Consider the following 51053-nt stretch of genomic DNA (forward strand, 5'->3'; position numbering starts at 1 on the left):
CCATCAGGCGGCGACACTGGCACGTTTCACCTCAGGAGAGCTGAGCAAGGAAGAGGCGCAGCTCGAGATAGAGCATTTCTGGGCAGGAGCCCTGCGTCGTGCAGTGATCGAGGGAGATGTGGAAGAGGGCTCGGTGATGGCCGGTCAGTCTGTGGGGATGGTCAAGGCCGTTCGTCCTGTGGCTGATATCCTGCATGATCTGGTAGAGCAGGCGGTTGATGCTCTGGTTGCAAGAGAGGCGCGTACCGGGCATCCTTGCTCTTCTGAGATCGCAGTCGGGTAATCATGCCAGAGAAGACGACAGACAGTATCCCGGGGTGGCAGAGTGGTAGTGGCCAGGGCGCACGCGACCTAGGGAATGACCTGCGCGCCAGACGCGAGGAGCTTGGCTGGGCTTTGTCTGATGTCGCAAACTGGCTGCGCATCCGCGAAACCTATCTTCTTGCCCTGGAAGAGGGAGATACGGGTGTTTTTCCGGGAAGCGCCTATGCGCTCGGCTTTCTGCGCAGCTATGCCCATGCGCTCGGCATGGATCCGGATCACGCTGTTGCACGATTCCGTCAGGACACGCGCGGCGCGCTTGATCGAAAGCCGGAGCTGAGCTTTCCGGAACCTGTTTCCGAGCGAGGGGTACCTGTCGGTCTTTGGGTTGGAGCAGGACTGGCCGTTCTGGTTGGCACCTATATCGGCTATTATCATTTCTTTGGCGCAGATCCGGCACCGACCCATCAGATGCCACCAGTGGCCGAGATCATGCCGGGTGTGACCCAGCATGGTACACCTTCGCCACAGATTGCGGCCGTGATGCCTGATCGCGGGTTGGCGCCATCGCCCCAGACTGCACCGGCTCCGGTACAGGTACAACACCGCCTTTGCCATCCACGGAAGGCGTCGAGCCCACCAGGAATCAGCCAGTGTCTCCGGCATCTGCCGGTGTGACCGGGGCAGGAAATGGTGCAACATCGCCCTCTCTGGCGCAGCCTGATCAGGCTGCGCTCTCACCGCCTGCAGTCACGCCGCAACCGGAAACAGCTCAATCCTCCCTGCCGATAACGACCAGACCGGAACCCCCGGGCGCAAACTCCACGGCTACAGAAACGCCGCCAGTATCCCCGGCTGCCGCAAACATGATTGTCCTGCATGCCGCTGCAGATGCCTGGGTGTCGATCAGGGACAAGACAGGAGCGATCGTCCTGAGCCGCGTGCTGAAAGCTGGCGAGACTTGGCAGGGAGCAGAAGATGCCGGCCCCTATCGCATGACGCTTGGCAATGCCGGTGGACTGTCCCTGAGCGCAGGCGACGTGACAACGGCGGCGCTCGGGCGAGTGGGCGCCGTGCGGCGTGGTCTGGTCGTTACGGCAGAGGCTATTCGCAATGGCCAGCTCGGACAGGAGACGGGAGCAGCAGGCACGGCTATGCCAGCAGCAGCTCCTGCTCCCAATAGAGGGGTAGTCTCTCCGGACACAGGATCGGGACAGAATGCTTCGCCAACCTTGAAAAAGCCGCCAATCGTTCCAAAAATGACGACAACAGGACATGAGTCGGAAACCGACCGTCTGAATGCGCGCCAGCTGGAACAAACGGCGCAGCCGCGCTAAAGCCTCATCCATACCGGAATTCTACTCCCGGTTGGTCCAAGAGGACTGGGAAACGACTAAGGAGGCACGGTCACTGATCGACAGCGGTCAGACACGGCTTCAACAAATCGGGCAGGGTGCTTCATCAGGAAGTGCACTGGTCAGCATGACACAGACAGGGGGGTGCGACATGGAACCGGGTTTCCGACGCTTTCCCCCGGAAACCGGAACTGAACTGGCTTCGGTTTCCGTTACGGAGACGAGATTATGAGCGGATATCGCCCCTACCAGTATATCGAACGTCGCAAATCCCGTCAGATTCATGTTGGCAAGGTGGCTGTCGGCGGCGATGCCCCGATTTCGGTCCAGACCATGACCAACACGCTTACTTCCGATGCGAAAGCGACGATCGAGCAAATCCGTCTTTCCGAAATTGCAGGCGTGGATATCGTGCGCGTCTCCTGTCCTGACGAGGAAAGCACGGCAGCCCTTGCCGAGATCGTGCGTGAAGTGAATGTGCCGATCGTGGCCGACATCCATTTTCACTACAAGCGTGCCATCGAAGCAGCAAAGGCCGGTGCAGCCTGTCTGCGTATCAATCCGGGCAATATCGGCAGTGCCGAACGCGTGCGTGAGGTCGTGAATGCAGCTCGCGATTATGGGTGTTCCATCCGTATCGGGGTGAATGCCGGCTCCCTCGAAAAGCATCTGCTTGAGAAATACGGTGAGCCCAACCCTGATGCGCTCGTTGAAAGCGCCCTCGAGCATGCCAAGATCCTGCAGGATCATGACTTTCACGAGTTCAAGATCAGCGTGAAAGCTTCGGACGTGTTCATGGCTGTCGCAGCCTATCAGCAGCTTGCCGAAGTGTGCGACCATCCGCTGCACATCGGCATTACCGAAGCCGGGTCGAAGCGTGCTGGTACCGTGAAGTCGTCGATCGGACTGGGCAATCTGCTCTGGGCCGGTGTGGGCGATACCATGCGTGTCTCGCTTTCCGCCCCTCCGGAAGAGGAAGTGCTGGTTGGCTGGGACATCCTCAAATCGCTTGGTCTGCGCCATCGCGGTGTGAAGATCATTTCCTGTCCCTCCTGTGCGCGTCAGGGCTTCAATGTGGTCGAAACGGTACAGACCCTGGAAGACCGCCTGCAGCACATCAAGACGCCGCTGACGCTTTCAATCATCGGCTGCGTGGTGAATGGTCCGGGCGAGGCGCTGATGACCGATCTGGGTGTGACCGGTGGTGGCGCTGGGCGTCACATGGTCTATTCGGCCGGCAAGCAGGATCATCGTCTGAACGAAGGTCAGGACATGATCGAGCATATTATCGATCTGGTTGAAGAGCGTGTGGCCAGGATCGAGGCTGAGAAGGCCGAGCAGGAAGCTGCCCAGCAGGCTGAAGCGGCTCTCGCGACGGCAGGCGTCTGAGGTCATGAACCAGTTGCAGCCGGTTCGTGGTACGCATGATCTGATTGGTGACACGGCGCGCCGTCACGCCCATGTAGTTGAAACGGCGCGTGAGATAACGCGTCGCTATGGCTATGAGGAATGGTCCACGCCCATTTTTGAAGATACGCGTGTCTTCTCCCGTACGCTGGGCGATACCTCCGATGTCGTTACAAAGGAGATGTACACATTCGAGGACAGGGGAGGTGACAGCCTGACCCTGCGTCCCGAAGGTACGGCCGCTATCTGCCGGGCTTTTGTCACGAACGGACTGACGCAGGCGTTGCCGCAGCGCGTGTTCTATAACGGGCCGATGTTCCGCTATGAACGCCCGCAAAAGGGACGCTTTCGTCAGTTTCATCAGATTGGTGCCGAGCTGCTGGGTGCCTCCGATCCCCTGATGGATGCCGAGACTATTGCCATGGCCCAGACTATTCTCAAGGCTCTGGGTCTGGGTGATGCTGTAACGCTCGAAATCAATACACTTGGTGATCTGGAAAGTCGTCAGGCCTGGCGCGAGGCGCTGGTTTCCTACTTCCAGTCTCATGCCGAATTGCTCTCGGAAGAGAGCCGCGCGCGACTTGAAGCCAATCCGCTGCGTATTCTGGATAGTAAATCCGCCCAGGACAGGGCTCTCCTGAGTGACGCTCCAAAATTCGGAGCCTATCTGAATGAGGCTTCACGCACCTTCTGGGACGATCTGCGTCGCAAGCTCGATCTCTTCGGGGTCGCTTTTGTAGAGAACCCGCATATCGTGCGTGGTCTGGATTACTACAGCCATACGGCTTTTGAGTTCGTTACTGATCGTCTTGGGGCGCAGGGAACAGTTCTGGCAGGTGGCCGCTATGAAGGGCTCGTAGCGCAGATGGGTGGGCCTGCGACACCGGCAATTGGCTGGGCTGGCGGAATAGAGCGTCTGGCCCTTCTGATTGACGGCGCTCCGGAGCAGGTTCGTCCGGTTGCGGTCCTTCCCACAGGGGAGTCCACACTTCCCGCTGCAATTGCGGCCGTGCAGGCGTTGCGTGGTGCCGGGCTGGCTGCAGAACTGGAAACACGCTCATCGCTCAAGAAGCGTATGGAACGCGTGGTCAAGTCAGGAGCCGCTCATATGGTTCTGGTTGGCGAGGATGAAATGACTCGTGGTGCCGTCACCGTACGCGATCTTGGCAAGCGCGAGCAGATCGAGGTCGCCCTCACGTCTCTCGCGGATCATTTCCTGAAAGCTGTCTGAACGTGGCACTGGACGACAGGCTGGAGCGTATCGTCGCCCGGTCGGATGAATTGCAGGCATTGATGTCCAGCGGGGAAATCCAGGGCGATGAATTCGTGCGGGCCTCGCGTGAATTTGCCGAGCTGGAGCCCGTTGTCTCTTCTATTCTGGCCTATCGCCGGGCAGAGGCAGCGCGTCTTGATGCTCGCGCCATGCTCGATGACCCGGAAATGCGTGAGCTTGCGCAAGGCGAAATCGACGAGATCGAGGGACAGCTGGCAGGGCTTTACCAGCAGGTGCGCCTTGCCCTTCTGCCGCGCGATGAAGCCGATGAACGAAGCGCCATTCTCGAAATCCGCCCTGCCGCCGGTGGTGATGAGGCGGCTCTTTTCGCTGCTGAGCTGTTCGGTGCGTATAAGCGGTTTTCCGACCTGCACGGCTGGCGCTTCGAGATCATGGAATATGACGAGAGTGATCTCTCGGGTCTGCGTGAGGGCGTGGCCACTATCTCGGGCCGCTCTGTTTTTGCCCGGCTGAAATATGAGTCGGGTGTGCACCGTGTCCAGCGGGTGCCTGCCACAGAGAGTCAGGGGCGTATTCACACCTCTACGGTGACTGTCGCGATCATGCCCGAGGCCGAAGAGGTGGATGTCGCCATTGATGAGGGCGATCTGCGTATAGATGTCTATCGCGCTTCGGGCGCAGGTGGTCAGCATGTCAACAAGACAGAAAGTGCGGTGCGTATCACGCATATGCCGAGTGGCATTGTCGTGGCGATGCAGGAAGAAAAAAGCCAGCACAAGAACAAGGCCAAGGCCATGAAGATCCTGCGGGCGCGTCTCTATGAGAGACAGCGCGCCGAGCTTCATGCCAATCGTGCTGCCGATCGCAAATCGCAGGTTGGTACGGGCGATCGCTCAGAGCGTATTCGCACCTACAACTTTCCGCAGGGACGTGTCACCGATCATCGCATCAACCTCACCTTGCACAAAATCGATCGCATTATGCTTGGTGAGTTTGACGAGATCGTAGATGCCCTCGCCCAGGAAGAGCAGACCTCGTTGCTGGCCGCGGAAGGCCTGAACTGATCTGTGCTCCTGTTTCTTTATCGGTTGTTCTAGCTGACGGGAGAAGCACAGATCTCTGCGTGACCGGGATGATGCTTGGCTACGCTTGGGTCTGTCGGATCACGCAGGAAGAAATCGGTAAAACCTTCATCGCCGAGTGCAACAAGATGATGCTTCGGGATGAGTGAGAGTGCCCTCGCTACTGACCTGATGGGTTTCGGCTCGGCCTTCGGCATTGAGAATGGTGATTTGTCCGCATAGAGCATAGCTGTGATTGATACGCCCGAGTGGAAGGTCAATTTTTTTCGTCAGGCTGGGTGTCTTGTCGTCAAGACGAAACGTGGCAGCCAGTCTTCCGTCAACATAAAGACGTGAAATTTCGGAAACCTCGATTGGCGCACGATCATCAGTGACGGTGAAGCTCTCAGCCAGAGCCAAGCCAGGGCTGACGCCTGTAAGCGCAGCGAGCAGGAAGAAGATCTTTTTCATAAGTCCACTATAGGATGTTTCAGGAGAAGCGGGTGAGCAGTAATCGACGTCCCCTCAAAGACGTGTTGATCGAGGTGGCTGCTATCCTGCAGGCGGCGGGTATTGCCTCTCCCCGTATGGAGGCCCGTCGTCTGGCCGGTTGGGCTATTGGCTGTGATGCTGCAGGTCTGCTTTCCCTTGATACATTGCCGCCTGAGGCGGAACCGCGTCTGGCTGGCGGCCTGGCGCAGAGATGCGCCAGACGCCCACTGGCCCTGATCGAAGGGAAAACCGGTTTCTGGTCGCTGACACTAATGGTTTCATCGGAGACGCTGATCCCCAGAGGTGACAGTGAAACCCTGATCGAGGCGCTTCTTTCCCTGCGACCGGAACGGGACGCGATCGGATCGGTACTCGATCTCGGGACGGGAACCGGTTGCCTGCTTCTGGCAGCATTGAGTGAATATGATATGGCTTTCGGCGTAGGGGTCGAGCTTTCCCCCGATGCGGCACATCTTGCAAGCCTGAATGCGCGGCGCAATGGTCTGGCCGGGCGGAGTGCTTTTTTTTCGGGGAACTGGTTTTCGGCCTTGCGCGGGACTTTCGATGTGATTCTGAGCAATCCGCCTTATATCCGCGCGGCAGATCTTGCCGATCTCATGCCTGAGGTGCGTGATTATGAACCCGTCCGTGCTCTGGTGGGCGGGCAGGACGGGCTTGATGATTATCGGCGTCTTTTCGCTCAGGCCAAACCTTATCTTGCGCCTGATGGTATCATGATTTTCGAGATAGGGCAGGGACAGGAAAGGGAAGTCACTGCTCTTGCAGAGAGAGCAGGTTTTGTCATGACTGAGGCCAGGCTGATCTGGCCGGAATTGTCAGAGCGCTCTGTTTTGAAATTGCGACAACGTATTGACCCGTACAGGATCGAAAAACCATTGGCAGAGCGGAGTAAACTTGCTAGTCTGATCTGAACGGCTTGTTGCGGTCATTGATGGACACATCAACACGGCAAGACGTCTTCCGCGTTTTCGCAATGATCATGTTGATCAAGCTGAGCGGAGTCATGGCCTGATCCTGTTATCCGGCCGATCAGATACAAACCAAGGGTCATTCATTCCCTGCAATCGCTCGGTTCTCGCTCAATGCGGATAGGGATTGCGAATAAGAAAGTGCTACGCGAATCCATGAACATGAAACGTATGAGAAGCCGTCATCATCGCCCGAGCGGTGGCGGATCGCGTCACTCCAATGGTCAGACGCCTCTGAATCGCAACCATGTCTTCGATAGCAATGGTCCGGACATGCGTGTGCGTGGTACGGCCCAGCAGCTTTTTGAAAAATATCTGCAGCTTGGTCGTGATGCAACGGGTACCGGCGATCGTATTCTTGCTGAAGCGTATTTCCAGCATGCGGAACATTATTTCCGTATTCTGAACGCGATGACACAGGCTGCGCAACAGAGTCAGATGGAACGACAGGAACGTCACCAGCAGCGTGCCCGTGCCCAGCAGGATCATGATGATCGCCGTCAGGGTGAAGAGGCAACCGCAGAAAGCGACAGTGACGAACAGGTTGAGGAAACCACAGAGTAAACGGCTTACCTTTCTTCCCTAGAACAGGCCCTTGAAACGTTCCGGCAAGGGCCAGAGTCTGTTTCCGGACAAAGTAAGATCTATAGGATAGGGCTCGTTTGCCCGTTCTCTCCCCTCCCTGACGATACGGTCACGCCATGTCTTCATGAGGGGGTCATCCTCGTTCAGCGTTGCCTTCTCATAATCCAGTCCGGCCATGGCTGACAGCATATGTTGCCAGGCTTCGTCGGTCATGCGTTGATGACTGCCTGCTTCGGCGCTGCACCAGGCCTGCCCGCGTGTACGTGCCAGCCTCGCAAGACCCTGCCTCAGATCGCAATAGCGCAGGTGGATCAGGAGCAGGGCAGGGTCAGGATTGGGGAGAAACTCTTTCACGCTATGAAAACCCGGTGACCAGGTTACAGTTGAGCGTATAAGGCAGGGCTTGCACATGGCTGCCGAGAAACGCAGGAGATGTCTCTGTAACGAGAGGGGCAGGCTGAAATCCAGGTCCGGTTCCTGACTGGCGTTATGCAGCAGATCAAATCCTGTCGCGGTCACGCAGGGAAGATTGCGTGCCTCAGACAATGTGCTCAGTGAGGAAAAACAGTCCGGATCTGCAATCAGGAGTTCGTCCACATCGCAATAGAGAACTGCTTCGTACCATTCGAGCAGTCCCGAGCAGATATTGCCTATCGCACGGGCACGTCGCTCGTCGTCCTGTGGTGAGCGCGGGATACGCAGGCGATTGCACGAAAGTCTTTCCGTGGAGCCATCATCCGATCCATGATCGATGACATAGCAGCATTCGGCGCCGAGTATGCCGGTATAGTGACGTAACCAGACCGGCAGAAAGACCGGCTCGTTATAAACCATCGTGACGGCGGCAAGAGGCGCTTTCATGAGCATTTCTTGCCTGAGTACGAAAGCACTGTCTATCGGGGGAGATTTCCGGTCGGATGGTAGCGGCGGACGGATTTGAACCGCCGACCAAGGGATTATGATTCCCCTGCTCTACCGCTGAGCTACGCCGCCATCGCGACCGGTGGGCGTGGAATTAGAAGGGTTGAGCGCATGTGTCAACACTCTGCCGGGAGGTTTTTGCGCGAACCCGTCTTTTGAGCCTTGGGCACTCTGTGGCATTGTACCAAGACAGAACGTCCTGTGCCTGACAGGGACAGCTCGATATGCCTCATCCCCCTCAAGGATCTGGATCTCAGATTTGAAGCAGCAGTTTCTAAGCTCCCTTTTTGCCTTCCGGTCATATTTCGATTGGCTTCCGGCTCAGCTTGTTTCCATTCTCATGCTTGTTGTGCTGGCAACTGTTGCCTTTTATGCCAGCAAGCTCGTTTCGGTGATCATTCTGCGCATATTCGGCAATCGCGAAGATGCGGTTCTGCGCAAGATCATTCTGGCAATGCGTCGTCCCATGCGTGTCATGGTCGTGCTTGCCGTGCTGCTTTCCGCATTACCTGCGGCTTCAGGCTTCACATGGGAGACAACGCAGCTCCTGCAGAAGCTTTTGCTGTTCATCGGTATTCTCATGATTGGATATGCGGGCATCGTTGCGTTCCGTATCATGACTGAAGCCTATCTCCAGCGTATCACCTCCCGTGATCATTCCGATGACATCATGATCAGGACGCATCAGACCCAGATCAGGGTATTGAGACGTCTGACGGAAATCCTGGTGGCGATTGTCACGGTTGCAACGGCTCTCATGACTTTTGATTCCGTCCGGCAATATGGCGTTTCGCTTTTTGCTTCTGCGGGTGCCGCGTCGCTTATTGTAGGTCTGTCGGCACGGGGATTGCTGACAAATCTTCTGGCCGGGGTGCAGATCGCCATTACGCAACCGATTCGTATGGAAGATCTGATTATCATCAATGGTGACTGGGCCTGGGTTGAGGAAATTACATCAACCTATGTCGTCCTGCGTGTCTGGGACTGGAGGCGCCATATCGTCCCGATTTCCTACTTTCTGGAAAACCGCTTCGAGAACTGGACGCATAGCTCTGCGGCGATCATTGGCGTGGTTTTTCTTTATGTCGATTATGAAGCGCCGATTGATAAGATACGGGGCTATCTGAATGAGATCATCAAGACCTGCCCGTTATGGGATGGGAAGGTGTTCGATTGTCAGATTGCAGATTGTGATGCCCATACGCTCAAGGTCCGTGTGATTGCCAGCGCGCGCAATGCTCTGCAAAGCTGGGATCTTCGATGTGATATACGAGAAAAGATCATTTTGCGCATGCGTGAGGAATGTCCTGAGGCATTGCCGCGATCACGCTTTGCCATGGTTCCTCCGCGGCCGGGTGAAGAGGCGTGGCCCTCTGCAGAAGCGATCTCTCCGGAGATCGACCGCCCACCGCCGGGCTCCTATATGGGCCCGGGAAGTGTCATGCCTAAGGGAGGCGCAGATCTCTGAGAAAAAGAAGGCGCGTGAAAATCTTGAGGCTGTGCCAGTGTAGTTCGAAAATCGTCATTGGTCTTATCTCCCGGAATGAAGAGATACGCTGAACGTGGCAGCTGGATGGCAATTATTTCACGAAAACGTCATATTTTTTGACGATATCATTCCAGCCAATCGCCCCAATTCTGAAATAATTTCCTGATTTCAGCGGCTTGAGCATTCAGGGCAACGCGGCCTGCTGTTCATTTATCGTTAATCTGCTCATCTGTTTCAGGTGGCATCACCGGATCGATATCCAAGGAAAACCGATATGACCACATATCTCGTCGTCTACGAGAAGAACGAAGCTCAGTCCTACGAGGCTATCGAACAGAAGCTATCGGGTTTCAGCGAGAGCTTTCATGAGATTGATAATTTCTGGATCATCACATCCAGCCTGATCATTTCCGATCTGCGTGATGTTCTGGCCAAGCTTCTCCCTGAAGGCACGAAGCTGATGGTGATGAAATATGTGCCTCATAATGCCATGGAGATGGGAGCTGCAGCCTGGCAGGGTTTTTCCCTTTCTCATGAAGGCTGGCTTGCTGGTCGTCTGTAAAAGACGGGGAAGGGATCGGATACCCCGCCATCAGAGGGTCTGTTACTGTGGCGGGATACGAATCCGTCAGTTTTGTTTCTGGTCTTCGAGGTAACGTGCATAGAGGGCACCAATAGCTGCCGAAGCCAGACGGGCCGTTGCATCATCAGCACGGCTGGTAAGCAGCACCGGGACTTTTGCCCCCATGACAATGCCAGAAGTGGCAGCCTTGCCAAGAAAGGCCAGTGTCTTGACCAGGATATTGCCTGATTCCAGGTCGGGAGCAATCAGCACCTGGGCGCGTCCGGCAACAGCAGATTCCACGCCTTTGATTTTGGCTGAGTCCAGGCTCACGGCAACGTCCATGGCAAGAGGGCCATCAAGCATGCCGCCTGTGATTTCCTTGCGATCAGCCATCTTGCACAAGCTGGCAGCATCCAGCGTACCCTGGATTTTGACATTGATCGTCTCGACTGCCGAAAGCAGGGCAACACGCGGCGTACCAAGGCCGAGCGCATGATGCAGGTCGATGGTATTCTGTACAATGTCCCGTTTTGTGATGAGATCAGGGGCTATATTGATTGCAGCATCCGAGATCAGCAGCAGATCGGGATAATCAGGTACGGCAAGGCAGAAGACGTGGCTCATGCGACGTTTTGTGCGCAGGCCGCTCTCCTGCCTGATAATGCCTGCCATGAAAGTATCGGTATGAAGGCTTCCCTTCGAGATACCTGAAGCCTCTCCCTCGTGCACAAGGGTAACAGCGTGTTTTACTGCAGCCTCGGGTGTCGCCACGGAGTCAATACGCATTCCGCTTATGTCGAGCTTTGACTCAACCGCTGTTTTCTCAATGGTCTCGCGATCACCGATCAGTATGGGAAGAATGATGCCATGGCGTGCAGCTTCCACAGCGCCACCAAGGGCATGGCTGCTGCAGGGCCAGACAATGGCATAAGGTACAGGCCCCAACCGGGACGCTTTTGCGACGAGAGCGCGCATCAGGTCATGCTGTTCGGGGAAAACGGATGCGAGATCATCTGTCGTTGCAGGTGAGGGAGCAGAAGAAGCCATGGGGCATGTATCTCCGGTTTTGAAACATCCTCCCCCAGGCAGCACCGTCATGCAATGAAGGACGCTTGCCGCAAAGAGGGCAGAACACGGCAGAGATCAGGGGCTACCCTTGTCGCCTTCACCTGACCTTGGGTCGCGGACAGATCTGTCATCCATTACCGGAGTGTGACCTGATGCTTGTGCCTTGGTTCTGGCGTAAGCGGTGTTCTGCGGAATGCAGCATAACAGAAGGTCGTATCAGGCAGACGATCAGCTTTTCTTGAGCGTCATGGCCTGTGGAGTATCGGTAAGAGACAGAGTTCCAAGGGAAGGTTCTGCGTCATGCCAGAAGACGATCGATAGGTATTTCCAGTCAGGAAACTTGTAACGATCGACAAAAAGAATGGGGATTTCTACGGACCGGATGGTGGGCGCAACAGGGATTGAACCTGTGACCCCTACCATGTCAAGGTAGTGCTCTACCGCTGAGCTATGCGCCCATCCGGTCCGTGAGCGGCGTTTTAGCGGGCGTTGACGTGGCTGGCAAGATGGGTTCTCTGAAAAAGTCACCAAACCGGAAAAAAAATGAATTTAGGCGCTCCGGCGGAGCCAGAGCTCTGTCTTTCAAAGAATTTTTTACTGCACGACGTTCCTGAACCGGTCGCACCGCTCGTTCTTGCATCCCCTCATTCAGGCCGATCCTATCCGGAGGCGTTTCTCAAGCAATCCCGTCTGGATATGATTTCCCTGCGCAGCAGCGAGGACGCCTATGTTGACCGGTTGTTCGAGGCTGCGCCTGCTTTGGGAGTGCCTCTGCTGTGTGCAGATTTCCCGCGTTCCTATTGCGATGTGAACCGGTACGCTTGGGAGCTCGATCAGGGGATGTTTCGCGAGCGGCTGCCTGAGGGGAGCCAGACCAATACCGTCAAGGTACGCAACGGGCTGGGCATGATCGCGCGCATTGCCGGGTCAGGGCGTGGTATCTATCGCCATCAACTGCCTGTCTCTGAAGCGCGGAACCGCATCGCCTCGTGCTGGCTGCCCTATCACGAGGCACTTCAGGCAATGATCGACCGGTGCAAGGCGCGCTTCGGGGTTTGTCTCTTCATCGATCTGCATTCGATGCCGAGTCTGCCTCATATGCGTTTACCTGATATTGTACTGGGTGATCTGCATGGCAAAAGCTGTGCCCGACCAGTGGTCGACAGGGTAGCTGCCTGCCTTATGGCGCAATATTTTTCGGTCGGGCGTAATCGTCCCTATGCCGGGGGATACATCACCTCTCGTCACGGGGCGCCATCAGAGAATGTCCATGTCATCCAGATGGAAATTGGTCGTGGCCTCTATCTTGATGAACAGGCGGTCAAACTATCGGCAGGTTTCCCGGCGCTGCAGAAACGTTGTGAATCGTTTTTACTCGAGGCAATCGGTGTGGCTCGTGCGTTGGTGCCTGATGGGGCGGGGTTTTCCCCTCGCTAGAGCGGGGGTACGATCCAATTCCACGATCAACTCCGGCTGAGTGCACGGTTAAGGGACTCGATTGATGCCCCCAAGCTGTGTTTCAAAGAGGCCCGTTTCTCGTGGTCGGCCCCCGCTTGGCTTCGACGAATAAATTGGTGTCTAACCAGACTGGAAGATTTGCCTCATGACCCAGACTTCAGAAGAGCGCCCGGATATCGTCCTGATCGGTGCCGGTGTCATGAGTGCCAGCTTTGCTGCACTTATTCGTCGTCTGGACCCGGACCTGTCTCTAAATGTGTACGAAACGCTCGATTCCTGCGCCAGAGAGAGTTCTGAAGCCTGGAATAATGCCGGTACTGGCCATGCGGCCTATTGCGAGCTGAATTATACTACAAAACGCAAGGATGGCAGCATCGACATCGCCAAGGCGCTGGATGTGAACACCGAGTTTGATTTGTCACGTCAGCTCTGGACCCATCTTGCTGAGTCGGGCTGGATCGAGAATCCGTCCTCCTTCATTCGGACCTGTCCTCATGTAAGCTTTGTGCGGGGTGAGGAGAATGTGGCGTTTCTGCGCGCGCGCTATGAAGCAATGGCACGTCACCACTGTTTCGACACCATGAGCTACACTGAAGATCCTCATGTCATCGCAGAATGGGCACCGCTCATGATGGCACGCCGTAAACCCGGTGAACATCTGGCGGCAACGCGTGTGACGGCAGGGACAGACGTCGATTTCGGTACATTGACGCGTCTGCTTTTCTCCCGGCTGCGTCAGGAGAAGGGGGTCAGCATTCACTATCGTCACAAGGTGACGGCACTCACACGTGAATCCGGCGGTCGCTGGAGGGTAACCGTGCAGAACACAGAGACAGGCGAAACAAAAAATGTCTCTGCCGGATTTGTTTTTGTCGGAGCAGGGGGTGCTGCGCTTGATCTTCTCAAGCGCGCCGATTTGCCCGAAGCCCATGGTTATGCCGGTTTCCCGGTGAGCGGGCTTTTTCTGCATGCGGATAATCTCGATCTCTGTCAGCGGCACACAGCCAAGGTTTATGGCAAGGCAGCTGTCGGTTCGCCTCCCATGTCGGTGCCACATCTCGATACGCGCGTGATCGGGGGAAGGCCCTATCTGCTTTTTGGCCCCTATGCGGGTTTCACTACCAAGTTTCTGAAGTCCGGCAGATGGACCGATCTGCCGCGTTCGATTACGCGCGATAATGTCAAGGCGATGTTCGATGTCATGGTCGATAATCGCGATCTCGTCCGTTATCTGGTCGGGCAGGTAGTGCAAAAACCTTCCTCCCGTTTTGCCGCACTCAGGGAATTCTATCCGGCGGCCCGTCAGCATGACTGGCGCGTTGCCGTTGCCGGGCAGCGTGTCCAGATCATCAAGACCGAGAACGGGCGTGGTACACTCAAATTCGGTACAGAGGTTCTGACAACGCAGGATCGTAGTCTTGCGGCCGTTCTTGGAGCGTCGCCAGGTGCCTCCATCGCCGCTTCGGTTGCATTGCAGGTGGTGTGCAGGAATTTTGCTCATCGTCTTCCTGAATGGCAGGAGCGGCTTAAGGAAATCATTCCCAGCTACGGGATCGATCTGCGTCAGGACGAGGCGACATGCCGCGCCATCAGGGCGAGGACGGGTGAGGCCCTCGGGATCTGAGCTCGATCCGCTTCCCATTTCTCCACGGTAATGCCGGGCGCAATTGCCGTGAGAAAAGATTCTGGTCGCCTTGACCGATTATATTGTTTGCCGTGATGCGGTGGCGTCGAGCCAGGACTGCAGCGTGTAGGCGGCAGCCATTTTATCGACGACTTCGGCCCGTCGTTTGCGGGTCATATCGGCTTCCTGAATCAGAAAACGGTTCACGGCGCTCGATGAAAGGCGCTCGTCCCAGCAGCAGGCGGGCAGATCAAGCCGGTTGGAAAGTTCTGTCATCCAGTCCTGCGCAGCGCGGGCAGCCGGCCCGAAGGAACCGTCGAGCGAGAGCGGTAATCCGCAGATAAGACCGCCAATATCCTCCTTTTGTACGATCTTGCCGATCTCCTGTGCCGTTTCGCCGAATTTGCCGCGCCTGAGGCTCTTATAGGGCGAGGCCAGCATGAGCGTGACGTCGCTCAGGGCAAGGCCAATCGTCTTCTGACCGGGGTCGAGCCCGAGAAGGCGGGAGCCAGGGGTGAGGGCGTCGCGCAGGGCGTATGGATTGAACAGAGTCATGGGAAGGCGTTATGATCTCGCTAAATTCTGGACCATCGGGATTATCCGCTCACTTTCAGGAAAGTCGATCCTTTATGTCGTTGGAAACGCGCACAGTCAGGCGCATAGCAAAACTGGCCCGAATTGGCCTCAGTGATCAGGAATGCGAAGCCATGCGTCAGGAGCTGAGTGGCATCCTGCTGGGTCGAGCAACTGAACGAGGTCGATATCACCGACGTGCCGCCCATGATCGGTACCGGGCTGGCCATACCGCGCCTGCGTGAGGATGTTGTGACCGATGGCGACAAGCGCGATGCCGTTCTGGCCAATGCGCCCGACAGTGTCGGGCCCTATTTTACTGTTCCGAAGGTTGTTGAGTGATGCATGATCTGACCCTCGCCTCTGCGCGAAAGGCTCTCAGGGAGCGTCGTCTCTCGGCAGTCGAACTAACCGATCATTTTCTGGCCTCTATCAGGAAGCTGGATGGTGAGATCAACAGTTTCGTGACGGTGACCGAAGATCAGGCGCGTGCTGGCGCCCGTGCAGCTGATGCGCTGCTTGCGACTGACAATGCGCCGTCGCTTTGCGGCCTGCCGCTCGGCATCAAGGATCTGTTCTGCACCAATGGTGTGCGCACCACGGCGTCGAGCAACATCCTGCGTAACTTCGTGCCACCATATGAAAGTACGGTGACGTCCAATCTCCTTGCTGATGGAGCGATTTTTCTCGGCAAGATGAATCTTGACGAGTTCGCCATGGGCTCGACGAACATGACCTCGGCTTTCGGTCCGGTCACCAACCGTGGCGCCGCAAGGGTTCGGACGTGAAGCTGGTGCCGGGTGGTTCGTCAGGCGGTTCGGCTGCCGCTGTTGCTGCCGGGCTCGCTCTTGGAACGGACTGGCACCGATACGGGCGGTTCGATCCGCCAGCCTGCGGCTTTCTGCGGTATCACGGGCATCAAGCCGACCTATGGCCGCTGCTCGCGCTTTGGTACAATCGCTTTCGCAAGCTCGCTCGATCAGGCCGGACCGATGGCGCGCACGATGGAAGATTGTGCCATTCTGCTCGAATCCATGGCCGGGTTCGACGCGAAGGACAGCACGTCGGTCGATCGCGCCGTGCCGCGCTACGAAGATGCGCTTGAACGCGGTGTGAAGGGACTGAAGGTCGGGATTCCCCGCGAATACCGCCCTGATACGCTGCCTTCCGATATCGCGGCACTCTGGGATCAGGGTATTGCCTGGCTGCGTGATGCCGGAGCCGAAATTGTCGATGTGTCGCTCCCGCATACGAAATACGGTCTGCCAACCTATTATATTGTGGCTCTGGCCGAGGCATCATCCAACCTTGCCCGGTATGATGGCGTACGCTTCGGCGAACGTGTTGAGGCAGGCACGCTTGATGAGCTGTATGAAGCGACCCGTCATGCCGGTTTTGGCGAGGAAGTGCGTCGCCGTATTCTGATGGGCACCTATGTGCTCTCTTCGGGCTATTACGATGCCTATTATCTTCGCGCGCAAAAGGTTCGTACGCTGATCCAGCGCGACTTCCTGAACGCGTTCGAGACGGTCGATGTGCTTCTGACACCGACGGCGCCTTCTGCGGCCTTCGCTCATTCGGAACGTCCGACCGATCCTGTGCAGATCTATCTGAACGACATCTTCACTGTGCCCGCCAGTATGGCGGGTGTTCCGGCGCTCTCGCTGCCCGCCGGCCTCGATCACGACGGCCTGCCGCTCGGATTGCAGCTCATCGGGCGCTACTTCGAGGAAGAAACCTTGTTTGCCGCCGGGCGTGTCATGGAAAAAGCAGCGGGTTTCACGCACAGACCTGCCCTGCATGCGGGAGCGTTCGCATGAGCAGCTATCATATCGAGGGTACTACTGGCACCTGGGAAATTGTTGTCGGGCTTGAGGTTCATGCTCAGGTCATCAGCCACGCCAAGTTGTTTTCAGGCGCTTCTGCCGAATATGGCGGCGAGCCCAATACGCATGTGAGCCTGATTGACGCGGGATTCCCCGGCATGTTGCCGGTCATCAACGCTGAATGCGTGGCGCAGGCGGTCCGCACGGGTCTTGGGCTGAATGCCCAGATCCATCTGATGAGCCGTTTTGACCGCAAGAACTATTTCTATGCGGATCTGCCTCAGGGTTATCAGATCAGCCAGTTCGCTCATCCGATTGTGGGTGAGGGGCAGGTCGAGATCGAACTTGCCGACGGCTCGGTGCGCCATATCGGCGTGACGCGTCTGCATCTCGAACAGGATGCCGGCAAATCGATGCATGATCAGGACCCGACGCGGTCGTTCATCGATCTCAACCGTGCTGGTGTGGCGCTGATGGAAATTGTCAGTGAGCCGGATATCCGTTCGCCTGAAGAGGCTGGCGCCTATCTACGCAAGCTGCGCCAGATTCTGCGTTATCTCGGCACGTGTGACGGGAACATGGAAGAAGGCTCAATGCGCGCCGACGTCAATGTTTCGGTACGCAAGGCAGGTGAGGAGTATCGCACCCGCTGTGAGATCAAGAACGTCAACTCGATCCGTTATGTCATGCAGGCTATCGAAGTCGAAGCCGCGCGTCAGGTGGAAATCTGGGAGTCCGGCGGCACAGTCGATCAGGAAACGCGCCTGTTCGATCATGTGAGGAGTGAAACACGCTCCCTTCGCTCGAAGGAAGACGCACACGATTACCGTTACTTCCCGGATCCTGATCTGCTCCCGCTTGTTATCGAGCAGGACTGGTTGATTCTCTTCGCGCGGCTCTGCCGGAGCTTCCTGAAGCCAAGCGGGAGCGCCTTGAGAAGACCTACGGCATTTCGCGTTATGAATCGGGTGTGCTGACGGTCGAGCAGGGTATAGCCGATTTCTATGAAACGGTTGCCAAAGGCAGTGACCCGCGTCTGGCTGTGACCTGGATGCTGGGCGACTTTTTCGCTGCGCTGAACCGCACGGGAGCCACGATCGAGACGAGCCCGGTCAAGGCAGAGGCTCATGGAGCTGCTCGCGCTGATTACGGACTCGACGATCAATGGAAAGATCGCGAAAGAAGTGCTCGAAGACATGTTCGAGACCGGAGATTCTGCTTCGGCTATCGTCGAACGCAAGGGGCTGCGCCAGGTCACCGATACAGGCGCAATCGAGACCGAGATACGCGGCATCCTGCAGGCCCACGCCGACAAACTGGCCGAGTACAAGAGTGGCAAGGACAAGCTGTTCGGATTTTTCGTCGGTCAGACCATGAAAGCCATGAAGGGCAAGGCCAATCCGGCCATGGTCAATGAGCTGCTGCAGAAGCTTCTGGCAGAATAGAAAAAACTGGTGAAGGGGGTTTGACGCAGGCGCCAAATCCCCCTAGAAGCAGTTCTGCAAACGCCGTGAAAACGGCGTCCCTCAAGGCGGAGGGGTGGCCGAGAGGCTGAAGGCGGCGGTTTGCTAAACCGTTGTACGATGTCAAGTCGTACCGTGGGTTCGAATCCCATCCCCTCCGCCATTTTTCAAAAACATCCCACCAAAATATTCTGGTTTTAAGTCTGCCATGCAGGTTTATCTCTTTGCTGTGGGCACTTTGCTATTGACCCGGTCGCTGTCTGGAATTTTGGTAGTCTCAAAAGGGTTTTCTTTTGTTTCATTGCGCTTGACACGATATTAGCCTCAGAAGAAATGTATCATTAAGTTTATCATTGTTACCCTTCGAGGTTTGGAGCGAGCGAAAGTTGAAAGAAATCGACACGCGATATGGGACTCTTCGGGTACCTGTAGACGATAACGACCTGATAGGTCGATTTCTTATGCATTATGGCGAATGGGCATGGGACGAGGTCTCATTTGTGGCATCAGTGGTGCCCGATAATGCGCGAGTTCTTGATATAGGCGCGTGTTTTGGCACATTTGGTATTGGCTTGTCACAAGTGCGCAGGCTGTCGAAGGTTTGCTTCATAGATGGAAATCCGGCTGTTATTCCGAGCCTGGATTACAATGTAAAGCATAACGTAAAAACCAACTACGCAGTAAAAGAAGCCATCATCGGGCGTCCAGGTATGGAGGTTGCTCGGGTGCATGCAGATTCCGACAATATCGGATCCGCAAGTTTTACGCCGGACGAAAATGCGCAACCTTCAGCTGCTACAGGCTCTCATTTGCGTAGCCTCAAGGAGATATGGGACGAAGAAGGCCCTTTTGATTTTATCAAAGTAGATGCTGAGGGGATGGAACTAAGTATTATAGACAGTTACGCACGAGGTCTTTCAAAAGGCGAAACAACCTTGTGGCTCGAGTGTAACGAAGACGAGCAATCGCTGGTTCTTTGTGACAGGCTGCTTTCCTGGGATCTCGACGTCTATTATTTTGCTTTTCCATCGCACAACCCAGATAATTATCAGGGTCAAGATCTGCCAATTTTTTCGTTTGCTTACGAAGCTGGCCTACTGGTTGCCCCGCACAATGAACCTGTTCTTTCGGCAGAGTTGAAGGAACATGGTTGTACCCTGGGCAAGATTACCTCGGTTGAGGCTTTAAGGGCACGCCTATGGGAGACACCAAGATGGGGTTATCCCGAGTGGCAGGGAAAGAAGACTTTTGAGCTGGCCGCGCTTGCGGGACATGCATTGCGTGATGAGAGTTTTGCAAATTTTCTGAAAGCTGGTTGGAAAAACAAGATTCCACTTACCGAGGTAAAGTTGAGTCTTGAGGCTGAGCTCGGCAAACTTGCTGATGAAGTTCAAGAAAAAAACTCTGCCAACAGGATAGAATTAGACAAAGCGATCGAGAAGAATCTTGTTCAGCAAAAACTCTTGGAGAAGGCAGAGGCAGAGCAAGCATCTCTGTTGAAGAACATTGTTGATATAGAGCAAAGATTTTCGGTTAGTGAAGAAATCAGAGAAAAATCTGAAGAACGTATCCTCGAACTTACCAGTCAGTTGCAATTTTCTCCAAGGAAGAAAAAAACAGTAAAAAGAAAATAGAACTGCTTGAGCGCCAGCTTTCTGACATGACATCTGAAATGTTCGATCGTATTGCGGAAGCAACAGATCAGTTCGAGAAAAAATTTGAGAGTGAACGGTGTGTGGAATATGTCTACGTCCCCTCGAATGGGTCCAAACTCTCGGAAGGTTCGTCTGCAGCCCACGACGAGTTGGTGGCTTTTTTGCAAGACAGAATTCGGAGTATGGAAATTAGCACGACGTGGCGAATAACAGCGCCATTACGATCGATGATAGAAAAATTCCCCTTAATGCATAGTTCGCTTCGTCTAGCGCGGCGTGCAGCTGCCACAATACGAGATAAATGCGTCAAGGCTGCGGGTTAAGGCCAGTTCGGAAATAAATCATGACAGTTCCTGCCAAAAATCTGAACGATTATTTCGATGGTTCTTATTATCTTTCAGAATATCCCGATGTTGCTGAGGCTAAAATCGATCCATTCGAACATTTCTGTTTAGTCGGATGGAAAGAGAAGCGGAATCCAAGTGTGGCATTCGATACTGGCTTTTATCTCAGACAATATCCTGACATTGCGGCAGCAAATATAAATCCTCTTATACATTATATTGCGGCAGGGCAATTTGAGGGGCGAAAGATCATGCCGCCCTTGCGTGAGATGCGATTGAGGGTCCAGCATTCACTCTGGTCTCGTAACTATCGTTCCGAAGGATACGATCCAGAGATTCCAACAGATGGAATTCTTTCGGTATCGAAGCTAATGGTATTGCTCAGTGATACCTTCCGAGATGCGCCAACTGTAGTGTCCGTAAGTCACGACGATTACGGCGTAAATGTTGGTGGTGTGCAGAAGCTGCTAAGCGTCGAAGAGGCGCGTTGTGAAGATCTGTCATGGAACTACATGCATCTGGCACCAAGCTGTCACAGGCTTGGATTAGCTCAGAACGCACCAGGGATCCCTGTTGTACTCACTCTACGCCTGAATGGTAAGAAACTGGGGAATGTAACCCCGTCGATTTTTTTACAGTCTTACGGGCAGATCAAAAATAACAAGCACCCTGTTTTTTCTGTTATTCATCATTTGATGGGGCATAATCCTGAAGAAATAGCTGATCTTATTGATGGAATGAACTCGGAGAAGACAATTATCTGGGCGCATGATTATTTTACGATTTGCAGCGGTATTCAGCTAATGCGTAATGATGTCGTGTATTGTGATGCTCCGAGTGCTGAATCAATGGCGTGCAATATATGTAGCCATGGACAGGATCGTCTTGTATTCACAAAGAAAATTGCTGATTTCTTTAGCAGGTTTGAGCCTGTAGTGATGGCTCCCTCTCAGTCTGCAGCAGATCTGTGGCGCAAGCATAGCCCATATTCCTATCGAGCTGTGTATGGGCGTCCACTAGGAGAGCTTGTCCTGAGCGATTCCCGTGTATCATTCAGGAATGGCAGCAAAAATGAGCCAATTAGGATCGCCTTTTTCGGCTATCGCACTCATCTTAAAGGATGGAATACATTCCAGATGCTGGCGATGAAATTCAAAGATGATCCGCGCTATGAATTTCATCATTTGGGTATGGCACAGAACGTTGCGGCTTCTGGGAATATTATTTACACTCCGGTCAGTAATTCCAGGCGCGGCGAGGAGGCAATGATCTTTGCAGCTGTCTCTCGTAATATCGACGTAGTAATCAATTGGGCATTGTGGCCTGAGACATTTTGCTATGCAGCTTATGAGGCTGTCGCTGCAGGGGCTTTTCTGCTCGCGCCCACGGGATCCGGGAATGTGTCGGCTCTTATTGAAAAGCTGGGTGCTGACCACGGCCTTCTCCTGCATAGTGAAGATGAACTCATCTCACTCATGACGTCTGACAAGCTTTGTAAAATTATGAGATTATCCAACAGAAAGCGCGGATATATCTCCCCATCTGGCGATAGCGTGTCTTGGTTGCTGGAAAACGCTGATCATTTTCAATATATTGATTTTGTTGCTGAGGCGTACAGTTAAAATGAGTAAAGTACGTTGTTTTACGAGCGCTTCATTTTCCTATCTCGATCGCGTGCGGGTACTGGGAGAAACTATACGTCGTTTCCACCCTGACTGGGAGTTTGTCTTCTGTCTATCTGATGTTGAGCCGCCTGGTTTTGTATTCAGTCTGGAAGATGAGCCTATAGATACTGTCGTGCGAATTGAGGAGCTGGGAATACCCCATCTCGACTCATGGATGTTCGAGCACGATATTGTTGAGCTGTGTACCGCAGTCAAAGGGAAGATGTTATGTCGTTTATTCGAGCAGGGCGCAGAAAAGGTCGTGTATATTGATCCTGATATTGCTCTGTTTTCAGACCTATCATTTATTGAAAAGTCTCTCGATAAATATGATGTGCTTCTCACCCCGCATCAGCTGACACCCGATGAAGATCCTGCTGTCATTCAGGATAACGAGATTGGATCTCTGAAATACGGAATTTATAATCTGGGATTTGTAGCTGTATCCGGGCGTGCTGAAGGACGTCGATTTGCGAAGTGGTGGTCAGATCGACTCCTCACCTTCTGCTTTGACGATGTTCCAAATGGATTATTCACTGATCAGAAATGGTGTGATCACGTTCCTGCTTTTTTCAACAATGTATTGATCATACGCGACCCTGGATACAATGTCGCCAGCTGGAATCTCAGCCAAAGGCTATATCGATTGATGCAGATGGCAATATTTATGCAGCTGGCCATAAGCTCAGATTTTTCCATTTCACTAAAATAACATGGGCTGGGGAGGTAATGCTTGAGCGTTATTGCGGGGATAGAATAGGCGTATTCGAGCTGATGTACTGGTATCGATCCCAGCTTGATTTGCGCGCTCCAAAAAATCTTCCTCCGCGCTGGTGGGCATTTGAGCGCTATGACAGTGGTGCTTCTATTCCCAAGTCCCACCGCACAGCCTATCGGAAAGACAAAGAACTAAGAAATCGCTTTCCACATCCCTATTCGACTGGTCCAGACTCATTTGAGCAATATATGGCATATCTGGGAATAAGCTGATTGAGTAAGCATTGTGTGAGCAATAAACTGTGGAAATAAAATTGCGGATTAGCGTTCGCGGGAGTGTCTGTAGTCAGCTGCGCTACGTATCGGAAGCCTGACGGACGTCGGGGTTGAGAGTATCCAACTTCCAGCGTTGAGATTTACTCTGTGTTTGGAATGGTATTCACAGAAATTAAAAAAATGTCGATTGATGGTTTCTGGGTCTGGCTCATGTGTAGGCTCAGGCCTTATAACCAGAACATGACGGTTGCAGTGCGACGGATGGCTGAGAAGAAGACGGTCGGCCATCTGTCGTGTCTTACTGGCCTTTCGCGTGATTTCTGGCCTGGAATGCAGGGTTTGATTTCTTTTCTTCCAGAGCATCTCTGAACCAGCCAGCATCGTAACCCCGCTCTGCAAGCGTTCACTGTGCCTTGAGATATGTCGCATCGATCATGATGGTTCGAGGCTCGGCCTTCCCGGAAGATAACCCATCTATCATCCGCCGGTTGTAGTGAGCGTCTTGTACCTACTGTATTTCCGGGGGTGCATCACGTCAGCGCAGACTATTGCTGTTTGCAAAAAACGATACCGCTTTGCACGTGGCGGCCATCGACACGAGGTTTGCCGTGGCTCCCGGGAAAGAGCGACCGCAGATGCTCCATCCGGTTATCGATCATCGAGAAAAGACCACTCATGTGCAGGCGCCTTACTATTTTGACATTAGAGACGCAGTCCACAGTTTCACGCTGACGACCAGGCTCGTTCAGATGAGCCAACCGGTCCTCGATAAAAAATATGTTGCCTCATCATCCAGGCACTCCAGACAACACAGGGGGAAGCAGAAACAAGGCGTGAGGCTGGAAACTCTAGGATTTTTAGTATCCTTCAAATGGACTCTTGCGAATCAAAACGAGGACCTATATTGTCTGCGTTATGGCATTATATGGCGCAAGCACCGAATATGTTCTCCATAGCCTGCTCTGGCTGGTTGACACCAAAGAACCTCTGAGCAGCCTCGATCTGGCTGATCTGCAGGAGATACCAAGCGCTTTCATGGCGAAGCTCCTGCCCAAGCTGGAAAAGGCTGGGATCCTTCACGCTTCAGAAGGGATGAAAGGCGGCTATGTCCTTGCCAAGCCGGCCTGGGAGATCAGTGTTCTTTCTGTTGTTGATGCGATCGAGGGACGCAAGAGTCTGTTCAACTGTCAGGAGATACGAGGGCGTTGTGCCTTGTACTCTGAAGGGCCGCCACGCTGGGCAACCCAAGGTGTTTGCGGCATCCATGCTGCCATGCTGCGCGCCGAGCAGGCCATGCGGGAAGAGCTCGCCAAGACGACCCTTGCCGATCTGTCGGATATTGTTCGTAAGAAAGCTCCTTCTCAGTTTCTTGATGAAGCACAGTCCTGGTTTGGCAATCGCGTAAAAACACGCCGTGAAGGTTCGGTACGCAAGAATAAAATTTTAAAAAAATCAGTAAATAATAAGGAATTACCATGAAAAAACTCCTCTGTGCCGTCTCAACCCTCCTGCTGACCACAACCGTGGCGGCAAACGCTGCCACAAAAGTGACACCTCTCGTTACGCATGATCTTGCCGGTATACCGGGCAAGGAAGGTGCGATGCTCGTCGTCGATTTCCCGCCGGGTGGTAGCGACCCGATCCATCGTCACAAGGCCTCGGTTTTCGTATATGTGCTAGAGGGCCAGGTAGTCATGCAGGTTCAGGGCGGGCAACCCGTAACTCTCAGCAAAGGACAAACCTTTTTCGAGGGACCGGAAGACATTCATCTGATCGGTAAAAATGCGAGCAAGACCCAGCCCGCAAAATTTCTCGCTTTTTTTGTCAAGGACAAGGCGAACCCATTCGTTTTGCCCGCAACCCGATAAGGGATGACTCTCATGAAAGTATTTGTCGCAGGTGCCAGCGGGGCATTGGGCCGTCCTTTGCTCAAGCGCCTGACTGAGGCCGGGTTCGAGACTTATGGCCTTGCAAACAAGCCAGGGAGTGTCGGGGCCATAACAGATGCGGGAGCAACCCCTGTTCTGGGCGACGCTCTCGATCGAAAAAGTATTTTCGAGGTCTTTGACCAGATCCGGCCTGATTTTGTTATCGATCAGCTCACGTCGTTGCCATCAGATCCGGCTGATATGCCCGCGCGTCTGCCCTTTGATCGGAAACTCCGTCTGGAAGGCGGCGGTAATTTGATCGCTGCTGCTGAGGCATTCGGGGTTCAGCGTTATTTACAGCAATCCTCAGGGTTCTATCTGGATGGCAAGGATGGTCTCGCAAACGAGGATTCTTCCTTACGCGTCGATGCACCGGGGCATATCGGTGAGAGTGCGAGGATGTATGCTGAACTCGAACGTCGCGTCCTCAACACCTCTGCGCTGGCGGGTACGGCCCTGCGTTACGGTTTTTTCTATGGTCCCGGCACCTGGTACTGGCGGGAAGGGCCGTTAAGCGATCGCGTCAGGGGAGGAGATTGTCCGATCTTTGGCGCGGGTTCTGGTACGTTCTCATTTATCCATGTTGAGGATGCAGCGGACGCGACTGTTGCAGCACTCACAGCACCGCCCGGCATTTACACGATTGTAGATGATTGCCCGATCGTGGCGTCCCGGTTCTATGACGGTTTTGCCAAATGGCTTGGCGGGCCAGTTCCGCAGCAAATGGATGCCCAAGACGCTTTGACAAAATTCGGAGAGGAAGCACTTTATTATCACAACTCCCTATCGGGCGCGCGTAACGTCAAGGCTCAAGAGGTCTTGTCACTTAACAGCCGTCAAGCTCCTTGGTTCTATGCACTATAGTTGTATATTGAGGAATATATTAAAACATACAACTATTCTGTAGTAAAAAAATCATAATAACAAATTCATTATAAGCTATTCCGATTGGAACGCGAAGAACGGTGCACGACAGATTTTCATGCGGTCGTCGTGCAGGCTCTTTGATTCTGGGTTTTGGCGGGAGAGGAGGGCCGAGTCTGACTCTGATTTCCTGCCATTACCGGCAATCCGGGTGAAACCAGACCATACTTCAGGCAGCCTGATCTGCTGGGGCAGTCATTGCCGTCCCAGTATGAGCCATCGTCTCTTGTGACAAGCCGTAAGATGGACAGGGATATTTACGCATCCTGTCACTGCAGACAGCAACTAGAAAGACTTGAAATTATCTGGCTCTCTGTGTTGGGCCTTTTCTTTCGCCTTGCACTTGAAAAGGAACAGATATTGGCTGATCCGATTGCGTGTATTTTTGTGTCAAAGAAAAAAGAAAATTTTTAACACGCGGTCTGAGAAAGGAAGTCAAACAGAATAAAGCTCTTCTGCGATTTTTGGGGAAGTTGGAGGTCCGGGCGGGAATGCGATAACTTATCAGATTCAATAACTTAGTCTTGTAAAACTCATCTTCGCGCGCTTTCGGAATCAAAGACTTATAGGCGCTTTGTAAAACGCCTGAGGAGCCGCGTGTTCGCCCATCAGGCGTAATAATTAGTTGACGAAACAGGTCGTCAAGCCGTCAAAGCAAGCCGGGCAATCATGCCGGATCGTGTCTCGTTTTCTTCCCTGGCGCGCCTGTCCAGGCGAGCCAGGATGCGACGGGGCAGGGTAATATTGATCCGCTCGGCCGACTCATCGAAGAGCGCCGGGTTAACGGCCGCAAACCCCCAGATCCAGCCCGGCCCGGTCCACTCACTATCGGCACGTAACTGATCGAGAGGGGATGGACGCGGAACGCTCTGACCATTCTCGATCGCGTCTTCAATCCAGAGTGTGATGGCTTCTGCCGCACCGCTCACGGCCTCATCAAATGTATCGCCCGCCGAGAAGCAGCCCGGCAAATCAGGCACAATCACGCCGAACGCCTGAGTTTCCGAGCCTGTCTCAATAACGATGGGGTAATTCACTGTTCTTCTCCGTTGCCGGGCTATTTCAGCCCGGCTTGTTTGCGTATTGCGTTGATGAGGCCTTTGCCGAGTTCCTTCTTAGGATGGGGGACCGTGATCGAATGTCCGTGGTCCTTGTGGCGGAATATGTGATGTGAGCCCCTGCATCTTGTTTCTTCCCATCCTGCTTTTTTCAGCTCTCGGATCAGTTCGGCGCTGTTCATGAGTTTCTTATACACACGGTAAGTATAAACCGCAAGAAAAAAGGTGTGTATAGGATGTATTAAGCAGAAGAAAACTGCCTCGACCGGCATCATCCATTACTGATCAGAATTTCTCCGACCCTCCCTCGGCCTTTCGCGGAAGGCGCGACGGAATAAGACGTTTCGACTGATTCAATCTGGAATGCCGCGAAGGTTGCACGCACTTCGGGGCGGTCATTCAGGGAGAGGATAAAGCGACCTTTGAGGCTTGCCAGTATGCCCGCGAGGTTCTCGAAATCGGAGCGTGCGAAGGGCGCCCCGTAATCATGTTCACAGCCCCAATAAGGGGGATCGAGATAGAAAAGCGTGTCAGCTCGATCATACCGCGTGAGGATCTCGGCATAGGGCAAGCATTCGATCACAACGCGGCTCAACCGCTGATGCACGTCAGTCAGGGCGCTGCCAAGCGTCTGCACGTCGAACCGGGCCGGGCCAAGGGAAACCCCAAACCCTGGGCGCCTGACCTTGCCACCAAAGGCCGTTTTCTGAAGATAAAGGAAGCGCGCCGCGCGATGCAGATCGGTCAGGCTGTCCGGCTCGGCTATCAGTAGCCGCTCAAACTGGTCCCTGCTTGTGAGCTGCCAGCGTAGCATATCCATCAGCGGCACATAATGATGTTGCAGAATGCGAAACAGGTTGGACACATCACGATTCAGATCGTTGATGACCTCACACTTTGCCGTGAAGGGACGACGAAAAACACGCCTCCCATCCCCACGAAAGGCTCTACATAAGTCGCGTGAGGGATCACGCGAATCCGCTCGATGATACGCGCAGCAAGGCGCGACTTGCCGCCCAGATAGGGGGCGACAGGTTTGACGGCCGGAGTCGGCCGGAGATTGGACTCCATCGGATTGTTGCTCGATAAGAGCCCCGCCGCTGCAGCGGTTGGCGGGGCAGGTTTTCCTGTGGGTGTTTTCGGCACCCGGTGAGGCTGTTGACGCAGCCTGGCCCCCGTCGCTCATCGCCCCGTCAGGCGAAAGCGTTCCGAGGGAAACCCGTAAATTCCATTTTCGACATTTGGCATAAGCAGCGCGCTGCGGAGTGATCCCGGGTTTGCTGCTGTTATTTCGCTATTTTGGTTTTTGAGCGTCATCAGCGTTGGACGCGTGCTTGCTGTTCATCCCGATGTAATTGATCAGCAGATAGACGAAGAGCCATTTCGACCCACGAGCCGGGCGCGGCCAGAACCGCGCCACGATGGCGCATAACGAAACAAGAAAAGTGCCGATCAGTGTCAGATCACTGGCAATTTCGGCAGGAATAAAAGGAAGGACGGACGCATAAAGTTGCTGCCATTCCAGATCCATGCTGGTGGCTCCTTTTTTGTAAATTTGGGAGAAAATGCGATCTGTCAGACCGTGAACGGTACGCCTGCGACCGGGCGGCCGGAATAGACGGAAAATTCAAGGCGGCGGCGCTTTTGCAACCCCGGTAGCACGACGAGCCGCCCTTTCACGGTGGCTTTGTCCCAGCGCAGGAGCTGCAATCCTGCTTCCGTGTAGCTTCCGGAGTTGAGAAAGGAGACGAGTGTGGAGTTACGCATAGCCGCGCTGCCCACATTGAATTGCCAGGACAGCAGCGCGCCTTCCTGCCATGGCTTGAGCGGCACCGAGACTGCATCGCGCAATGTCGTGCGCAGCCCGGAGAGCGTCTGCCGGGCCAGCGCCACGGCTTCGGCTTCGCTGATCGGTTTCGTGCTGGCCGTGACGGGCGTGCCGTTGGCCAGAAAGCGGTTGCCGATCCCGATGGTCCAGTAACCAGCCGGGCATAGATAGGGCGCGAGACGCAGCCCCTCGATATCGTCCCGACGCAAAAGCGCCAGGGCAATTTCCAGTGAATCCGTCATGTCATTTTTCTTTCTGATTATATGCAGGCTCGTCGCAGCGAATTTATGTGCAATTGCGGTGCGCGGGACGCTCCTGAGCCCCATCGCGGTCAGGAATTGCGATACCAGCTCGCCCCAGCGCTTCACGCAGCATGGCGTTTTGCGCCCGTAATTCCTCAATCAGCGCGAGATTCTCTTCCTCGCGTTCTTCAAGCTTGTCCACGCGAGCATTCAGCCGGTCCAGATCCTCTTTCTGCGATTCAATGGTGGCTTTTGCGCTCGATGCGCCAAAGCCTATCAGCCAGCGGATGGTGAAAAGCAGCCCGCCGATCACCGCGACCCACCAGGGCTGCGGGGTAAGGTTCTCAGGCATTGCCCATTCTCCCCAGCGCTGCCCGGATATTGAGCAGGGCAAGTGCGCCATAGGCCGCGATCGCAGGCACAAGCGCGGTCGGGGCGATCAGTCCGAAGGCAATGAACGCCCAGGCCGTGAACGCCGCGATCGCCGAGGCGCGACGCAGAGCGGCATGATTGCACAATGCCCCCACGATCTGCGCACCGCCCGTCAGCCAGGCAAGCAGGGCATAGATCAGTGCTGGATCATCGGCGCGGGGCAGAATGGCGAGAAGCTGCCCGATGCCGGGCCATGTCACATCCGTCCGGGGCAGCGCCAGAAGCAGGCAGGCCCACAGGGCAAGGGCCCCGCCGAGGCAGGATTCCTGCATACGCATGATGTTATCCTCCTGTTCGTTCAGACTGAAAGCCATGTAAAGGCGGCATCTCGCAGATTTTGAGTCAGAGGGGTGCTGCCCTGGCTTCCGGCAAGAATCTGCACGCTTGCACCGATGCGAAGCTTCGAGCCGGGAGTAAGACCGACCGCAATTGTGCTCGCTGTGATCGTCTGGCTGTAGGAACGTTCGACCCGTGTATTGGCGCCAGCGGCTGCGATCGGCTGTGCCGGGATGTTCCCCTGTGCATCAACTGCCCAGATACCGATCACCGTGCGCACGGCCAGCCATGAATCGCCTGCGACCGCCCCCCAGATCTGGGCATTCGCATTGAAATCGGCCCTGAGCGTCGTTCCGCTTGCCGTTACATCGACCTCCCCGAGCGTCTGCAGCGCACTGGTCCAGATCTGATCAGGAACTGTTTCGATGCCTTGCGTGACAGGAAGAGGCACGACCTCGGCAGGCCGGTCAGAATAGACATAAACCAGCCCGGTGAAGTTCAGCCGATCCTTCCGGTCCTGTGTCGTGCCCAGCACGCGCTCGCGTGAGATCGTGGCAGGTCGCCCATGGGTCAGACGACCGATACCCCATTCGGCCTGGGTGCCGTCATCGGCGACATAGTAAACCTCGCCATCCTCGAAAACACGGCTCCAGCCACGCCGACCGGCTGGCGCGCCACTCAGCGCAAAGGGGCCGGTGCCGGGATTGTTTGCGGTTTCCAGAACGAAGGACGCGAATTTCGGCATTACAGACGCTCCCTGATGGTCATGGTCGTGGCACGCCGGTCTGCGGCCCCTGCCGGGCAGGTAATCTCGCCTGGCGTCAGGCGTCCGAAGATCATCGCGCTGTTGCGATCGGGGGCAGACAGATCCGGCACGAAAAGGATGTTCCGCCCGGTAGCGGCCACGCTTTCGATCGTGCGGATCTTCGGCAGCTCGGCAGCATTGAGGGACTGATGATCGATCGAGAGCACGCGCTGGCGGTAGCGCAGAGTCGGATATTCCACCCCCGACAGGCTCGTGGTCTCGTCGATGGTGGTTTGCTGGCTCTCGTTGCCCTGCCAGCTCATATTCCGCTCGGGCTGCCAGAGCGGCCCCAGATAGGCCAGCGGAAAGGACAGAAACCCGTCCGGATTGCCCGGATCGCTGATCGAGATATCGAGCTGTGTAATGGTGAATTCTGCCGGGAATACAACCAGAAATTGCCCGCCAGCCGTATTCGAGATCTGGCCGTCTGTAATAACCACCGGCGTATCGCCGACGCGCGCCACAAGAGAATAACGCGCCCCGGCCGTCAGATTGGTACGGTGGAACGAGAACCCGCGACAGGCTGCCGGGCGTGGCAAGCGGGCGATGAGATACGCCTCTGTTCCAGGTACCCGCCACGCCGTTGAAGCCGCCCCCTGATCGTTCTGCAGATTGGTGACAGACAAGCCTGTCACCTGGTCATTGCCCTGCAAGGCTGCGCCCATGAGCGCATTTTCCGCGCCGAACGCGCAGGTCCAGGCATCGGCCATAGCCGCTCCTTTCAGTCATTGACGTAATGTGATGCGTGAGATTGACCAGGACGCGCCCTAGACCAGGATGGTCAGGGTCACAGTCGCTTCGGCCGAGCGGATCTGCTCGCCGATCACCAGCCCGGCTATGCCTCCACGCAGGCCCGGTGCGGGCAGATCAAGCCGCAGGGCCTGGCCCAGGTCGATACCGCCTGCCACGGAACGTGGCAGGGTGACGCTCCAGAGATAACGCTCAGACCCCCAGAGTGCGCCATGCTCGTTGGCCACATCCTGTGCGTCATCCTCGTTCAGAAGGGCGGTGGCCATGACCGGCAGATCGCCCGGCTGGCGGTAGCGCAGCTTGATGGCGGGCAGATACCATGTTGCCACCCGGTCTTCCTGCTGCACGAAACTCTGCCGCTCGGCCGTGATACGCGGGTGCAGGGCGCTGCCGCCCTGTTGCACGGTCTGGTTATGCGCGTACCCGACACGCCATCTGTAAGGCGGCGGGGAGAGACCGCTATCGAGGGCGATACCCGATAATGCCGTGACCTCATCTGCCGCCAGCACCCGATCGGGCGTATGGTCAGGCATCTGCAGACGTACCGGCGCAAGCGTGCCTCATGGCTTGGCACCAGACGGATACCCAGCCCGGAAAGCCAGGTATTGACGACCTGACGCCCTGTTACGGCCTGACTTCCATCCCAGTACCAGCCCGCCTCGCGCGAATCCTCCCACGATCCGGCAAGCCACTGCGCGGGCATGGTCAGATCCTCGATCAGCATCTGGCGCAGGAGCGGCAGGACTGTGCGCGGCGCTGCCCCCGAGGGGAAATCCCCGGCAGCATCAACCGTGATGGCATAGACAGGCTTTGTGCCCAGCCGGACAAACAGGCCGCCCGAGCTGCTTTGCATCTGCCATGTGCCGGGCGGTGGTGGTGACGCATAGAGATCGTCCACTGTGCCAGAAAAGGCGATGCCTCCGGCAAACCCGCCTTCATACAGAGCTGTGACCGAACCCGGTCCATCACTGATCTGATAAACAAGATTGACCGCATCAATCAGAACCGGTGTCAGGTTGAGTGCCGTACCGCGCAGGCGTGGCATGGATCGCCCTCTGACATTGGCATCCCCACCGAAGCGACCGGACCCGGCATAGGAACCGACCGGCATGATCACCTCATCGAGCCAGCCCGATACTTCGCGCAGCGCAATCTGCACAGCCAGACGATCCGGCTGCCAGGGACTGCCCAGCCCGCTGAATACGGGCACAAGGCAGAACTGGACGGATCAAGATCGATCTGACGCTCTGCATCGTGTATCTTGAAACCGGAACGAATGCGAATGGGCATACGGTCGATCACCCGGTCATGTATCAGCGCATCGAAACGCCCGTCCGGATTGGCAAGCGTAATCGCCCCCCAGCTTTCCCGGACCGAGGGCGAGGCGGGCGACAGATCGAGCCTGCGATCAATGGCAAAAGCCTCGGCCAGCAAGGGCGGAAACACCTGGCCAGCCTCATCCACATATCCCGCATCCGCAAGACGCAGCGTGTCTGTCGTGCTGCGCCGAAACGGCAACAAGGTGACGCAGGCCGCGGGCCTGGTGCCATACCCTCTGGCAAAGGCAACATCGAGCGGGCACTCTGCATCGATCTCGACCGTATGAAACAGGACGCCGCTCATACTGGCTTGCCCTGCGCCAGGTGGCGCTGCTCGGCCAGCTGCCTGTTTGCGGTCTCCAGAAGACGTCGCAACAATTCGGCCAGGGTCTGGTTATTGCTGGCCAGCATGGCCCTGAGAGCAGATTCAGTAATCGTGTCAGGCTTGATGCTCCCGATCGATTGCAGGACTTGCTGGATGCGCGTGTAATCATTGACAAAGTCGCGACCAGAGCCGTTGTAGCTCTGGCTCTGCGCCAGAAAGGTTTCTGACGCACCGCGCAGGGATTGCAGAGCATTGTAATCACCCTGCTGCGCCTGAGCCGCGAGAGAGCTGAAATTGTCATTGGTGCCCGGTATTGTGCTTCTGCCGAGAGCGGCGAATAGCTTGAAACGTTCAGCCCCTTGGCAAAGTCCAGCAGATTACTGACCACTGAGGCTGCCGAGCTTTCAGCCTGATCGCGCTGCTGCCTGGCCTGTTCTGCTGCCCGTTCGGCTTCCTGCTTTGCCGCTTCTGCGGCCTGTTTTGCAGCATCCGCAGCCTTGTCTGCATATTGCTTCTGGATGGCCAGACGTTCGGCACCCAGCGTCTTTTCCAGATCGGCAGCCTGCTGGAGATAGGTTTCATTGCCTGCATAGGCCTCGCCAAGAAACCCTTTCCAGCTTTCGGCCAGCTGGCGCTGCTGCTGCATGGCGGACAGGTCGAAATTCGCCAGATCGGCCCCTTCCTGATTGCCCTGCGCCGCCAGAAGACGGGCCTGGACCGATTGCGCGCTTTCGGACAGGCTCAGCATGTTCTGCTCATAGCCCTGGCGATAGAGCGTGCTGAACTTGTCATTCAGCGCGTTGCCGTCGAGCCCGTAGGAACTGGCCTGGCTCGCCGCTGCCTCATAGGTCTTTTTCAGCGTCTCCATCTGGTCGACCCAGCTCTGCTGGCCGTTGACCGTGGCCTTCATCAGATTGGGCATGGTGTTGGTGACAAATTCGGTGATGGTCGCAACCTGTGATTGCAGATCGCTGGTCGAGACCGTCTTGCCGTTGAGCATGGTATCAAGCGCCGTGCGCAGGTCACCCGTCGCCGTGGTAAAGCCCGAGACCGTGACCGTGCCGTCACTGTTGAACTTCGAGACGGCCACACCCAGCGCATCGACCGTATCGGCCATGGTTTTCAGCTGCGTGACGGCGCTCTGGAAAGAGGCAACACTGTCGAAACTTGCGGGCATCCCCTGCGAGAGCGCCTGCGAGAATGTCGGGTTGTCATCACTGCGGAGCTTCACCCCGCCAAGCAGATCCCTGAGGCTCACCGAACGCTGTGACGCATCCTTGTTGTTCGGATCGTCGCGTACCGTGCCGAGATAGGCGTTTTCGGCCTTCAGCCGAGGCTTGTCATCATGGTGTTGAGACTCTGGATCTCGGCCTTGAGCTGTGCGGTGATGCTGTCGGTCTGCTTCTGGTTCCAGGTCCTGCCGATGCTGAACTGGTCGCCTTCGAGCAGAACCTGATCGATCGTGTACGGATTCTTCTTGTGACCGAAGAGCCCGCCGAGAAGGCCACCGATGCCGCCCCCGGCGATACCGCCGATCAATGTTCCGATACCAGGAACAAGGGAGCCGATCCCGGCACCAATGGCGGCCCCGGCGCCAGAGCCGATCATGCCATAGGTTCCGCCCCCGATATTGCCGAGGGCCGAACCGATCCCGAACCCGCCACCGAGACCGCCGAACAGCTTGCCCACCGTCGCGGTGCCAAAGAGTTTTGTCCCGAGCGCGTTCGACAGCCAGCCGCCCGAGCTGGTCACGCTGCTTGCGGCTGTGCCGGCACCGGGGATGGAGACGCTGCTGGCCGCATTGCCGATCGAGCCCCCCGAGGCCAACGCATCGGAAACACCTGATATCGTGTTGCGCGTGCCGCCATCCAGCGCATTGAGCGCCGGATTGATCAGGGCAAGTTTCGCCACCATGCCGACAATCTGCGTCTGGAGCCCCTGCAGGACCGATTTGAAACTGACCGCCCCCTTGCTGCCCTGCACAAAGGCCTGGGTCACGCTGTTGGTGAGCGTGTCAAACATGCTCTCCAGGCTTCCCGTCAGATCGTCCAGAACGGATTTCTGGTGCTGGTAGGCATTGGTCGCGGTCTGGATGGCCGCCACATTGGCGAGATAGGCCTGATTTGTTTCCGTATTGACGTTGCCCCCTTCTTTCAGAATGCGGTTGCGTTCTTTCATCACCGCGATCTGGACCGAAACCGCATCGCTGTTTTGCCCTATCGCCGCCGTCTGGGCCTTGATGACCTCCAGATCCAGCGACTGGCCATAGAGCTTGCCTGCATTGGCCATATCGACCTGCGAGGCCGTGGCCGATTTCATGGAGCCGGTCAGGATTTCCAGTTGCCGGGCCTGTTCGGCCGTTCCTTGTCTCGATGTTGCGCGTACCTTCTCGGCCGCCTCCATCGCCTGCTGGTATTGTGTGAGCGAGCCTTTCGAAGCGTCATAGCCAGCAAGCAGATCCTGCTCGGCCTGTGTGCGCTCATTGATGGCCGCGACCGACTGGTTGAACTGATTTGTCAGGATCGCCTGTTGACGGGTTTCAGCCTCGGCCAGCTGGGCGGCTGTGGCGTGTTCCTGCCCCATGCGGCGCGCGGCTTCCTCGACCTGCTGGTGTACCTGGACCATGGCAGCCTCGGCGGCCGAGTAGGTTCTTGCGCTTTCGGCTGCAAGGCTCTGCTGATGGGCCAGCGTCTGCAACGGGTCGCGCAATTCGTTGATCGCACCGCGCTGGCTGTTGATCTTGTCGGTCAGAATGCCCGTCTGCTCGGCATAATCGGCGTCTGATACCTTGCCAGTCGTGTGCAGGTCGTTCAGCGCCTTCTGGGCGGCAGTCAGGGCGGTTATCGCCTGTTCGCGGTCGCGTATCTGGCGGCAATACTGCCATCATCACCCCGCAGCTGGTCATCAACCTGCATCTGACGCGAGGCGATTGCCTGGGCGCCATAGACCTCACCCCCGGTCGCCTTTTGGGCATAGGCCGCGACACTTTCAGGCGGGCTTGCAATCTTGCCTGACAGATATTTGTCAACGTTCCCTTCGCCCCAGTTATAGGCCATGGCGACAAGAGCCTGGTTGCCGTCATATTTGGTATAGAGCCGCATCAGCAGCTGCACGCCTGCCGTGACGTTGCCTGTGGCCGTGCGCAGATCATTGCCATTGGCATTGCCGGGCATGACCTGCATGGCGCCCAGCGCGCCTGCCGCAGACTGCACCACCTGACCTGACCTGTCGTACTGGCCTGTTGCGCTCTCGATCGGCTGGATACGATGCGCCAGGGCCAGAACGTCATTATTTGCACCAAGACGGGCGCCCACGCTGTCGATGGTCTTGCCGATACCTGCCACATCGGACGCCGCCATTTCACGACGCTGGAAGAAATCGTGAACTGCAGGGATCTTGTCGATCTGCGCGAATTCCCATGCGCGGATCTCTTTCGCCTTCTCGAGAACCCACTGAATACCTTGCACGGCCTTGAGAGCACCGGCTGCGATGCCTTCGCCCAGCCAGTTCACAAACTGCCCGAGAGGGGCAAAACTTTCATGGAGCGATACGTTCATTTCGTGGAGTGCCCGGTGAAGAGGCGTCACGCCCTGATCGGCAGCATTGGCCGAGGCCTTGCCGACCTGCCCCATGAGGAGCGACCAGGCCCCCATACGATCACCGCTGGTCTGCATATCGCGGATCTGCTGTACCAGTCCCTCATGGACGCCGAGCAGCCCTTTCTGGGCGAAATCCTCCGCAGCCCTGGCCGGATCAGCAAAGGCGGCCGTCATTTCCCTGGCTGCGTCGGGCACATCCTTACCCAGGACCGTTGCAACGTTGCGGGCGGTCGTGGCGAGCGCGTCGAGGTCGCCGCCGCTAATGGAAGGCACGGCCGCAAAGGTCGCGGTGACCGAGCGGCTGTCATTGAGAGACAGGCCACTCTTGCCAGAGATCCGTCGCGCAGCCTCTTCGGCAGCGCCCGCCATGGTCGTGTAATCGCTGCGTGTGGCCCGCAGGGTCTGGCCAAGCGCGGCAAGATGCGCCTCTTCGGTCTCGGCTGCGCTGCCCATTTTATAGATGCCCACACCGGCTGCGACAGCGAGAGCCGCCAGACCGACCGGCCCCATAAGTAATCCGCCGACGATCTGCGTGGCCTTGCCGAAGCCCCCCATGACCGTGACCATGTTCGGCACCTGGTAGAATGCGGCTTTCATGGCGCCGCCACCGGCGAGCACCTGATCGGCGAATTTATGGGCTTCACCTGCCAGAATGCCGATCTGGTAGCTCGTCAGTTTTGCAACCGCCGTGCCTTCGGCAAGGGCGGCATTGGAAGCCTTGGTGGCGCTCACGTCACCAGCCAGCGCAGCACCGCGGGCGCGGAGGGCTTCAATGGTTTTGTTCGAGGCAGCCTCGACTTTCTCATAAGCGACGGTCTGGGTGGCGACGATGTCGTTATATTGTTGCTGGGTGATTTTCCCTTGCGCCAGATCGGATCGCGCCCGCTCGAGACGCTGTTCGAGCCGGGCAAAAGCCGTTTCCGTGCGGTTGGTTGCTTTCTGAACCCCGTCCATCGACTGCACAAACTGTGCCGTCGTCTGAGCCGTCCGGCGCAGACCTTCATTGCCCCCGTCCACGCTCTTTGCTGCCTGATCGATCGACGCGCCCATGTTCTGCGCGCTTTGTGCAATGTGCTCGGCTTTTTGCGAATATTCATCCTCGAGCCGGGCAATAAGCGTGGAGATGCGTGTCGTCATCGTTCAGACTTTCGCGGTTAGTGGTCGGGATCGCTTATGATGAGTGCCGGGTAGGTGACGGGTTGTCCCGCCGCCAGATCCTTGCGGCGTGCCAGGTACTTCTGCCCCCGTCGAAAGGCGGATGAGCGCATATCGAGCTTGGCCAGCCTGCGCGCGGCGCCCCCCTTGAGCAGATAAGGCGCGTGAAAAGCGCCGATCGTACCGCTGAGATTGATGAATCTCCGCCAGACCGTCATGCCGGGATAAGCCCGGTAAACAGACTGCCTGACTGATTCGACGATCTTCGCGGGCACAGACATTTTCGTCATGGCGCCCGTGTCGATCTTGCGGGCATAGGGGGCCGGATTGACGATGATCACCTCGGCACCGAAGGGCAGATCTTCCAGATCCCTCGTCCAGACCTGATCGTTCACGAGAACGCTCCAGGCATCGCGATAGGCGCCCGACGAGACCGGAGACCGGGCGCGGCACTGGTCGAGCGCATAAGCCGCGGCCTCTGCGATCCGTCCGAAATTATAGACAATGCTTCCGCCGACCCTGAGCGTGGTTTCTGGCGCATCGGGCACATCATTGACGAGACGCTGCCAGTGACGGGACGCCTCGCCAGACGCTACAAGACGGTCGCGCTCTGTCGTGACATCGGCGATCAGAAGGGCGCGCGCTTTGTCGACAGATAGCTCTTCCGTCACGAAGCGGTTCATTTCCTCAATGAACGACACAGAGCTTTTGCGGGCCATAGCTCATCCCTTCAGGAATTCTCCGAGATCTTTGGTGATCCGGTCATTTCGGCGTTCGATAAAAAAGCCGTCCATCGCGCGTACCTGTGCGATGAGCCAGGGGCGTTCTTCCTCGGTAACGGCATTGACCTGGCACCAGAGCGCCAGTGCGCTCCAGGTGATGCCGGAGGGGCGGGAGACGCCACGGGTTTTGCCCATGGCCACCCCGATCAGTTCCATGGTCCAGGTGCGGTCATGTTCCAGCTCGTGCCAGCATCGCCAGGGACGTTCGAGCACGGGCGGAAGTTGCGGTCGCTCCGACAGGAGCTGCTCCCGTATCTCGGGCGCTTCTTCCGGCCGGAGATACCAGCCGAATTCCAGCTCCCAGGCCAATGCCTCGATCAGTTTCCCACGGCTTCCTCATGCTCGCGGGCGCGGTCGTCACCGACGCGGGCCGCCGCCGAGATGGCCAATGCAATCAGCATCGGCTGCTCGCCACTGGCGAGCATGGCCCTGAACTCGTCCAGCGTAACGTCTTGCCCGTCATCATGCTGCAGCCCGTTCACGCCCAGCACGCAATGATCGGCAATGGCCTGCCCCTGGGCGCGGTCATCCTCGGAGGGTGGCAGGTTCTCGGCATTATAGCTCAGACCGCCCGGTTTCTGCCCGCGATTGAGCCTGCGGGCGGCTGCTATTTTCAGATCATGGAGGGCGTCACGATAACGCGGGGTGAAACCGCGTGTGGTGATTTCGAACGTGCTGCCGATCGGGCCGACCTCGACGGTCTCGCCTTCGCGCATACGGTCCTGATTGCGGGAAAAATCGGAGAGTTTTGCCATGACTATGAGCTTTCAGAGTGGGTGACTGAACGGGAAATGAAGTGCGAAAGCATCAGGCTTTCGGGGGAGTCTCTGGCTTGAAGCGCCGGATGCTGAAGGTGCCACCGCCGGGCTGCGGATTGCCCTCGAGGTCGAACCTGGCAATCACCGACTGGTTTTTGCCCCCGGCATTGATCTGCGGGTTTTGCAGCGAGGCATTGAGAAAGGTCAGGTCGTAACCCTGATTGAGACCGTCCCGGACGGTCGCCGTGATCGCCCCTTGCTGGCCATCCACGAAGCGGTCGTAGAGTTCGTAATTGCGGAAGAAGATCTCCAGACTGCCGGTTGCGAGCAGCTCGCCGGGACGGATACCGCAGGCATCGGCATGGCCCATGCCGTAATCGGTATCAGCGCCGTTGCGCTGCAGGGAGAGCTGGAAGCTGCGCACGCAGCCCTCAGGCGCGACCCCGCCGATCGTCAGGCCACCAAAGCCCTTGACGGTGTTGATGACATCCCCGGTCGGGGCTGCGATCAGGCTGGAGGCAGGTGACGCGCCCTGGCGTTTCTCGCCCTTGAACGCCATGTCGAAGGATACCTGCGCAAAGCCGCCCTGACTGAAATTCAGCTGCGCCTGCCGGATGAACCCGCCATTGCGGATGATCCAGGAATCCCCCAGACGCTCGATAATCGTCCAGCACTTGACGAGCCGACCATTCGTCAGCCCGTCATCAGCCCAGTCGCCGCCCATAACCGCTGCCAGCAGATCGTCATAGGTTCCCCAGGAGAGGGCGCCTGACAGACTTCCCGATACACTGACCTGCGTGGTGACCGCCTGGGCTGCTTCGGGGATATCATCGATTTCTTCGGGGCGATTGCGCTGGAACTGCTGGCGAAAACTTTCGCCTGTAAAACGCGCCATCTGATAGGCGCCGGTTGGTATGATTCCGTACTGATCTTCCAGAGCGAAAGCGATGCGCGTATCATTCGTCTGATAGGCGGCCGCGTAATTCTTGGTAGCACCGGCAAAAGCCATGAGGACAAACTCCCATAAAAAAGGCCGCACAAGGCGACCTCTCCAACTATCTGCACACAGGATGAGCGACGGAATTCAGACTGTAATTCCGTCCTGTTCGAGGTCGTCTCTGACCATGGCAGCTACAGCAGCCATTTCCGCATCGGTCAGCGCGATATTCCAGAGTATGGCGCGGGCTATCTGTACGGACTGCGCCATTCCGAAAACCGGAACATAATCGGCGCCCAGGGCGATCGAAGGCGTTTCACCGGGCTTGATGTAGAGTGATCCCGGCCAGGTCTGCGTCTGTTCGGTTCCTGCCGTTACTGCCCGGATCATGGCTGTCGTGTTCTGATCGTCCGATGCGATCCGCCCGACATAGAGCCCCCATGCCATGAGCTGCGTCTCCGTCAGCGGGGCTCCGGCGAATTGCGTCGAGATCCTGCCGTCTTTCTCGGGACAGACATAGACGAGGGCATTATCCTTGTTGAGCGTAACAAATACGCCGTTCCATTCTCCTTTGCTTGCACTGTTGTAGTAATTGCCACCCAGCGCGCCTGCATAGGACAAGCCATCCTGCGGTGCTTTCAGCAATCGGGCTGCAAACAGGAACGTCATGTCTTTTGTTGCCGGAACCGGGGTTTGTAACGCAGCTGGTACGGCCAGGCCGCGTCCGAGCTGCACGCCCATCCCGTCGATTTTCGGAAGCGAAAGAAAAGGTACGGCGGGAAGGCCGCTTTCGGCCATATTCTCGAGCGGCGTCTTGAACCGGCTCGCATAGGCAGGCTGCTGGCTGGTCGGATAGATATAGCCCAGGGCCGAGCTGACGGCGCGGCCGGAGACCGTATGCGTCTGAACATAATTCATCGTTCGAGATCCCGTACAATAAAGGCATTGATGGAGTCAGCGAGGGTCGAGGCAATCACCCTGCCTGCCGAGGGCAGCGGATGGATTCCGTCAGGGTGCCAGACGATCGTATCGACGCCGGTCTTGCCGAAAGGCGACAAGGGCATTCCTGCCGTAAACGGCCCGACAAGGGTCAGATCCGGGTTCTCGCCGCAGGGGAGGTATTGCCAGAACCACTCCTGGTCACCGGCGAAGATTTCGGAAATCACCCAGACATGCTGCACGCCGCCTTCCAGAAGCGCCGCCACGATTTTCCGGATGTTCTGCATGGTGACATCCTTGTTTCGCCCTCCGGCAAAATCATTGATCCCTAGCCAGATGACCGCGAGATTATAGGCATCAGGGTCACGGGCGAGATCGTCCTGAACCCCTGGCAGGGTCATGGAAATGAAATCTTCGGTTTTCGAACCGGATACTCCGAGATTGATCACCGTCATGGGCTGATCGAGATAATCACTGATCATGGTCGGCCATGTGAGCCCGTTCTCGCTCAGATATCCGGCCGTACGGCTGTCACCTATGGCCCAGAGACGGGGCCGGGCCTGCGGGGTCCAGTCCCAGCGAAGAGCGCCCGACCGGTACGCACGGCTGAAATCGGTCTCCGTGGCCGCCCGCCTGGCAAGGACCACGCCGGTCAGCACACCATTGCAGGACTGTCCCACGCCAGAGGCTCCAAGCGTGAACCCTGTCGCATTGCCCTCGAGTGCGGATGGATAGACCGCGATCGGGTCCGACTGCTCGCCGCTCCAGACAGACACCACACCACCAGCCGCACTGATTCCCGCCATGCCCGGATTGCACTTCTGGCGCGAGGCACCCCTGAAAAAGGTCTTGCCGTCATGGACGCCCAGCCTGCCATCCTCATCGATGCCGCTGATCGTCGAGAACGTACCCACTGTCAGCAGCTGGATATTCTCGTTCAGCGCCGAGTTGGTGGCGGTCCATTTTCCGAATGCCAGGGCGGTAAAGGACGATGACGGAACCGAAATTTCTGCATTGGCCAGAGCCCTGCGCTGCCTTGCGCCGGAGGCATCAAAAGAGATCGCTGCGTGACCGTTGACCGTGACAGCGCCGATCCTCGGCGCATTTCCGTAAGTGCCGGTCAATGGATGATTCCGGCCAGACTGGTCGTAAAGGGTCGTGACCTCCGCCGGGCTGCCCGTATCGCGCATGACAAGGACGCGTGCGAGTGCATCCGCATCGTGGCGTCCTCCCGGCAGGATACTGATCGTCGTGACCTGCCTCGCGCCCCCCGCAATCGTCGTGACATCGAAGGCGGGGCCGGTATACCCGCCGATCATGGCATCCACGCCCCAGGCTCCCGCCAGATCGGTACCGAACACATCGCCGGGGCAGGCGCCAGCACCGTCACGAGCCAGATCCCAGATTGCACCCTCGGCGCTGCTTTTCAGGCAGGTATAGAGCGTCCTGTCTGCCTGCCAGAGATCACCGGCCCTGAACCCGCACCGCTCATCGTCGCGATAGCCGGGCGCACGGCGCGCGACCTTGTCGGCAATCCTGCCTCTTGCCGGGCTATGCGCGCCGGGAAAGGTCAGATCACTGCCATTTGCGATCACGGCTCCCGATTGATCGAGCGTGATCACGCCGGTGCCCCGCAGTCTCCTGCTCGATCCGCACCGGGCCGATCTGTGCCCTGGCACCGGGGAAAAGAGGCGACCCGTCCCGCCCTATACCGCCCATGACGGCGCCCATCGCATCGACCCAGGCAGCAAGCCAGCGACCCGATCCCGCCGTGCCGATACGTGCCTGGCCAGCATGGACCGCTTCAGTCGCGTGCAGGTTTCTGGTCCGTGCCGCGTCGATCTGCATCGTCCCTTCGCCGCTCCGGGGATCGCGCTTGACGCGTAACGGCCCGAACAGGGCATCGTCTGATGAAAACTGCGGTGTTCCGTCATGGAGAATGCCACCGAGAACCTGACCCGTTGAGCCCACCCAGGCGACTGCCCATTTCTGCGATCCGGGGGTGCGGATCTCGCTCGATCCGGCCCTGATTGCAGAAATCGCGGTTATGGTCTGAGCGACGGCAGCCCATCCGGCGCGGGCGAAATAAGCCCAGGCCCCGTTATGATACCAGGCGGCATCGCCAGTATTCCATTCCTTCTGCCCGCCGATCTCGGTCGTTCCGGCTTGTGAGACAATCCACAGATCGCCTTCACGAGGGTCTGAGGCAAGGAGATCGGGGGTATTGGTCGACGCGTCCCAGCTGCCCCGGAAGGTGAGAGGTGGATCGCCCGACAGCCCTGCGGTGATCATGACCTTTGCTGCAGCCACTTCAGCGGCAATCGCCCCGACTGCCAGCTGCGCCGACAGGGCCGCGCTCTCCGTTCGGGCGGCGGCTTGCCAGCCACCTGGGTCTCGAAATCGACAGCATCGATATGGAGCAATGCCGGATCGCCACCGATCCTGCGGGAGATGGCGATCGCATCCCCCTGGCGGGTCTGAGCGACGCGGGGTGATGCACTGATTTCCTGTGACATGACACCTCAGGGCGTAATTGGTTGATTGTTATTGAGGACCGGTTCGCGATTGATCGTGATCAGTCTGTAATCCACGGGCCGGACCATCGAGACCGAAATCATTCCGCTCGACCCGACTCCCGGTAGCGCCTCGATATCAAAGGCGGCCATGAGGATCGTGCCTCTTCCGCCTGCATTGAGGCGAGGATTGCAGATCACCGCCCTGGGAATTGACAGGACGTAACCATAGCCATCCCTGCCGATGATCGAGAAAGAAAGGGGGCCGATTGCGGATGATTGCAGCGCCTCGAAAGCGTCGTGTCCACGCAGCATGATTTCGATGCTGCCCGAGGCGGAAAACAGGCCGGGGCGGATATCATTGGCGAAGGGCGACCCCGCGCCATGATCGAGCGCAGTACCGTCCCTGCCGAGTGTGATCGAGATGCTGCGCAGCACGCCCGGCTCGACCTGGCCCGGCAGCGTGAGATCCAGACGCACCGCGCCTGAATGCATCGGCAGCCGGGAGGGCGTCGGGTCATCTGCTGCCGCCTCGTCAGCAGGCACGATCACCTCACGCGCATAGACCACGCCGCATGACAGCGCCGCGAAACCACCCTGCGCAACGCTCAGGGCAAGGCTGCGGATGACCATGCCGGGACGGTAGAGCCACCCGTCTCCCAATCGCTGCCGCAGGGTCCAGCTCATGCGCTCGATGCCGTTGACGATCGTGCCATCCTGCCAGTGGCTGCCCAGCGCGCCCGCCAGAAGCATGTCAGGACTGCCGAAAGAGAGCAGGCCATTGAGTGTTCCGCTTCCGGTAAACCGGGTTGTCACGCCCTCCGCCCGTTCCGCGCGTGGATTGCGTTCTTCAGGGTAGGCCCGTTCCTGCGCCAGGGTGAGATCGACCCCCGACAGACGCAATCGCTGATAAACGGATGACGGCAAGGCGCCGTAAGCCGGTTCAGGTGCGATTGCGAAAGCCGAGCGATCGACAGGAAGACCGGCAGCCGATCCGGCAGTCTGACGCGCGTTGCTCATGCCGGGGGCTCTGTCCTGTCCTGATAGCGATACCGGATCATCAGACTCATGGTGGCCCAGTTGCCGGTAGTATCGGGGTCGGGCGGGTAGAGGCTTTGCCCGTCATAATAGAGCCCCACCGGCCATTGCGGCATGTCTGGCAGTTCCACCCGGAAGGCGATACTCATCGCCTTGCAATAGGTCAGGGCATCAGGGGTCGAGATCCGGCCGATGCGCACGGTCAGATGCAGCGCGATCTCGCCTTGCTCTTCCATGGCGTCCTCGCCTGCACCGAGCCTGTCTGAATGGCTGGCCTGGGCTTCCATACGCCAGTGAACCGGCGGGCGGTCCTCTGGCGGTTGCATCAGCACATCGACCAGCGGGATGTCCTGTTCCTCTGCCACGAGCCGGGCGCGGGCATAGGCATCATTCCAGACAATATCGGACAGCATCATGAGCCTCCCGAGGCGATAAGGGTCCAGCCGCAGAGCGTGGCCCGGTCATAGACCGGGCTGGCATCGGTCAGGGTGTAGGTTTTCAGGCCGTCGCGCAGCTCGTCCCTAGGACGGGGCACATAGCCACTGCGTGCCGTTTCATCGGCGGTGATCTGGGCGATAAACGGGGCCTTGCCTGCACCCTCCGCCAGCTGGCTCGCCTGCTGGGGCGGGGCATAGCCGGTCACGGTCACGCTTTCGGAGAGATCGGCCCGGCTTAGCACCATGGACCGACCGACCCGCAGGATCTGCCGCCTGCGTCGGCTGGCGCCCGCACTCATGACAGACCGGCCGAATCATAACGGGCCAGGATCGCCGCAGCTTCGGGCGGCAGGCCGCCGGAGGCCACATCATGCGTTGTCCAGCTGCTTGCCCCCACGCCTTGCTCGCTTTCCGAGCGCAGAAGCGGATCACCGCGCTGGGCCGTGTGGAACAGGGCGCGTGCGGTCGAAAGTGTGGCGGTGCGGATATCGGCGGGCACGGTCGAGGCGAGGGCATTGCCGTCCGCGTCTTTCATGCCGGGCACGATCCACCCACCCCGGAACGTCACACGATAGCACCCTGGCCACCACCACGCGCCCTGGAGCAGTGAGGGGTAGAGCAACCCGGAAAGCGCGCCGGATTCCCAGCCCTCCGGTCCGGGGTCGAGAGTGAAACCGTCCTGCGTGACCGAGCTGACCGAGATGACCGGCGTGACGGATAACGGCAGGGAAAGCCTGCGCTCACCATCCCCGATGCGCAGGGTCTGGCGATACAGACCCGCCAGAACCGGCCGCCCGAGCATGGACTGCACGAGGGCCGTGGCCTGGGCCAGATAATCGCAAAGCGCCGGATCACTGATCTGGCAGGCAGGCTCACCGGCGAGCTGGTCGCGCAGGGCGTCGAGCGGGGCCAGGGTGAACCCGTCTGAAGGGGCTTCAAGAAGGGTGAGCGTCATGACGGCCCCCGATCAGCCGCCCGAAGCAGGCGCGGCAGCGAATGTGCCCTTGATCAGCGCCTGCGGGCGATAGACGGCGAGTGCGAGACGTTCCTCGGCCAGGATCGTGACCATGTTCTTGACGAAGTTGTCGCGATCCTCGGTGGAGATCGTAACCGTCGCGTCCTCTCGATCGAAGATCTGCGCCGCATAGGCAAAGGCACCCGTCAGAAAGCTGCCCGCCTTCATGCTCAGGCTCTGCGCCACCGGCAGCCCCCAGAGGACCGGCCCGGCCAGCCCGGTCGGGTTGGCGAAGACATAGCGGCCCTGCGTGTCCTTGGTCATTTCGATCGAGGTCCAGTCGGTCGGGTTCAGCACATGACCGGTTGCGGGCAGCTCGGCCATGGTGGCCTGCAACATGGCGAGGCGCAGCCGGTCGATCATGGTCTCGCTCTTGACGGTCACGCCTGCGGGCTGGGCGTATGCCGTGGCCTGGTTCAGAAGCCCGTTGAGGCTCTGGTCCCGACCGTCACCATTGAGCAGCTGATCCTCCTCCCTGAACGCCAGACCGTAGCGCAAACGCCCATCCACATAACTGGCCAGCATGGGCGCATCAGCAAGGATCTGCTTCGAGGCCATGACGAAATGTGCGATCGTCTTGACGCCGAGCGTTATGAGGCTGAATCCGATTTCCGATTGTGGCTTTGTCTTGCTGGATTTTCAGCTACGGGCGCGGCGTTATTGGAAAAACCGGACTCCTGCACAAAGTCAATCGCGTTAGATCCGGTCTGGCCGGGCATCAGGAGCCCCCTGATCGTCATTTGACGCGTCGGCAGGGTAACGATGTTTGGCTGTCGATCAGCTACCACCAGCCCAGTTGTGCCAGAGACACCTGTGCGCTGTCAGTCGTAATGGCCCGCATTTCGACCGTGACACGGCCCTTGAAGCGATCACCCGCGCCGATTGCAGCCTTCACTTCATCGCTCTCGATGAAACGCTGGCCGAGCGAGCGCGTCTCGCGGGCGCCTTCCTGGCCTGCACGGGCGGCCTTCTGCTCGATGTCGGCCAGGCGGGCAGAAAGCCCGTTCATCTCGGCCAGGGCCTTGTCTGCGCTGGCCTTGGTTTCTTCCGTGATCTTGCCAAGGTTGCGCAGCTCGGCGGTCGAGGCCTCGGCAAAACGCTTGACCTCATCGGTCGCGGCCTTGAGTTCGCGGGCGGCCTGTTCATATTCGGACATAGGATGATCCTCATGAAAAAAGGCGCCCGAGGCGCCCTGTTCTGTGTTCTGGATGGATAGAGAGATGCACCGAGCGATCAGCTTGCCCGGCTGGCCCCGCGCGGGTCGGGCAGGCTGAAGCCCGAGCGAAGGGCCTCAACCAGTTCCCTCTCGGCGGTGCGCAGTTCCGGCACATGAACCGGCGTCAATGGCCCGGCCGGATAGAAACGCCTGCGCATTTCGGTCACGCGAGCGAGCGCGTTGGACGGGTCATCGACAAGGCTGACCTCGTGCAGATCCACCGCCTTGATGTGGCGGCGCGGCCCGCCCGGCTCGGTGCCCTGGGCTGCGCCGTTCTTGCGCACGGAAAAGCCGATCGAGAGGCCTCCCAGCGCGCCGTCCTTGACCAAGCCGTAAAGCCTGCGCCCGTAATCGGTATCCATGCCCGACAGACGCCCGCGCAGATGCAGGCCGTGCGCGTCTTCGCTGGCATCGTCCCACACACCGACAGGCAGACCGTCACCGCCGAAAAAGCCGTGCATGACGTGCATCGGAATGCCGCGCCCCTGCGCCTTGCGTTCGGCCAGCGTCTCGGCAAAGGCACCGGGCAGCACGATATCGCCATGCGCGTCCTTGTGTCCGAACACGCTGCCATAGCCCTCGAAACTGCCTTCGGGCGCGTTGGGCGCAAACTTCCACTCGAAAGGGGCAGCCAGATACTCATTCATTGTCATCTCCCGTGATGCCGGATTGCGTGCCGGGCGTTCGGTTGCTGCCGGGCGGCCCCTGGCCACCTGATCCGAGCCCGGTGAGGTTGCGGGGCTTGCCGATATCGGTGAGCGGGATCATCTGGGCCTGCACCATCAGCACATCGCCGCCCGGCATGGGGGCCAGATTGTCATTGGCGCGCGCCTCGTTGACGGTCATCCAGCCCGAGCGCAGGGCGGTCTGCATGTAGCTGGCGCGTGCTGTGCTATCGCCGCGCAAAAGCGCATCGACATTGAACCGGGCAAAATACCGGTCCCGTTCGGCGGGCGAGAGCAGGCAGCGAGACACGGCCTGTTCGATGCGTTGCAGCCAGGGCATGAGGCCGTATTGCAGGAACCAGAGATTCATCTGTTCCAGCCCTGTGCCCCAGGCCGTTGATTTCTCCATGGCCCCGATCATGACCGGCTGCACCCCGAACCACCGGCAAAGCGTGGCGACCCCGAGTTGTCGCGTTTGCAGGAGCTGCAGATCCTCGGCCTTGAGCCCGATACTCTCGACCTTCCAGCCGCCTTCGAGCAGGGGCGTCTTGCCCGCATTAACGGCGCCCGAATAATCGGCCAGAATGGTCTTGGCCTGCTCTTTCTGCGGTATGGTCAGATAGGTCGGGGCGGAAATGTAATTCTGCGAGAGTAGCCCGTTGCGGAACATGCGCCCCGCTGTTTCCTCGGCAGCCAGAGCGGCGCCGATGGATTGCCGACCGGCCGTGATGGGCGAGATGCCCATCAGGCCGTCGAAACAGAAACCCTTGATGTGGAAGATCTGGCCCTCATCGAGGATGAGCGTTTTGCCCTGATAGCTGTAGCGATAGACCAAGGCGCCGGTCGCACCGTCACGCTGCACCGTCATGCGGTCGGGGCGCAGCGGGTTGAGCGCCACGATCTGCCCGTCACTGCGCCGCATGATCTGGGCGAAGCCATTGCCCCAGGCAAGGCAGCACGCGGCCATGCAGGACCAGAACTCGATTGGCGTCATATCGGCATTGGGCGCGCGGGCCAGCACACGGTAAAGCGGATGATCGCGGGCCAGGGACGATTGCCCGTCGCCCTGCTGCTCGTGCAGCTTGAGCGGCATGGAGCCGATTGTTTCGGACAGGAGCCGGATACAGGCCCAGACCGTGTCGAGCTGCAGCGCGGTATCGACCGAGACACTCTGGCCGGAAAAGCTCGGGCCGCCTGCCATGAAAGCACCGAGGCGCAGATCGGTCAGCGACACGCCCGTGACCGACTGGAATGCCGCGCTTGCAGCCTTGAAGGCCATGCCGCGCAGTCTTGTGGCGATGCTCATACGGCTATGATCCCGGTTGAGAGAAAGTCATCCATCCGGCCGCCATCAGGCGGCTCGGGGTTGCGGCTCATCAGCGTGACCGCATTGAGCAGCGCCATCAGCGGGTCGATCTTGAGATAACCCGATGCCTGTTTGGTGATGATGATGGCATTGCCTCTGGGCTCTACCTTCGCGTTCGAGACGGCCCAGCCCATGATGGGCCGCGCACCGTGGCAGAACGTGCCATCCGCCAGCTTGCGCTCGGCGGTCTTGATGGCGCCCGAGAGCGTCCAGCCCTGGGAGATACCCACCACGCGCTCATGGGCGATACCAATCTGGGCCAGCGCATCGACAATGGCGCCCACGCCCATCGGGTCGAGCCCCACGATCGCGAGCTTGTTGCTCTGGTCGATCATGCCGAGGACCGCCACCAGCTGGTCGATATCGGTGCCGGGCGCGGCCGTGATGACCAGATCGCCCTGTGTTTCGAAGTCGCGCAGCTGGCTGGCCTCGCGTTTTCGGAGCACCAGCACGCCCTCGAACACCCAGCTTTTCTGCCAGTGCAGCCACTGGCCGGTTATGCGATCGCGGCCCAGCACGGCAAGCGAGAGAAGGTCATCGAGTCCGCCGCCGTCGATGCCTGCCACGATCACCTCGCAGCGTTCGATCAGGGCCTCTAGGGAGAGCGTGTCATCGCCTGCGGCCTGCCAGTAATCGGCACCCACCCAGCGATCGGAGCGCAAAGCGAGGCCGATCTCGACATTGAGATGCTGTGAGGCCCAGCTGGCCAGTTCGCCCACGCCTTTCTCGCGTGCGTCGTCATATTCGCGTTTGAGACGGTCCAGCGTGATCGACCGCCCCAGATTGGGCAGGACCATCGGCCAGTAGGCGGGATCTTCCCAGGGCGCTGCCTCGCCAGGCAGTTTCGAGGGCTGCTGGATATCGGGCGGCAGCTCGTACAGCACCGGCAGAACCGGCTGATGGCGCTTGCCGTCGCGTATCTCGCGGGCGCGGATCAGATCCTGCGCAAAGACACCGCGAGGCGGCCCGTCGCTCTGGGTCGTGATGATGGCGAGGAACGCTTCAGGCTGCGAGATCATGCCGCCGCGTATCTGGCGCATGACGCTGCCCGCATCGTTACGCATGGCAATGACATGCTGCTCGTCCACCAGCACGCCTGCGGCTTTACGCCGGTCATGACGTCAGGGCTGAACGCCTTGACCTGCAGGGTTGCTCCGGTCGAGCGGAAGGTCAGGCGTTTGAGATGCGTTTGCGCGTGAAACCGCTGCATCAGCGCGCGGTCGTTCTGCACCATCCGAGCGCCTGGCTGAAGGCGAGATCGGCGATTTCCTTGGTGGGTGCGACGATCAGGAATTCGGCGTTCGGGCGTTCATTGACGATCACAGCCGTCAGCATCAGCCCGGCGCCGTTGGTGGTCTTGCTGTTCTTTTTCGGCACCAGGAGGAACAGCTCCTGGATGGCGCGCATGCCTGTCTCGGGATCGAGCGCGCCGAACAGGGCCGAGACGATCTCGCGGAACCAGTCACCACAGGCTTGCGCCATGGCAGGCGTGCCGGGCACGTCCGGAATGCGCAGCCGGTCGAAGCACCGCACGGCCCGCGCCGCAAGTTCTGGATTGACCGGCTCCAGATCCGGCAGGAGGGACCGGCCAGCACGCAAACGCACTTCCCAGTCCTTCCGGCTCAGATCCGGCATGGTCAGTTCCTTCGGTTGATCGGGGGCAGGTCGCCGCCCCAGCCGCTATCGAGGCCGGGCAGGGCAGGTTGATCCTCGCGCGGG

At 57.9% G+C, this 51053-nt stretch carries 56 protein-coding genes, 3 tRNA genes and 5 pseudogenes (1 of these 64 cut by a window edge); 22 read left to right on the forward strand and 42 right to left on the reverse strand.

Annotated features, from left to right (window positions below):
- The 6 genes from JCM25354_RS02550 to prfA all read left to right on the forward strand — a co-directional run.
- Nucleotides 1–283, forward strand: the end of a protein-coding gene (locus JCM25354_RS02550; protein WP_025884847.1) for an NAD(P)H-dependent flavin oxidoreductase. It extends 794 nt beyond the left edge of the window; only the last 283 of its 1077 coding nucleotides appear in the window; the start codon falls outside the window, past its left edge; it ends in the stop codon at nucleotides 281–283.
- A gap of 2 nt (nucleotides 284–285) precedes the next feature.
- The gene (locus JCM25354_RS19725) at nucleotides 286–939 is read left to right on the forward strand and encodes a helix-turn-helix domain-containing protein (protein ID WP_051537166.1); all 654 of its coding nucleotides are present in this window, start codon (nucleotides 286–288) and stop codon (nucleotides 937–939) included.
- Complete coding sequence (locus JCM25354_RS19730) at nucleotides 915–1598, forward strand: RodZ domain-containing protein (RefSeq protein ID WP_051537167.1); 684 nt, start codon at nucleotides 915–917, stop codon at nucleotides 1596–1598. The genes JCM25354_RS19725 and JCM25354_RS19730 overlap by 25 nt, the downstream gene beginning before the upstream one ends.
- A gap of 246 nt (nucleotides 1599–1844) precedes the next feature.
- Nucleotides 1845–3005: a flavodoxin-dependent (E)-4-hydroxy-3-methylbut-2-enyl-diphosphate synthase gene (gene ispG, locus JCM25354_RS02560; protein ID WP_025884848.1), complete on the forward strand. Its 1161-nt coding sequence runs from the start codon at nucleotides 1845–1847 to the stop codon at nucleotides 3003–3005.
- A 4-nt stretch (nucleotides 3006–3009) separates the two neighbouring features.
- Entirely contained in the window at nucleotides 3010–4254 is a 1245-nt protein-coding gene (gene hisS / locus JCM25354_RS02565) for a histidine--tRNA ligase (protein ID WP_025884849.1), read from the forward strand.
- A 2-nt stretch (nucleotides 4255–4256) separates the two neighbouring features.
- Entirely contained in the window at nucleotides 4257–5321 is a 1065-nt protein-coding gene (gene prfA / locus JCM25354_RS02570; RefSeq protein WP_025884850.1) for a peptide chain release factor 1, read from the forward strand.
- A 29-nt stretch (nucleotides 5322–5350) separates the two neighbouring features.
- Here prfA and JCM25354_RS16105 read toward each other — a convergent pair.
- Nucleotides 5351–5789, reverse strand: a pseudogene (locus tag JCM25354_RS16105) (hypothetical protein).
- Nucleotides 5790–5821: 32 nt separating this feature from the next.
- Between JCM25354_RS16105 and prmC the strand changes: the two are divergent.
- Together prmC and JCM25354_RS16115 are read left to right on the forward strand one after the other, a co-directional pair.
- Nucleotides 5822–6742 carry a peptide chain release factor N(5)-glutamine methyltransferase gene (gene prmC / locus JCM25354_RS16110; RefSeq protein ID WP_243443842.1) on the forward strand — a complete coding sequence of 307 codons (921 nt, stop codon included), beginning with the start codon at nucleotides 5822–5824 and terminating at the stop codon, nucleotides 6740–6742.
- Nucleotides 6743–6961: 219 nt separating this feature from the next.
- Nucleotides 6962–7363 carry a DUF4167 domain-containing protein gene (locus JCM25354_RS16115; RefSeq protein WP_243443843.1) on the forward strand — a complete coding sequence of 134 codons (402 nt, stop codon included), beginning with the start codon at nucleotides 6962–6964 and terminating at the stop codon, nucleotides 7361–7363.
- 18 nt (nucleotides 7364–7381) lie between these two features.
- Here the strand turns inward: JCM25354_RS16115 and JCM25354_RS02595 are convergent, their stop codons facing one another.
- Together JCM25354_RS02595 and JCM25354_RS02600 are read right to left on the reverse strand one after the other, a co-directional pair.
- Nucleotides 7382–8245 (reverse strand): glycosyltransferase family 2 protein, encoded by an 864-nt coding sequence (locus JCM25354_RS02595; RefSeq protein ID WP_243443844.1) that lies wholly within the window; start codon nucleotides 8243–8245, stop codon nucleotides 7382–7384.
- A gap of 57 nt (nucleotides 8246–8302) precedes the next feature.
- Nucleotides 8303–8377: transfer RNA gene (locus JCM25354_RS02600), tRNA-Met, on the reverse strand.
- Between the two features lie 187 nt (nucleotides 8378–8564).
- On the opposite strand from JCM25354_RS02600, the gene JCM25354_RS02605 reads away from it, so the two are divergent.
- A complete protein-coding gene (locus tag JCM25354_RS02605; RefSeq protein WP_025884853.1) occupies nucleotides 8565–9773 on the forward strand; it encodes a mechanosensitive ion channel family protein in 1209 nt (402 codons plus the stop codon).
- Between the two features lie 295 nt (nucleotides 9774–10068).
- Nucleotides 10069–10356, forward strand: a complete 288-nt coding sequence (locus JCM25354_RS02615; RefSeq protein WP_025884854.1) for a hypothetical protein — start codon at nucleotides 10069–10071, stop codon at nucleotides 10354–10356.
- A 66-nt stretch (nucleotides 10357–10422) separates the two neighbouring features.
- Here the strand turns inward: JCM25354_RS02615 and JCM25354_RS02620 are convergent, their stop codons facing one another.
- Together JCM25354_RS02620 and JCM25354_RS02625 are read right to left on the reverse strand one after the other, a co-directional pair.
- Complete coding sequence (locus JCM25354_RS02620) at nucleotides 10423–11457, reverse strand: bifunctional enoyl-CoA hydratase/phosphate acetyltransferase (RefSeq protein WP_084294601.1); 1035 nt, start codon at nucleotides 11455–11457, stop codon at nucleotides 10423–10425.
- 353 nt (nucleotides 11458–11810) lie between these two features.
- Nucleotides 11811–11885 (reverse strand) — tRNA-Val (locus JCM25354_RS02625).
- Nucleotides 11886–11970: 85 nt separating this feature from the next.
- Between JCM25354_RS02625 and JCM25354_RS02630 the strand changes: the two genes are divergently transcribed.
- Both JCM25354_RS02630 and mqo read left to right on the forward strand, forming a co-directional pair.
- The gene (locus JCM25354_RS02630; protein WP_025884856.1) at nucleotides 11971–12864 is read left to right on the forward strand and encodes an N-formylglutamate amidohydrolase; all 894 of its coding nucleotides are present in this window, start codon (nucleotides 11971–11973) and stop codon (nucleotides 12862–12864) included.
- 166 nt (nucleotides 12865–13030) lie between these two features.
- Entirely contained in the window at nucleotides 13031–14509 is a 1479-nt protein-coding gene (mqo, locus tag JCM25354_RS16120; protein WP_035446609.1) for a malate dehydrogenase (quinone), read from the forward strand.
- 78 nt (nucleotides 14510–14587) lie between these two features.
- Here the strand turns inward: mqo and ruvX are convergent, their stop codons facing one another.
- A complete protein-coding gene (gene ruvX, locus JCM25354_RS02640; RefSeq protein ID WP_025884857.1) occupies nucleotides 14588–15064 on the reverse strand; it encodes a Holliday junction resolvase RuvX in 477 nt (158 codons plus the stop codon).
- A 74-nt stretch (nucleotides 15065–15138) separates the two neighbouring features.
- Here ruvX and gatC point away from each other — a divergent pair.
- From gatC to JCM25354_RS16145, 7 genes and pseudogenes are all read left to right on the forward strand, one after another.
- A pseudogene (gene gatC, locus JCM25354_RS16125) lies at nucleotides 15139–15424 on the forward strand (Asp-tRNA(Asn)/Glu-tRNA(Gln) amidotransferase subunit GatC).
- A pseudogene (gatA, locus tag JCM25354_RS16130) lies at nucleotides 15424–16902 on the forward strand (Asp-tRNA(Asn)/Glu-tRNA(Gln) amidotransferase subunit GatA). The pseudogenes gatC and gatA overlap by 1 nt, the downstream one beginning before the upstream one ends.
- Nucleotides 16899–18353 (forward strand): annotated as a pseudogene (gene gatB / locus JCM25354_RS16135) (Asp-tRNA(Asn)/Glu-tRNA(Gln) amidotransferase subunit GatB). The pseudogenes gatA and gatB overlap by 4 nt, the downstream one beginning before the upstream one ends.
- An 88-nt stretch (nucleotides 18354–18441) precedes the next feature.
- Nucleotides 18442–18534, forward strand: a tRNA-Ser gene (locus JCM25354_RS02660).
- Nucleotides 18535–18757: 223 nt separating this feature from the next.
- On the forward strand, nucleotides 18758–20005 hold the full coding sequence (locus JCM25354_RS02665; RefSeq protein ID WP_148301351.1) for an FkbM family methyltransferase: 1248 nt from the start codon (nucleotides 18758–18760) through the stop codon (nucleotides 20003–20005).
- Between the two features lie 364 nt (nucleotides 20006–20369).
- The gene (locus JCM25354_RS19735) at nucleotides 20370–21992 is read left to right on the forward strand and encodes a glycosyltransferase family protein (protein ID WP_025884860.1); all 1623 of its coding nucleotides are present in this window, start codon (nucleotides 20370–20372) and stop codon (nucleotides 21990–21992) included.
- Nucleotide 21993: 1 nt separating this feature from the next.
- The gene (locus JCM25354_RS16145; RefSeq protein WP_199899889.1) at nucleotides 21994–22746 is read left to right on the forward strand and encodes a hypothetical protein; all 753 of its coding nucleotides are present in this window, start codon (nucleotides 21994–21996) and stop codon (nucleotides 22744–22746) included.
- Nucleotides 22747–23254: 508 nt separating this feature from the next.
- Here JCM25354_RS16145 and JCM25354_RS20510 read toward each other — a convergent pair.
- A pseudogene (locus JCM25354_RS20510) lies at nucleotides 23255–23704 on the reverse strand (hypothetical protein).
- 238 nt (nucleotides 23705–23942) lie between these two features.
- Here JCM25354_RS20510 and JCM25354_RS02690 point away from each other — a divergent pair.
- Genes JCM25354_RS02690 through JCM25354_RS02700 form a run of 3 tightly spaced genes read left to right on the forward strand, consistent with a single transcriptional unit; the run spans nucleotide 23943 to nucleotide 25819 of the window.
- Nucleotides 23943–24506, forward strand: coding sequence for an RrF2 family transcriptional regulator (locus tag JCM25354_RS02690; RefSeq protein WP_025884862.1), 564 nt, complete (start codon nucleotides 23943–23945; stop codon nucleotides 24504–24506).
- Nucleotides 24503–24895 (forward strand): cupin domain-containing protein, encoded by a 393-nt coding sequence (locus JCM25354_RS02695; RefSeq protein WP_025884863.1) that lies wholly within the window; start codon nucleotides 24503–24505, stop codon nucleotides 24893–24895. Before JCM25354_RS02690 ends, JCM25354_RS02695 begins: the two co-directional genes overlap by 4 nt.
- A 12-nt stretch (nucleotides 24896–24907) precedes the next feature.
- Nucleotides 24908–25819, forward strand: coding sequence for an NAD-dependent epimerase/dehydratase family protein (locus JCM25354_RS02700; protein WP_025884864.1), 912 nt, complete (start codon nucleotides 24908–24910; stop codon nucleotides 25817–25819).
- A 701-nt stretch (nucleotides 25820–26520) separates the two neighbouring features.
- Here the strand turns inward: JCM25354_RS02700 and JCM25354_RS02705 are convergent.
- The 35 genes from JCM25354_RS02705 to JCM25354_RS21540 form a co-directional block, all read right to left on the reverse strand.
- The gene (locus JCM25354_RS02705; RefSeq protein ID WP_025884865.1) at nucleotides 26521–26916 is read right to left on the reverse strand and encodes a type II toxin-antitoxin system HicB family antitoxin; all 396 of its coding nucleotides are present in this window, start codon (nucleotides 26914–26916) and stop codon (nucleotides 26521–26523) included.
- Between the two features lie 20 nt (nucleotides 26917–26936).
- Nucleotides 26937–27212 carry a type II toxin-antitoxin system HicA family toxin gene (locus tag JCM25354_RS02710; protein WP_369345710.1) on the reverse strand — a complete coding sequence of 92 codons (276 nt, stop codon included), beginning with the start codon at nucleotides 27210–27212 and terminating at the stop codon, nucleotides 26937–26939.
- On the reverse strand, nucleotides 27209–27802 hold the full coding sequence (locus JCM25354_RS16150) for a DNA adenine methylase (protein WP_369345711.1): 594 nt from the start codon (nucleotides 27800–27802) through the stop codon (nucleotides 27209–27211). Before JCM25354_RS16150 ends, JCM25354_RS02710 begins: the two co-directional genes overlap by 4 nt.
- Before the next feature lie 8 nt (nucleotides 27803–27810).
- Nucleotides 27811–28008, reverse strand: a complete 198-nt coding sequence (locus JCM25354_RS23245; protein WP_369345712.1) for a DNA adenine methylase — start codon at nucleotides 28006–28008, stop codon at nucleotides 27811–27813.
- A 223-nt stretch (nucleotides 28009–28231) separates the two neighbouring features.
- Nucleotides 28232–28468, reverse strand: coding sequence for a hypothetical protein (locus JCM25354_RS02720; protein WP_025884867.1), 237 nt, complete (start codon nucleotides 28466–28468; stop codon nucleotides 28232–28234).
- Nucleotides 28469–28512: 44 nt separating this feature from the next.
- Nucleotides 28513–29007 (reverse strand): lysozyme, encoded by a 495-nt coding sequence (locus JCM25354_RS02725; protein ID WP_025884868.1) that lies wholly within the window; start codon nucleotides 29005–29007, stop codon nucleotides 28513–28515.
- 43 nt (nucleotides 29008–29050) lie between these two features.
- Nucleotides 29051–29359, reverse strand: a complete 309-nt coding sequence (locus JCM25354_RS02730; protein ID WP_025884869.1) for a hypothetical protein — start codon at nucleotides 29357–29359, stop codon at nucleotides 29051–29053.
- Nucleotides 29352–29717: a hypothetical protein gene (locus JCM25354_RS02735; RefSeq protein ID WP_159103432.1), complete on the reverse strand. Its 366-nt coding sequence runs from the start codon at nucleotides 29715–29717 to the stop codon at nucleotides 29352–29354. Before JCM25354_RS02735 ends, JCM25354_RS02730 begins: the two co-directional genes overlap by 8 nt.
- Before the next feature lie 20 nt (nucleotides 29718–29737).
- Nucleotides 29738–30460, reverse strand: a complete 723-nt coding sequence (locus tag JCM25354_RS19740; RefSeq protein ID WP_025884871.1) for a hypothetical protein — start codon at nucleotides 30458–30460, stop codon at nucleotides 29738–29740.
- Nucleotides 30460–31230 carry a hypothetical protein gene (locus tag JCM25354_RS02745; RefSeq protein ID WP_025884872.1) on the reverse strand — a complete coding sequence of 257 codons (771 nt, stop codon included), beginning with the start codon at nucleotides 31228–31230 and terminating at the stop codon, nucleotides 30460–30462. The genes JCM25354_RS19740 and JCM25354_RS02745 overlap by 1 nt, the downstream gene beginning before the upstream one ends.
- Nucleotides 31231–31287: 57 nt before the next feature.
- A complete protein-coding gene (locus tag JCM25354_RS19745; protein WP_051537168.1) occupies nucleotides 31288–31536 on the reverse strand; it encodes a hypothetical protein in 249 nt (82 codons plus the stop codon).
- Nucleotides 31518–32429: a hypothetical protein gene (locus tag JCM25354_RS19750; protein WP_051537169.1), complete on the reverse strand. Its 912-nt coding sequence runs from the start codon at nucleotides 32427–32429 to the stop codon at nucleotides 31518–31520. Before JCM25354_RS19750 ends, JCM25354_RS19745 begins: the two co-directional genes overlap by 19 nt.
- The gene (locus JCM25354_RS21280) at nucleotides 32384–32734 is read right to left on the reverse strand and encodes a hypothetical protein (protein WP_051537170.1); all 351 of its coding nucleotides are present in this window, start codon (nucleotides 32732–32734) and stop codon (nucleotides 32384–32386) included. Before JCM25354_RS21280 ends, JCM25354_RS19750 begins: the two co-directional genes overlap by 46 nt.
- Nucleotides 32727–34172, reverse strand: coding sequence for a hypothetical protein (locus JCM25354_RS19760; protein WP_025884873.1), 1446 nt, complete (start codon nucleotides 34170–34172; stop codon nucleotides 32727–32729). The genes JCM25354_RS21280 and JCM25354_RS19760 overlap by 8 nt, the downstream gene beginning before the upstream one ends.
- A 68-nt stretch (nucleotides 34173–34240) precedes the next feature.
- A complete protein-coding gene (locus tag JCM25354_RS02760) occupies nucleotides 34241–35539 on the reverse strand; it encodes a phage tail tape measure family protein (protein ID WP_025884874.1) in 1299 nt (432 codons plus the stop codon).
- Between the two features lie 215 nt (nucleotides 35540–35754).
- Nucleotides 35755–37650: a lytic transglycosylase domain-containing protein gene (locus tag JCM25354_RS02770; RefSeq protein WP_025884875.1), complete on the reverse strand. Its 1896-nt coding sequence runs from the start codon at nucleotides 37648–37650 to the stop codon at nucleotides 35755–35757.
- A 17-nt stretch (nucleotides 37651–37667) separates the two neighbouring features.
- Nucleotides 37668–38387, reverse strand: a complete 720-nt coding sequence (locus JCM25354_RS02775) for an HK97 gp10 family phage protein (protein ID WP_025884876.1) — start codon at nucleotides 38385–38387, stop codon at nucleotides 37668–37670.
- 3 nt (nucleotides 38388–38390) lie between these two features.
- A complete protein-coding gene (locus tag JCM25354_RS02780; protein WP_025884877.1) occupies nucleotides 38391–38759 on the reverse strand; it encodes a phage tail assembly chaperone in 369 nt (122 codons plus the stop codon).
- 8 nt (nucleotides 38760–38767) lie between these two features.
- On the reverse strand, nucleotides 38768–39205 hold the full coding sequence (locus tag JCM25354_RS02785) for a hypothetical protein (RefSeq protein ID WP_025884878.1): 438 nt from the start codon (nucleotides 39203–39205) through the stop codon (nucleotides 38768–38770).
- A 52-nt stretch (nucleotides 39206–39257) separates the two neighbouring features.
- Nucleotides 39258–40217, reverse strand: a complete 960-nt coding sequence (locus JCM25354_RS02790; RefSeq protein ID WP_025884879.1) for a phage tail tube protein — start codon at nucleotides 40215–40217, stop codon at nucleotides 39258–39260.
- Between the two features lie 75 nt (nucleotides 40218–40292).
- The gene (locus JCM25354_RS02795) at nucleotides 40293–41063 is read right to left on the reverse strand and encodes a hypothetical protein (RefSeq protein ID WP_025884880.1); all 771 of its coding nucleotides are present in this window, start codon (nucleotides 41061–41063) and stop codon (nucleotides 40293–40295) included.
- A complete protein-coding gene (locus JCM25354_RS02800) occupies nucleotides 41060–42706 on the reverse strand; it encodes an SGNH/GDSL hydrolase family protein (protein ID WP_025884881.1) in 1647 nt (548 codons plus the stop codon). The genes JCM25354_RS02795 and JCM25354_RS02800 overlap by 4 nt, the downstream gene beginning before the upstream one ends.
- Complete coding sequence (locus JCM25354_RS02805; RefSeq protein ID WP_148301353.1) at nucleotides 42660–43394, reverse strand: hypothetical protein; 735 nt, start codon at nucleotides 43392–43394, stop codon at nucleotides 42660–42662. The genes JCM25354_RS02800 and JCM25354_RS02805 overlap by 47 nt, the downstream gene beginning before the upstream one ends.
- Nucleotides 43373–43600: a hypothetical protein gene (locus JCM25354_RS02810; RefSeq protein WP_025884883.1), complete on the reverse strand. Its 228-nt coding sequence runs from the start codon at nucleotides 43598–43600 to the stop codon at nucleotides 43373–43375. Before JCM25354_RS02810 ends, JCM25354_RS02805 begins: the two co-directional genes overlap by 22 nt.
- 6 nt (nucleotides 43601–43606) lie before the next feature.
- Nucleotides 43607–44617 (reverse strand): phage tail tube protein, encoded by a 1011-nt coding sequence (locus tag JCM25354_RS02815; protein WP_025884884.1) that lies wholly within the window; start codon nucleotides 44615–44617, stop codon nucleotides 43607–43609.
- On the reverse strand, nucleotides 44614–45051 hold the full coding sequence (locus JCM25354_RS02820) for a hypothetical protein (protein WP_035446611.1): 438 nt from the start codon (nucleotides 45049–45051) through the stop codon (nucleotides 44614–44616). The genes JCM25354_RS02815 and JCM25354_RS02820 overlap by 4 nt, the downstream gene beginning before the upstream one ends.
- A complete protein-coding gene (locus tag JCM25354_RS02825) occupies nucleotides 45048–45371 on the reverse strand; it encodes a hypothetical protein (protein WP_025884886.1) in 324 nt (107 codons plus the stop codon). Before JCM25354_RS02825 ends, JCM25354_RS02820 begins: the two co-directional genes overlap by 4 nt.
- Nucleotides 45368–46027 (reverse strand): hypothetical protein, encoded by a 660-nt coding sequence (locus JCM25354_RS19765; protein ID WP_051537171.1) that lies wholly within the window; start codon nucleotides 46025–46027, stop codon nucleotides 45368–45370. The genes JCM25354_RS02825 and JCM25354_RS19765 overlap by 4 nt, the downstream gene beginning before the upstream one ends.
- A 12-nt stretch (nucleotides 46028–46039) precedes the next feature.
- Nucleotides 46040–46696, reverse strand: a complete 657-nt coding sequence (locus JCM25354_RS22005) for a phage major capsid protein (protein WP_369345714.1) — start codon at nucleotides 46694–46696, stop codon at nucleotides 46040–46042.
- 172 nt (nucleotides 46697–46868) lie between these two features.
- Complete coding sequence (locus JCM25354_RS22010; RefSeq protein WP_243443845.1) at nucleotides 46869–47243, reverse strand: hypothetical protein; 375 nt, start codon at nucleotides 47241–47243, stop codon at nucleotides 46869–46871.
- Nucleotides 47244–47320: 77 nt separating this feature from the next.
- Nucleotides 47321–47950 carry an HK97 family phage prohead protease gene (locus JCM25354_RS16175; protein WP_199899890.1) on the reverse strand — a complete coding sequence of 210 codons (630 nt, stop codon included), beginning with the start codon at nucleotides 47948–47950 and terminating at the stop codon, nucleotides 47321–47323.
- Complete coding sequence (locus tag JCM25354_RS02840) at nucleotides 47943–49274, reverse strand: phage portal protein (RefSeq protein ID WP_025884888.1); 1332 nt, start codon at nucleotides 49272–49274, stop codon at nucleotides 47943–47945. Before JCM25354_RS02840 ends, JCM25354_RS16175 begins: the two co-directional genes overlap by 8 nt.
- A complete protein-coding gene (locus JCM25354_RS16180) occupies nucleotides 49271–50398 on the reverse strand; it encodes a terminase TerL endonuclease subunit (protein ID WP_199899891.1) in 1128 nt (375 codons plus the stop codon). The genes JCM25354_RS02840 and JCM25354_RS16180 overlap by 4 nt, the downstream gene beginning before the upstream one ends.
- Nucleotides 50350–50568, reverse strand: a complete 219-nt coding sequence (locus JCM25354_RS21535; protein ID WP_199899892.1) for a hypothetical protein — start codon at nucleotides 50566–50568, stop codon at nucleotides 50350–50352. The genes JCM25354_RS16180 and JCM25354_RS21535 overlap by 49 nt, the downstream gene beginning before the upstream one ends.
- Nucleotides 50544–50969: a terminase large subunit domain-containing protein gene (locus tag JCM25354_RS21540; protein ID WP_035446612.1), complete on the reverse strand. Its 426-nt coding sequence runs from the start codon at nucleotides 50967–50969 to the stop codon at nucleotides 50544–50546. Before JCM25354_RS21540 ends, JCM25354_RS21535 begins: the two co-directional genes overlap by 25 nt.
- Nucleotides 50970–51053 lie beyond the last annotated feature (84 nt).

This window comes from Asaia prunellae JCM 25354 (assembly GCF_000613885.1).
In the GTDB taxonomy this organism is placed as follows: domain Bacteria; phylum Pseudomonadota; class Alphaproteobacteria; order Acetobacterales; family Acetobacteraceae; genus Asaia; species Asaia prunellae.

Bases quoted from the DNA above. Each gene is read 5' to 3' on its own strand.
- JCM25354_RS19725 (WP_051537166.1), top strand. From the start codon at position 286: ATGCCAGAGAAGACGACAGACAGTATCCCGGGGTGGCAGAGTGGTAGT.
- ispG (WP_025884848.1), top strand. From the start codon at position 1,845: ATGAGCGGATATCGCCCCTACCAGTATATCGAACGTCGCAAATCCCGT.
- hisS (WP_025884849.1), top strand. From the start codon at position 3,010: ATGAACCAGTTGCAGCCGGTTCGTGGTACGCATGATCTGATTGGTGAC.
- JCM25354_RS16115 (WP_243443843.1), top strand. From the start codon at position 6,962: ATGAAACGTATGAGAAGCCGTCATCATCGCCCGAGCGGTGGCGGATCG.
- JCM25354_RS02595 (WP_243443844.1), bottom strand. From the start codon at position 8,245: ATGAAAGCGCCTCTTGCCGCCGTCACGATGGTTTATAACGAGCCGGTC.
- JCM25354_RS02615 (WP_025884854.1), top strand. From the start codon at position 10,069: ATGACCACATATCTCGTCGTCTACGAGAAGAACGAAGCTCAGTCCTAC.
- JCM25354_RS02620 (WP_084294601.1), bottom strand. From the start codon at position 11,457: ATGACGGTGCTGCCTGGGGGAGGATGTTTCAAAACCGGAGATACATGC.
- JCM25354_RS02630 (WP_025884856.1), top strand. From the start codon at position 11,971: ATGAATTTAGGCGCTCCGGCGGAGCCAGAGCTCTGTCTTTCAAAGAAT.
- mqo (WP_035446609.1), top strand. From the start codon at position 13,031: ATGACCCAGACTTCAGAAGAGCGCCCGGATATCGTCCTGATCGGTGCC.
- ruvX (WP_025884857.1), bottom strand. From the start codon at position 15,064: ATGACTCTGTTCAATCCATACGCCCTGCGCGACGCCCTCACCCCTGGC.
- JCM25354_RS19735 (WP_025884860.1), top strand. From the start codon at position 20,370: ATGACAGTTCCTGCCAAAAATCTGAACGATTATTTCGATGGTTCTTAT.
- JCM25354_RS16145 (WP_199899889.1), top strand. From the start codon at position 21,994: ATGAGTAAAGTACGTTGTTTTACGAGCGCTTCATTTTCCTATCTCGAT.
- JCM25354_RS02690 (WP_025884862.1), top strand. From the start codon at position 23,943: ATGGCATTATATGGCGCAAGCACCGAATATGTTCTCCATAGCCTGCTC.
- JCM25354_RS02695 (WP_025884863.1), top strand. From the start codon at position 24,503: ATGAAAAAACTCCTCTGTGCCGTCTCAACCCTCCTGCTGACCACAACC.
- JCM25354_RS02700 (WP_025884864.1), top strand. From the start codon at position 24,908: ATGAAAGTATTTGTCGCAGGTGCCAGCGGGGCATTGGGCCGTCCTTTG.
- JCM25354_RS02710 (WP_369345710.1), bottom strand. From the start codon at position 27,212: ATGATGCCGGTCGAGGCAGTTTTCTTCTGCTTAATACATCCTATACAC.
- JCM25354_RS23245 (WP_369345712.1), bottom strand. From the start codon at position 28,008: ATGGAGTCCAATCTCCGGCCGACTCCGGCCGTCAAACCTGTCGCCCCC.
- JCM25354_RS02720 (WP_025884867.1), bottom strand. From the start codon at position 28,468: ATGGATCTGGAATGGCAGCAACTTTATGCGTCCGTCCTTCCTTTTATT.
- JCM25354_RS02725 (WP_025884868.1), bottom strand. From the start codon at position 29,007: ATGACGGATTCACTGGAAATTGCCCTGGCGCTTTTGCGTCGGGACGAT.
- JCM25354_RS02730 (WP_025884869.1), bottom strand. From the start codon at position 29,359: ATGCCTGAGAACCTTACCCCGCAGCCCTGGTGGGTCGCGGTGATCGGC.
- JCM25354_RS02735 (WP_159103432.1), bottom strand. From the start codon at position 29,717: ATGCGTATGCAGGAATCCTGCCTCGGCGGGGCCCTTGCCCTGTGGGCC.
- JCM25354_RS19740 (WP_025884871.1), bottom strand. From the start codon at position 30,460: ATGCCGAAATTCGCGTCCTTCGTTCTGGAAACCGCAAACAATCCCGGC.
- JCM25354_RS02745 (WP_025884872.1), bottom strand. From the start codon at position 31,230: ATGGCCGATGCCTGGACCTGCGCGTTCGGCGCGGAAAATGCGCTCATG.
- JCM25354_RS19745 (WP_051537168.1), bottom strand. From the start codon at position 31,536: ATGGCCACCGCCCTTCTGAACGAGGATGACGCACAGGATGTGGCCAAC.
- JCM25354_RS02760 (WP_025884874.1), bottom strand. From the start codon at position 35,539: ATGGTCCAGGTACACCAGCAGGTCGAGGAAGCCGCGCGCCGCATGGGG.
- JCM25354_RS02770 (WP_025884875.1), bottom strand. From the start codon at position 37,650: ATGACGACACGCATCTCCACGCTTATTGCCCGGCTCGAGGATGAATAT.
- JCM25354_RS02775 (WP_025884876.1), bottom strand. From the start codon at position 38,387: ATGGCCCGCAAAAGCTCTGTGTCGTTCATTGAGGAAATGAACCGCTTC.
- JCM25354_RS02785 (WP_025884878.1), bottom strand. From the start codon at position 39,205: ATGGCAAAACTCTCCGATTTTTCCCGCAATCAGGACCGTATGCGCGAA.
- JCM25354_RS02790 (WP_025884879.1), bottom strand. From the start codon at position 40,217: ATGGCTTTTGCCGGTGCTACCAAGAATTACGCGGCCGCCTATCAGACG.
- JCM25354_RS02795 (WP_025884880.1), bottom strand. From the start codon at position 41,063: ATGAATTATGTTCAGACGCATACGGTCTCCGGCCGCGCCGTCAGCTCG.
- JCM25354_RS02810 (WP_025884883.1), bottom strand. From the start codon at position 43,600: ATGTCACAGGAAATCAGTGCATCACCCCGCGTCGCTCAGACCCGCCAG.
- JCM25354_RS02815 (WP_025884884.1), bottom strand. From the start codon at position 44,617: ATGAGCAACGCGCGTCAGACTGCCGGATCGGCTGCCGGTCTTCCTGTC.
- JCM25354_RS02820 (WP_035446611.1), bottom strand. From the start codon at position 45,051: ATGATGCTGTCCGATATTGTCTGGAATGATGCCTATGCCCGCGCCCGG.
- JCM25354_RS02825 (WP_025884886.1), bottom strand. From the start codon at position 45,371: ATGAGTGCGGGCGCCAGCCGACGCAGGCGGCAGATCCTGCGGGTCGGT.
- JCM25354_RS19765 (WP_051537171.1), bottom strand. From the start codon at position 46,027: ATGACGCTCACCCTTCTTGAAGCCCCTTCAGACGGGTTCACCCTGGCC.
- JCM25354_RS22010 (WP_243443845.1), bottom strand. From the start codon at position 47,243: ATGTCCGAATATGAACAGGCCGCCCGCGAACTCAAGGCCGCGACCGAT.
- JCM25354_RS16175 (WP_199899890.1), bottom strand. From the start codon at position 47,950: ATGAATGAGTATCTGGCTGCCCCTTTCGAGTGGAAGTTTGCGCCCAAC.
- JCM25354_RS02840 (WP_025884888.1), bottom strand. From the start codon at position 49,274: ATGAGCATCGCCACAAGACTGCGCGGCATGGCCTTCAAGGCTGCAAGC.
- JCM25354_RS16180 (WP_199899891.1), bottom strand. From the start codon at position 50,398: ATGCGTAACGATGCGGGCAGCGTCATGCGCCAGATACGCGGCGGCATG.
- JCM25354_RS21535 (WP_199899892.1), bottom strand. From the start codon at position 50,568: ATGGTGCAGAACGACCGCGCGCTGATGCAGCGGTTTCACGCGCAAACG.
- JCM25354_RS21540 (WP_035446612.1), bottom strand. From the start codon at position 50,969: ATGCCGGATCTGAGCCGGAAGGACTGGGAAGTGCGTTTGCGTGCTGGC.